The sequence below is a fragment of the Variovorax paradoxus genome (assembly GCF_902712855.1).
Classification (GTDB): domain Bacteria; phylum Pseudomonadota; class Gammaproteobacteria; order Burkholderiales; family Burkholderiaceae_C; genus Variovorax; species Variovorax paradoxus_Q.
Genome location: NZ_LR743507.1, coordinates 3664054 through 3719600, shown reverse-complemented (window position 1 = coordinate 3719600; position 55547 = coordinate 3664054). Strand labels below are relative to the sequence as shown.

Below are 55547 nucleotides of genomic sequence, written 5' to 3'. Positions count from 1 at the left end.
CTGCATCACGCTGATGGTGATCAGACCGGCCACGAGCGCGATCAAGGGCACCACCGAGCCGATGCGGGTCCACCAGCCGCCGCCCAGCGCGACCGAATGACCCGACTGCACCACCACGGGCGCGGTCCGCAACTGCGGCGGAAGCTTGCGAGCGGCAACAGCCTGCGCGCGCGCCACGCGCAGTCGTTCGCCGATGTCGTGCGGCAGCTCGCGGTTGCCGGCCGACAGGCGGGCGGCCAGGCGCAGGCCGAACTCGTCCTCGGCGGCGGATGATGTGGTTGGAACCATAGTGTTCATAGCGATATTCCCTTGGCCTTGAGCGCCTTGCTCAGAGCGTGAACGGCTCGCGAGCAATGGGTTTTGACGCTGCCTTCGGAGCAGCCCATCGCGGCGGCCGTCTCTGCGACGTCCATTTCCTCCCAGTAACGCATCAGGAAAGCCTCGCGTTGACGACCGGGCAAAGCTGCGATCTGCTCCTCGATCTCCTTGAAGATCTGGGCGCGGCGGGTCGTGTCTTCGGCGCTCTCCGCTTCCCTAGAGTCGGTCGGCGAGACGAAGTTCTCGAGCAGGTCGAAATCTCCGTCGTCGTCGACGGAGTCGAAGTCGCTGAGGTTGGAGAACAGCGCGCGGCGGGTCTTCTGGCGGCGGAACCAGTCGAGGGTGCAATTCGACAGGATGCGCTGGAACAGCATCGGCAACTCGGCGGCCGGCTTGTCGCCATAGTGCTGCGCCAGCTTCATCATGCTGTCCTGCACGATATCGAGCGCTGCTTCTTCATCCCGCACGTGATAGACCGAGCGCTTGAAAGCGCGCCGTTCGACGCTTTTCAGGAAGTCGGAGAGTTCTTGTTCAGTGGCCAAGCGAGAGGGGACGCGCAGGACGCGCCTCGTGGGAATGGGTCTGGCGATCGCGTATGGTTATCGCCGCGGATTATGCCTTTGTAGCTTTGCACGCCACATGAAGCGAATCTGAACGCCGGAAGTGCCATAATCCGGCCTGCAAGTCAAAAGGCAAACGGGTCACGGTCCGGCGGAACATCAGTCCGCTCATGGCTTTGGCCTTAAGTCCTGGCGCGACCTCACAAGGGTTGGCAAGGGGCACCCAAGGTATTTCGTTCCCGAAATAAACAAAGGTTGATCATGGAAATCTCCAAGGCGGAAATTCTTTCCGCGGCGGCCGCGTCCAGCGGCGCAGGCAATCCGTCGCAAGAACTCATGGGCGCAGAAGTGCTGGTCAAGGCACTGCAGGCCGAAGGCGTTCAATATGTCTGGGGCTACCCCGGCGGCGCAGTTCTCTACATCTACGACGCGTTTTACAAGCAGGACACCATCCAGCATGTGCTGGTGCGCCACGAGCAGGCCGCCGTTCACGCAGCCGACGGTTACGCACGTGCCACCGGCGAGGTCGGCGTCGCGCTGGTCACTTCCGGTCCTGGCCTGACCAACGCGGTCACCGGCATCGCAACGGCCTACATGGATTCGATCCCGATGGTGATCATCTCGGGTCAGGTGCCGACGGCGGCCATCGGCCTCGACGCCTTCCAGGAATGCGACACGGTCGGCATCACGCGCCCCATCGTCAAGCACAATTTCCTCGTCAAGGATCCCAAGGATCTGGCCATGACGATGAAGAAGGCCTTCCACATCGCACGCAGCGGCCGTCCCGGCCCCGTGGTGGTGGACGTGCCCAAGGACGTTTCCTTCAAGAAGATTCCGTACGCAGGCTACCCCGACAAGGTCGAGATGCGCTCGTACAACCCGGTGCGCAAGGGCCATGGTGGCCAGATCCGCAAGGCGCTGCAACTCTTGCTGGCGGCCAAGCGTCCCTATATCTACACCGGCGGCGGTGTGCTGCTGGGCAACGCCACCAACGAACTGCGCACGCTGGTCGACATGCTCGGCTATCCGGTCACCAACACGCTGATGGGCCTGGGCGCCTATCCGGCGAGCGACCGCAAGTTCCTTGGCATGCTGGGCATGCATGGCACCATCGAAGCCAACAACGCGATGCAGAACTGCGACGTGCTGTTGGCAGTCGGCGCGCGCTTCGACGACCGCGTGATCGGCAACCCGAAGCACTTTGCGCAGAACGAGCGCAAGATCATCCACGTCGACATCGACCCGTCGAGTATTTCCAAGCGCGTGAAGGTCGACATCCCCATCGTCGGCGATGTGAAGGATGTGCTCACCGAACTGATTTCGATGATCCGCGAGAGCAGCGCCAAGCCCGATGCTGGTGCGCTGGCGGAGTGGTGGAAGACGATCGAGGCGTGGCGCTCGCGCGACTGCCTCAAGTACGACCGCGGCAACCAGGACGTGATCAAGCCGCAGTACGTGGTCGAGACGCTCTGGAACATGACCAAGGACGCCGACACGTACATCACGTCGGACGTCGGCCAGCACCAGATGTGGGCCGCGCAGTACTACCGCTTCGACGAGCCGCGGCGCTGGATCAACTCCGGCGGCCTGGGCACCATGGGCGTGGGCATTCCCTACGCCATGGGCATCAAGCTCGCCAAGCCGGACTCGGAAGTGTTCACGATCACCGGCGAAGGCTCGGTGCAGATGTGCATACAGGAACTCTCCACCTGCCTGCAATACAACACGCCGATCAAGATCTGCTCGCTCAACAACCGCTACCTGGGCATGGTGCGCCAATGGCAGGAGATCGAATACTCCGGCCGCTACAGCCACAGCTACATGGATGCACTGCCGAACTTCGTGAAGCTCGCCGAGGCCTACGGGCATGTCGGCATGCTGATCGAGCGTCCACAAGACGTGGAGCCTGCGCTGCGCGAAGCACGCAAGCTCAAGGACCGCACGGTGTTCATGGACTTCCGTACCGATCCCACCGAGAACGTGTTCCCGATGGTGAAGGCCGGCATGGGCATCACCGAGATGCTGTTGGGCTCCGAAGATCTCTGATCGTCGGCGCATTTCTTTCTCGCAACTTTCACTGACGAATCTATTGCCCGCCGAGCCCGCGCATTACCGTGCGCGGGGGAGGGCGGCGAAAGCGAAAGCTTCCGCGCTGGCGAAAAGAGGAGTCACGCAAACATGAAACACATCATTGCAGTGCTGCTGGAAAACGAGCCCGGTGCTCTTTCCCGCGTGGTGGGCCTGTTCTCGGCCCGCGGCTACAACATCGAGTCGCTGACGGTGGCGCCCACGGAGGACTCGAGCCTCTCGCGCATGACCATCGTCACGAACGGTTCGGACGACGTGATCGAACAGATCACCAAGCACCTGAACCGCCTCATCGAAGTGGTGAAGGTCGTCGACCTCACCGAAGGTGCCTACACCGAGCGAGAGCTCATGATGGTGAAGGTGCGCGCGGTGGGCAAGGAACGCGAGGAAATGATGCGCATGGCGGAGATCTTCCGCGGCCGCATCATCGACGTGACCGACAAGAGCTACACCATCGAACTCACCGGCGACCACGGCAAGAACGACGCTTTCTTGGAGGCGATCGAGCGTAGCGCTATCCTCGAGACTGTCCGCACCGGTGCCAGCGGCATCGGGCGCGGCGAGCGCATCCTGCGCGTGTAGGGGGTGCAGATCCCCTCAGTTTCAATATCTATCAATACATGAGGAGAAGGTGAATGCAAGACTTGCTGGGTTTCGACAAGATGGTGACGCCGATCATCATCCGGATTCTGTATTTCCTCGGACTGCTGGGTGTGCTCGTGATGACCGTCGTGTCACTGTTCCAGGGGCGCATCCTGCCGGCCATCGGCATCCTGGTCTTCGGCGCGATCATGGTTCGCGTCTATAGCGAATTGCTGATCCTGCTGTTCCGCATTCACGACAACCTCGTGTCCATCAACCAGCAAATGAAGGACCGGAATTCTTCCGGCCAACTGTGAGTGAACGCACCCCTGCACCAGGGGTGCACAGAGACTAAATAGGAAAGACGCATCATGAAGGTTTACTACGACAAGGACGCCGACCTCAGCCTCATCAAGGGCAAGACGGTCGCAATCATCGGTTACGGGTCGCAAGGTCACGCGCACGCGCAGAACCTGAACGACAGCGGCGTCAAGGTCGTGGTCGGCCTTCGCAAGGGCGGTGCTTCTTGGGACAAGGTCGGCAAGGCCGGCCTGCAGGTTGCAGAGGTTGCAGAGGCTGTGAAGTCGGCCGACGTGGTCATGATCCTTCTGCCCGACGAGCAGATCGCCAACGTCTACAAGAACGACGTGGCGCCGCACATCAAGGAAGGCGCTTCGCTCGTCTTCGCGCACGGCTTCAACGTGCACTACGGCTTCGTGCAGCCGCGCGCCGACCTCGACGTGTGGATGGTCGCCCCCAAGGCCCCGGGCCACACCGTGCGCAGCACCTACACCCAGGGCGGCGGCGTGCCCCACCTCGTGGCCGTGCACCAGGACAAGACCGGCAAGGCGCGTGACCTCGCGCTGAGCTATGCCACCGCCAACGGCGGCGGCAAGGCCGGCATCATCGAGACCAACTTCCGCGAAGAAACCGAGACCGACCTGTTCGGCGAACAAGCGGTTCTGTGCGGCGGTACGGTCGAGCTGATCAAGGCTGGTTTCGAAACGCTGGTGGAAGCCGGCTACGCGCCCGAAATGGCGTACTTCGAATGCCTGCACGAGCTCAAGCTGATCGTCGACCTGATCTATGAAGGCGGCATCGCCAACATGAACTACTCGATCTCGAACAACGCCGAATACGGCGAGTACGTCACGGGCCCGCGCATCGTGACCGACGAGACCAAGAAGGTCATGAAGCAGGTGCTGCGCGACATCCAGACCGGCGAATACGCCAAGAGCTTCGTGCTCGAAGCCGCTGCCGGCCAGCCGGCGCTCATCAGCCGCCGTCGCCTGAATGCAGAGCACCAGATCGAAGTCGTTGGCGAGAAGCTGCGCGCGATGATGCCCTGGATCAAGAAGAACAAGCTGGTCGACCAGACCCGTAACTGATCTTCCCGGTGAGGGGTGCCTCGGCACCCAACACCCCAAGGGCCACCCGTCGCGGTGGCCCTTTTGTTTGCGGGGGGCACGAGGTCCCCTGAACTACACTGCAGGCCATGCGATTTACAGACCAAGATGCTATCGATTGGATAGCTGACCGCGCAGTGCCCATGAGGGACGGAGGCAAATTCAATGCATGACGATACGGTTCCCGACGACGTGCCGCCGCGCAAGCGTCGAAAGGGCATCTACATCCTGCCGAACCTGTTCACGCTGGCAGCGTTGTTCGGCGGCTTCTATTCGGTCGTGATGGCCATGAACGCGCGCTTCGACCTTGCCGCTCTCGGCGTGTTCGCAGCCATGATCCTCGACAGCCTCGACGGGCGCGTGGCCCGCATGACCAACACGCAGAGCGCGTTCGGCGAGCAGATGGATTCGCTGTCCGATATGGTGTCGTTCGGCGCTGCGCCCGCGCTGATTGCCTACGAGTGGTCGCTCAAGGGGTTGGGCCGCTGGGGCTGGATCGCCGCCTTCGTGTACTGCGCATGCGCTGCGCTGCGCCTGGCGCGCTTCAACGTCAACACGGGCGTGGTCGACAAGCGATGGTTTCAAGGGTTGCCTTCCCCGGCAGCCGCAGCGCTCGTGGCGGGCTTCATCTGGCTCGTGAACGAGTGGGGCAAGCGCGGTGGCGAAGTGCTCTACCTGTCGTGGACGCAGATCACGTGGGTCACCTTTGCGTTCACGTTGTATGCCGGCTTGACGATGGTCACCAACGCGCCGTTCTACAGCTTCAAGGACATCCAGGTGAAGAAGAGCGTTCCCTTCGCCGTGATCGTGCTGATCGCGTTGGGCATTGCCGTCATCAACATCCATCCGCCGACGGTGCTGTTCGGCCTGTTCGTCATCTATGGGCTGAGCGGCTACGTGGTCTATGGGTGGCGCAAGGCCAAGGGCCAGCCGGTGAGCGTGATCAGCACCTCGACCGAGGAGCCCGATGAGCGAGGGCTGCACAACTGAAGCCCGCGGGCCTTCACAGGCCAGCAAAGCCTGTGCTACATTCGCAACCCTCATGACCAAGTTTTCGCTGCTGGCCCTACTAGCCCTCCCTCACGGGCGGAGACGGTAGCGCACGCGCAAATCCCTCACCACGGCCCGTTCGCACCAGCAACGGGCCGTTTTGTTTTTGGGGTTGCTGGTTGAATTCCAACCACACAGAGAAATCGACATGCTCAAGCAACCTCAAAGCAAATACCGCGCATTCGCCCCGATCGGCCTCAAGGACCGCACCTGGCCCGATGCCGTGCTGACCAAGGCGCCCATCTGGCTGTCGACAGACCTGCGTGACGGCAACCAGGCATTGGTCGAGCCCATGGACATCGCACGCAAGATGCGCATGTTCGAAACCCTCGTGGACATCGGCTTCAAGGAAATCGAAGTGGGCTTTCCTTCCGCGTCGCAGGTTGAATTCGACTTCGTGCGCAAGCTCATCGAGGAAGACCGCATTCCGGACGACGTGACGATCCAGGTCCTGACCCAGGCGCGCGACCACCTCATTGCCCGTACGTTCGAATCTTTGCAAGGCGCGCCACGCGCCATCGTGCACCTCTACAACGCCGTGGCGCCGGTGATGCGACGCGTCGTGCTCGGCATGGACGAGGACCAGATCGTCGAACTCGCGACCACCCACGCGCGCATGTTCAACGAATTTGCCGCCAGGCAGCCGAACACGCGGTGGACCTTCCAGTACTCGCCCGAAATGTTCTCGGGAACCGACGTCGCGTTCTCCAAGCGCGTGGTCGACTCGGTCACCGAAGTGTGGGCGCCGACGCCACAGCACAAGTGCATCGTCAACCTTCCCACCACCGTCGAGCACTCCACGCCGAACATCTTCGCGGACATGATCGAGTGGATGCACCGCAATCTCGCGCGCCGCGATTCGATCGTGCTGTGCGTGCATCCTCACAACGACCGTGGCACGGGCACTGCCGCTGGTGAACTCGCCTTGATGGCCGGCGCCGAGCGCATCGAAGGCTGTCTTTTCGGCAACGGTGAACGCACGGGCAACCTCGACCTCGTGAACGTGGCGCTGAATCTCTACACGCAAGGCGTGTCGCCCGAACTCGACTTTTCGAACATCGACGAGATCCGTGCCACTGTCGAGCATTGCAACCAGATTCCCGTGCACCCGCGTCATCCCTATGTGGGCGACCTCGTCTATACCTCGTTCTCCGGCTCGCACCAGGACGCGATCAAGAAGGCCTTCGCTGCGCGCAAGGAAGGCGACATCTGGGACATGCCTTACCTCCCCATCGATCCGAAGGACGTGGGCCGCAGCTACGAAGCCGTGATCCGCGTGAACAGCCAGTCGGGCAAGGGCGGCATGGCCTACCTGCTCGAAAGCGAGTACGGCCTCGAGATGCCGCGCCGCCTGCAGATGGAGTTCATGCAGGCCGTGCAGCGCGTGATGGACGTTGCCGGCAAGGAGCTGACGGCGGCCGATCTCTGGGACCTGTTCGTGCGCGAGTACGGCATCGAGGCTGCGCAATCGCTGCAGCACCGGGTGATCGAGGAAGAAGGCGAGGGCGCCGACGCCTCCGTGGTTCTGCGCGGAGATCTTGCCTGGAACGGCGAGACGCACGCCATCGAAGGTCGCGGCAACGGTCCGATCGACGCCTTCACGCAAGCCTTGAGCAAGGCCACCGGCCATACGGTGCGCGTGATGGACTATCACCAGCACGCCATCGGCGCAGGCGCCGATGCGAAGTCGGTGGCCTACCTCGAGCTGCGCGTCGACGAGAGCCAGACGCTGTTCGGCGTGGGCATCGATGCCAACGTGATCACCGCATCGCTGAAGGCGATCGTCTCGGGCGTGCAGCGCGCTCAGGGGCGCGGCGCGCACAGCGCACAATCAGCGGTTGAAGCCGCCTGACGCCTCTGCGCTGACCTGCGCCGCTGCGCAAGGTGTGAACGAACAAAGGAGATCCACGATGACCGACCAACTCATTATTTTCGACACCACCTTGCGCGACGGCGAGCAGTCGCCCGGCGCCTCGATGACGCGCGACGAGAAGATGCGCATCGCGAAGCTGCTGGAGCGGCTGAAGGTCGACGTCATCGAGGCAGGCTTTCCGGCCAGCTCGAACGGCGACTTCGAAGCCGTGAAGGCCATTGCGAACGCCATCAAGGACTCCACCGTGTGCGGCCTCTCGCGCGCCAACGACCGCGACATCGCGCGGGCCGCGGAAGCGCTGAAGGGCGCCGCGCGCGGGCGCATCCATACCTTCATCGCGACGTCGCCACTTCACATGGAGAAGAAGCTGCGCATGTCGCCCGACGAGGTGCATGAACAGGCCAGGCTGGCGGTGCGCTTCGCACGCAATCAGCTCGGCGACGTCGAATTCAGCCCCGAGGACGGCTACCGCAGCGACCCCGATTTCCTTTGCCGCGTGCTCGAAACCGTCATCAACGAGGGCGCGACCACCATCAACGTGCCCGACACCGTGGGCTACGCGATTCCCGAGCTCTACGGCAATTTCATCAAGACGCTGCGCGAGCGCATTCCCAACAGCGACAAGGCGATCTGGTCGGTGCATTGCCACAACGACCTCGGCATGGCGGTGGCGAACTCGCTGGCTGGCGTGAAGATCGGCGGCGCGCGCCAGGTCGAATGCACGATCAACGGCCTCGGCGAGCGCGCGGGCAATTGCTCGCTCGAGGAAATCGTCATGGCGGTCAAGACCCGCAAGGACTACTTCGGGCTCGACCTGCGCATCGACACCCAGCACATCGTGGCTGCGAGCCGCATGGTCAGCCAGACCACCGGATTCGTGGTACAGCCCAACAAGGCGGTGGTGGGCGCCAACGCTTTCGCGCATGCCTCCGGCATTCACCAGGATGGCGTTCTCAAGGCGCGCGACACCTACGAGATCATGCGCGCCGAAGACGTCGGCTGGACGGCCAACAAGATCGTGCTGGGCAAGCTCAGCGGCCGAAATGCCTTCAAGCAGCGCCTGCTCGAGCTGGGCGTGGCAATGGAGAGCGAAGGCGAGATCAATGCCGCCTTCCTGCGCTTCAAGGAGCTGGCGGACAGGAAGTCCAAAATTTTCGATGAAGACATCCTCGCGCTCGTCAGCGCGGAAGAGGTGTCGAACGTTGGTGAGCAGTTTGCTTTTGTCTCTCTCTCCCAGCACAGCGAAACCGGCGAACGCCCCCAGGCAAAAGTCGTTTTCACGGTCCAAGGCAAGGAAGTCACCGGCGAATCCGACGGTAACGGTCCGGTCGATGCTTCGTTGAAGGCGATCGAGTCGCACGTCAAGAGCGGTGCCGAGATGGTTCTTTACTCAGTAAATGCCATCAGTGGCTCGACGGAAAGCCAGGGAGAAGTTACAGTCCGGTTACAAAACGCAGGGCGGGTGGTCAACGGTGTGGGTGCAGATCCAGACATCGTGGTTGCTTCGGCAAAGGCTTATTTGAGTGCGCTCAACAAGTTACAGAGCCAAGCTGAGAGAGTTGCGGCACAAGGTTAAGTTTTCGAGCGATCCTGGGTATTCGATTGAAGAACGGGATGCAAGTAACTGATATTGCGTGCCTTTTTTGATTTCGATACACTGCGGTCCTCGTTTGTCGCCGCTGGAGATTTATTAATGCCCGAAGCCCGTTTACGCCGAGTTTCCAGCCAGCGGTTTCTACCCGCCTTCCGATTCCTCGCCGTCGCGCTGTGCGCCACGGCGTTTTTGCTGCCTGGTGCCCAGGCGGCTAAAAAAGAAAAGCCTGCCGCCACCAAGACCGCCGCCGCCAAGAAGGCGAAGGGGCCTGTGCCGGTCGAGGTCACGCGCACCGCATCGTCCAAGACGGCACGTGCCGGCCGCGCCGAGAAGAGTGAAAAAGTAGAGAAGGTCGTTCGTGGCGGCCGCAATGTCGTTGCGACCCTGCACAAGAAGAATGGCAAGACCGTGGTGGCCGTGCAGCGCCGCTCGGTGGTGCGCGTCGAAGCTCCGCCGCGGCAGTCGTTCGGCCAGATGGCCGGCCTGCACGGTACCGAAGACGTGCTCGACCTGAAGTCCAGCGTCGCCCTGGTCGTCGATCAGGACACGCACGAGGTGCTCTTCAGCAAGAACGATCACGCCGTTCTGCCGATCGCCTCGCTCACCAAGCTCATGACCGGCCTGCTGATCAGCGAGGCCCATCTGCCCAACGAAGAGTTGATCACCATCACGCAGGACGACGTCGACACCGAAAAGCGCAGCAGCTCGCGCCTGACGGTCGGAACCACGCTGTCGCGCGGCGAACTGCTGCATTTGGCGCTGATGTCGAGCGAGAACCGCGCCGCTCACGCGCTGGGCCGCACTTATCCGGGCGGCCTCTCGACCTTCGTGAGCATCATGAACGCCAAGGCCAAGATGCTCGGCATGAAGGACACGCGCTACGTCGAGCCGACGGGACTGTCGAGCCGCAACCAGTCGAGCGCGCAAGACCTCGCGCTGCTGGTCAACGCCGCCTATGCCGACGCCACGGTGCGTTCGCTGTCCACTTCGCCTGAATACCAAGTCGAAGTCGGTAATCGCACATTGCAGTTCAACACCACCAACCGCCTCGTGAAGAGCCCGGACTGGGAGATCGGCGTACAGAAGACGGGCTACATCTCCGAAGCCGGTCAGTGCCTGGTGCTGCAGGCCCGCGTGGCCGGCCGCAAGCTGATCATGGTGTTCCTGGATTCAGCAGGCAAGTTCAGCCGCATCGCCGATGCCGAGCGCGTCCGCCGCTGGGTCGAGGCGACGCATGCTGCGGGTTCGCCGGCGGCATCGCGCAACGTCGCGGCCTATCAGGCCGGCTGATCAAAGTCTCAGAGTCGACCGACCCACGACGAAAAACAGGCCCTTCTCAGGGCCTGTTTGCTTTTCGGGGTGCGGGCGAAACCAGAGGCTCAGGTGCCCGTGGCGGATGCGCCATTCGACGGTGCAGGTGTCGCAGACACGTCATCCTTGAACCCCAGCGCCCCCGAGATCTCGTTCGCCGTGGCCTGCAGCTTGGGCAGCCAGCCTTCGTCCAGCCGGTCGGCCGGCGCGGAGATCGACAAGCCGGCGACCAGCTTGCCCTGGTCGTCATAAATACCGGCAGCCATGCATCGCACGCCCAGTTCCAGTTCTTCGTTGTCGCGCGCGATGCCGTACTGACGTGCCTTCGACAACTCGCGCTCGAGTGCGGGCAGTTGCGTGATGCTGTTGCGCGTGTGGCCGGCCAAGCCGGTGCGCGTGGCGTAGCTGCGAACCCGCTGCGGGTCGTCCGCGGCCAGGAACAGCTTGCCGGTGGAAGTGAGGTGCAGGGCAGCACGGCCACCGATGGCGCGCACCACCTGCATGCCCGAGCGCTCGCTGTACGAACGCTCGATGTACACGATCTCGTCGCCCTGGCGCATGCTCAGGTTGACCGGCTGCTGCGTCAGCTTGTGAAGTTCGCGCATCGGGCCCAGTGCGGCGTCGCGCACGTTGAGCCGGCCTTTCACGAGATTGCCCAGCTCCAGCAGCCGCATGCCCAGCCGGTAGCTGCCAGCTTCCGGCCGGTCGACAAAACGGCCGACCGCCAGGTCGTTGAGGATGCGGTGGGTGGTGGACGGGTGGAGTCCGGTCTTTTCGCTGATCTCCTTCAGCGAAATAGCCTCTTCGCGGGACGCCAGGACATCGATCAGCGCGAACATGCGCTCGATCACCTGGATCACGGGAACGGCGGGAATGTCGGATTGGTTTTTTCTCATGGCGCTTTGCGGTGAAGACCGGGCGCCATTTTACCTTGTGAAATCAGTTGGTGCCTGCCAATGTCCGTCCACCAGCACTTCGTGGGGGGAAAAGCGGGCCTTGTAATTCATCTTCGGGCTGTCTTCGATCCAGTAGCCCAAATAGACATGTGGCAGGCCCAGCTTGCGCGCCTGTTCGATCTGCCAGAGCACGCTGTAGGTGCCGTAGCCGGTGGAGGTGGCTCCCGCGCTCGGTCCGGCTTGTTCCTGCTTTTCTTCCCGAACCTGACGTGCGGCCGCGCCTCGGCCATCGGGTTCATAAAACGTGTAGACGGCCGAGATGCCGTCGTTCAGCACATCGAGGATCGACACCATCTTCAATGCGCCGGCACTGCCGTCGGGCAGCGTTTCGCGAAACTCGACCAATCGCGAATTCACACGGCTCTGCAGCAGGAACTGCGTGTACTGGTCGATGCTGTCGTGGTCCATGCCACCGCCGGCGTGGCGGCCATTCTGGTAGCGCAGGTAGAGCTGGTAGTGCTCCGGCATGAAGCACAGCTTGAGCACGCGCGCCTGCAGGTCGGCATGCTGCTTCATCGCGCGGCGCTGGCTGCGATTGGGCCGGAAGCTGTTGGCAAGCACCCGCAGCGGGATGCATGCGCGGCAACCGTCGCAATAAGGCCGGTAGGTGAACATGCCGCTGCGACGGAAGCCGCTGAGCACGAGGTCGGAATAGGCGTCGTTATGGATCAGGTGGCTGGGCGTGGCCACCTGCGAGCGGGCCTGGCGATCCGGCAGGTAACTGCAGGGATAGGGCGCCGTCGCGTAGAACTGCAGGGTGTGAAGCGGAAGATCCTTGAGGTGCGTCACGTCGTCACATCGGGAGAAGGAGGTCGCGCGGAAAGGAGTTCGGACCAGTATACGGGCTCGAATCGCCACTGTGGGGCCTGCTCCTGTCGTGCCGCCGCCACGTGCGCGACGAATCGTTTGCGTGCCATTTCACGCGCGCCGAGGCTCGCGAGGTGGGCTGTGTTCTGCTGGCAGTCGATCATCTGCACGCCGAAACGGCGGCAAAGCGACACCAGCGCGGCCAGCGCGATCTTCGAAGCGTCCGGCCGGCGCGTGAACATCGACTCGCCGAACACGGCGCGGCCCAGCGCCACGCAATAAAGACCACCCGCCAGTTCACCGTCGATCCAGGTCTCGACGCTGTGCGCAAAACCGGCGCGATGCAAATCCGTATAGGCACGCACCATGTCCGGCACGATCCAGGTGCCCGACTGGCCCACGCGCGGCGCACGCGAGCAGGCGTCGATGACGGCCGCGAACCCATGGTCGATGCGCACTTCGCATCCCGGTGTTTCGGCAAAGCGAATCAGGGTCTTGCGTAGCGACCGGTGCAGCCTGAAATCGTTCACCTTCAGCACCATGCGCGGGTCGGGGCTCCACCACAGGATGGGCTGGTCTTCGCTGAACCACGGAAAGACGCAATTGCTGTAGGCCTGCATCAAAGTATCGACGTCGAGCGCGCCTCCTGCAGCGAGAAGTCCGGGGACGGGATCGGCCACGCCCCATGCCGTTGCGGGGTCGGGAAGGGCGTCTCCGGGTTCGAGCCAAGGCAGTTGTCGCATGGTTGGAGGTATACACGGCTTCCCGATAACCGAATCCGGTTGCGGGAAAATTGCGTACCTCACGGGTCCGTCCAGCCGGCAGTCCCGAGGGCACTGAACCGATTGGCACCGACACCCCCCACAAGACCGGTCGAAGCCCATATAGTGCACAGCTTGCTTTTCGCAGTACCACCGCGGATCCGGCAGGCATGTGAGCTTTGCGCGGGACCACACAAGAGGACCACGTTGACCACTGAACCCAATCCCACCCGCTTCGGCAGCGGCCAGGCGGTGCGCCGGCTGGAGGACGAAAGCCTGCTGTCAGGCGCCGGACGCTACACCGACGATGTCACGCTGCCGAACCAGGCCCACCTCGTCTTCCTCCGCTCTTCCTATCCGCACGCGCGCATCCTTTCGATCGACGCCGCCGCCGCCGCATCGATGCCCGGCGTGCTGCGCGTGATCACCGGCGCCGACATGGTTGAGGCCGGCGTCAAGCCTTTGCCCGGTGCCGCCGGCTTCAAGCGTGCCGATGGAGGCGACAGCGCCAGCCCTCCGCGCCATGCCATCGCGCACGAACGCGCACGCTTCGTCGGCGAGGTGGTGGCGGCGGTGGTCGCCGACACCGTGCAGCAGGCCCGCGATGCGGCCGAGGCCATCATGGTCGACTACGAAGACCTGCCGATGGTGGTCGACCTGCCCAGCGCCACGGCCGACGGCGCGCCGCAGCTCTGCGATGAAGCCACCGGCAACATCGCCGCAGAGATGCGCCACGGCAGCAGCGACGCCGCCACCGCGGCCTTCGCCAAGGCCAGCCACGTGGTGGCGCTCGACGTGAACAACCAGCGCGTTGTCGCCCTGACGATCGAGCCGCGTTCCGTGCTCGCCGTACGCGATGCCGAAAGCGGCCGCCTCACGATCCGCATGAGCACGCAGATGCCCTCGGGCGTGCGCGATTCCGTCTGTGCCGCCATCGGCCTGGCGAAAGACAAGGTGCGCGTGGTGGTGGGCGACGTCGGCGGCGGCTTCGGCATGAAGACCGGCGCCTACCCCGAGGACATTGCGGTGGCCTTTGCGGCGCTGCAGGTCGACCGGCCCGTGAAGTGGGTGGCCGACCGCAGCGAGGAGTTCCTTTCGAGCGCGCACGGGCGCGACATCGAGGCCCGCGCCGAGATGGCGCTGGACGCCGAGGGCAAGATCCTTGCGCTGCGCATCAAGACGCTCGCCAACGTCGGCGCCTACGCCACCGGCACCGGTGTGGCCATCCAGCTGCTGATCGGTCCCTGGGTGCAGACCAGCGTCTACGACATCCAGACCATCGACTTCCATTTCAAGGCGGTGCTCACCAACACCGCGCCCACCGGCGCATACCGCGGCGCAGGGCGCCCCGAGGCCATCTTCACCATCGAGCGGCTGATGGACGAAGCCGCGCGGCAGACCGGCATCGACCGCGTGGTGCTGCGCCGGCGCAACTTCATCCGCCCCGAGCAGATGCCGTACCAGAACCCGATGGCGCAGACCTACGACACCGGCAACTTCGAGTCGGTGATGGACCAGGCGCTGGCGCTGGCCGACTGGCAGGGCTTCGACAGCCGCGCGGCCGAGTCGGCGCGCAACGGCCGCCAGCGCGGCCTGGGCATCGCCACATTCCTCGAGTGGACCGGCGGCAACGTGTTCGAAGAGCGCGTGACGGTCTCGGTGCAGGCTGACGGCGTGATCGAGGTGTTCTCCGCCGTCAATGCCATGGGGCAGGGCATTGCCACCTCGCTCGCGCAACTGGCTGTCGATGCCTTCGGCGTGCCCATCGACAAGGTGCGCGTGGTGCTCGGCGACACCGACCGCGGGGACGGCTTCGGCAGCGCCGGCTCGCGTTCGCTGTTCACCGGCGGCTCGGCTGTGCGCATCGGCGCGGAACGCACCATCGACAAGGCGCGCGAACTGGCCGCGCAGGAGTTCGAGGCCGCGCTCGACGACATCACCTACAGCCGCGGCGTCTTCACCGTGGCCGGCACCGACCTCGAGCTCGACCTGTTCACGCTCGCCGGCAAGCAGCCCGACCGCGAGATCTTCGTCGACTCCACCAGCACCGTGGCCGGCCCGACCTGGCCCAACGGCTGCCACATCTGCGAGATCGAGATCGACCCGCCCACGGGCGAGATCAGCGTGGTGGCCTACAGCTCGGTGAACGACGTCGGCCGCGTGATCAACCCGATGATCGTGCGCGGCCAGCTCGAAGGCGGCGCCGTGCAGGGCATCGGCCAGGCGCTGTACGAGCAGGTGGTCTACGACAACGAAACCGGCCAGCCGGTCACCGGCAGCCTGATGGACTACGCCGCGCCGCGCGCCGACATCGTCCACACCATGTTCAACATGGAGATGGACGAATCCACGCCTTGCAAGAACAACCCGCTGGGCGTGAAGGGCGTGGGCGAGCTCGGCACCATCGGCGCCACGCCGGCCATCGTCAATGCCGTGGCCGATGCGTTCGCGCGCAACGGCCTCGCCACGCGCGCGCCGCGCCTGCACATGCCGCTGAGCCCGGCGCGTGTCTGGCAGGCCATGCAGACCGTCGACTGACGCTGCGGCGCCCGGTGCCGCTCGAAGGGCGAAAGCCATGCTCGTCGTCACCGAACTCAGGACGGACCCCATCCGCGTCGCCAGCTACCGCTGCGACGCGGGCCCCGACGCGCAGCCCTTCACAGAGCTGCACGAGGGCTACTCGGTTTCGTACGTGCGCAAGGGCAGCTTCGGCTACCGCACGCGCGGACAGGCCTACGAGCTGGTCGCGGGCTCGGTGCTCGTCGGCCATCCGGGCGACGAGTACATGTGCACCCACGACCACCACGTGTGCGGCGACGAATGCCTGGCCTTCCATCTGTCGCCGGGCTTCGTCGACCTGATCGGCGGTGACCGGAAGACGTGGCGCACCGGCGGGCTGCCGCCGTTGGCGGAGCTCGTGGTCATCGGGGAGCTGGCGCAGGCCGCGGCCGACGGGCGGGGCGATGTCGGGCTCGACGAGCTGGGCATGTGGTTCGCGAGCCGCTTCGTCGAGGTGGTTGCCGGCGTCAAAAAAGGCGGAAGGCCACCCGAAGCCACGCCGCGCGACCGCCGCCGCGCTGTCGACGCCGCGATGTGGATCGATGCCAACGCACGGCACGACACCGGCCTCGATGGCGTCGCCGCCGAAGCCGGACTGAGCTCCTTCCACTTCCTGCGCCTGTTCTCGCAGGTGCTTGGCGTGACGCCGCATCAGTACCTCGTGCGTTCGCGCCTGCGGCATGCGGCACGGCTGCTGGCTGAAGACGAATCCCGTCCCGTCACCGAGGTGGCGCTGGACGTGGGCTTTGCCGACCTCAGCAATTTCGTGCGCACCTTCCACCGTGCCGCGGGCGTGTCGCCGGGCGGTTTCCGCAGGGCGGCCCGGGGCGATCGCAAGATTCTCCAAGCCCGGATCGCCGCGCTTTTCGATGATGACCGCCTGATCCACCCATCGAGCAGGAAGCCATCATGTACGACCACATCGGACTGAAAGTCAAAGACCTCGCCGCGAGCCGCCGTTTCTACGAAGCCGCGCTCGCGCCGCTCGGCCATGTGCCGGGCCCGCACGACCACAGCTATGCCGGCATCGGCCCGGCGAACGAACCTGCACTGTGGCTCTACGCGGCGAACGGTGCGACGGGCCCGGGCACCCACATTGCCTTTCGCGCTCCCAATCACGAAGCGGTGTCCGCCTTCCACAAGGCGGGCTTGGAGGCCGGTGGCACCGACAACGGCGGCGCTGGCGCCCGGCCGGATTACAGCCCCAGCTACTACGCCGCCTTCCTGATCGATCCCGACGGCAACAACGTCGAGGCGGTCTGCCCCTGAAGCGAGGTCGATCATGGCGACTGTCTACAAGGAATTCATCGTCGAGGCAGACGTCGCCCACGTGTGGGACGCGCTGCGCGACTTCAACGCGGTGCACACGCGGCTCGCACCCGGCTTTCTCACGGCCTGCACCATCGACGCCGAAGGCGGGCGCGTTCTCACCTTCGCCAATGGCCTCGTCGCGCGCGAGGTGGCGGTCGGCATCGACGACGCGCATCGCCGCCTGGCCTACACCGTCACCGGTGGAAAGGCCGCGCACCACCACGCCTCGGCGCAGGTGTTCGAGGAGGGGCCGGGCCGCGCACGCTTCGTCTGGATCACCGATGTGCTGCCGGACGCCATGGCGGCCTACATCGAGCCGATGATGGTGCAGGGCGGTGCGGCCATGAAGGCCGCGCTCGAGGCGGGCGCCGGGCGCGCGGCGCCCGTGGCCGCCTAGAAGTCTTCCAGCGGCAGCCCGACGTAGTTCTCCGCCAGCGAAGTCGAGGCGGCGTGCGAGTGCACCAGGTAGTCGAGCTCGGCTTCCTGGATCTTCTGGCCGAAAGCGCCCGTCTCGGGAAAGCGGTGCATCAGCGAGGTGAACCACCACGAGAAGCGCTCGGCCTTCCACACGCGGCGCAGGCACAGGTCGGAGTAGCGGTCCAGCGCGGAGGCCGACTTCTCTGCGTAGAAGATCTCGAAGGCGCGCGAGAGGTACCCCACGTCGGCCGTCGCCAGGTTCAGTCCCTTGGCGCCGGTCGGCGGCACGATGTGCGCCGCGTCGCCGGCCAGGAACAGCGAACCGAAGCGCATCGGCTCCGCGACGAAGCTGCGCAGCGGCGCAATGCTCTTCTCGAGCGACGGCCCGGTCACGAGCCGCTCGCGGGCCTCGGGGTCGAGCCGCGCGCGCAGCTCGTTCCAGAAGGCTTCGTCGCTCCAGTTCTCCACGCGCTCTTCGGTCGGCACCTGCACGTAGTAGCGGCTGCGCGTGGCGCTGCGCATGCTGCACAGCGCGAAGCCGCGCCCGGTGTTGGCGTAGATGAGTTCGTGCGACACCGGCGGCACGTCGGCCAGCACGCCGAGCCAGCCGAAGGGGTACACCTTCTCGTAGGTCTGGATCGCGTCGGCCGGCACGCTCGCGCGGCTCACGCCGTGGTAGCCGTCGCAGCCGGCGATGAAGTCGCATTCGAGCTCGTGCACCTGGCCGTTCTTCTCGTAACGCACGCGCGGCTTGCCCGAATCGAAATCGTGAAGGCTGACGTTGGCCGCGCTGTAGATGGTGGCGAGCCCTTCGGCGGTGCGCGCTTCCATCAGGTCGCGCGTCACCTCGGTCTGGCCGTATACCGTGACCTGCTTGCCGCCGGTGAGGCCGTGCATGTCGATGCGGTGGCGCGCGCCCTTGAACAGCAGCTCGATGCCTTCGTGCGGGAGGCCTTCGGCCCTGGCGCGGGCGTCGACGCCCGCGCGTGCCAGCAGGTCCATGGTGACCTGCTCGAGCACGCCGGCGCGGATGCGCCCGAGCACGTAGTCGGCGCTCTGGCGCTCGACGACGACGTTGTCGATGCCGGCCTTGTGCAGGAGCTGGCCGAGCAGAAGGCCGGCGGGGCCGGCGCCGATGATCGCGACCTGGGTGCGCATGTTCGTGTGTCTCCGGAAGGGTTTCCCGAAGCGTAGGGCGCGACCGCGATTCTGTGGAGGGCGGCGGTGGAGGCTCTGTGCGATCATGCGAACGCGTGCGCGATCATCGCGCAACACTTCGACCGGACGACAAGACCCCGCCGCATGACCATCGCCAGAGCCGATTTCATCGAAGGCATCGCCAAGGGAATGGCGGTGCTCGAAAGCTTCGACACCGAGCGCCAGCGCCTGAACGCCACCCTGGCGGCCGAGCGTGCCGGCCTTACGCGCGCCGCAGCCCGCCGCCACCTGCTCACGCTGACCCACCTCGGCTACCTGGAAACCGACGGCAGCTATTTCTGGATGGCGCCGAAGGTGCTGCGCTTCTCGGGCAGCTACCTTGCGTCGTCGCGGTTGCCGCGTGCGCTGCAGCCCACGCTGAACCGGCTGGCGGCGCAGACGGGCGAGTCGTTCTCGGCCGTGGTGCTCGACGGCGAAGAGGTGGTCATCGTCGCGCGCAGCGGCAGCTACGGCACACCCACGCGCGTGCTGGCCTACGGCCTGCACCTGGGCGCGCGGCTGCCGGCGCATGCCACGTCCACCGGCCGCGTGCTGCTCGCCGCGATGCCCCCTACGCAGTTCACCCAGTGGCTCAAGGGCCGACATCTGGCGCGCCTCACGCCGCAGACAGTGACGCAGGCCCGCGGCCTGCGGCAGCTGGTTGCCCGTGCGCGCAAGGACGACCATTGTTTTGCCAGCGAGGAGCACGAACTCGGCGTGCAGGCGCTGGCGGTGCCGTTGCGCGACATGCAGGGCCACACGGTGGCCGCGCTCAACGTGGTGCTGTCGGGCACGCGCTACCAGGAAGACGCGCTGCAGCGCGACATGTTGCCGCTGCTTTTCGAGGCGGCACGCGAAGTGCGGTCGCTCCTCTGACCGCGCGGCCCTGAACTTTCGCCGGCGCCCGCGCCTCGAATCCCGGAAACGGACACGAACAACCATGCGACTCCTGCTTCTCGAAGACGACGTGATGATCGGCGAGGCCGTGCTAGACCTGCTGCGTGCAGAGCAGTACGCGGTCGACTGGGTCAAGGACGGCGAGGCCGCCGAGTCGGCGTTGCGCACCCAGCAATACGATCTCGTCATGCTCGACCTGGGAGTGCCTCGCCGCGACGGGCTGGAGGTGCTGCGCAACCTGCGGGCGCGCAAGCAGCGCATGCCGGTGCTCATCGCCACCGCGCGCGACTCGGTGCAGCAGCGCATCGAAGGCCTCGACGCAGGTGCCGACGACTACGTGCTCAAGCCCTACGACCTCGACGAGCTGCTGGCGCGCATCCGTGCATTGCTGCGCCGGGCGGCGGGGCGAGCGGAACCCGTGTACGAGCACATGGGTGTAAGCATCAATCCCGCCACGCGCGAGGTCACGGTGGCCGGCCAGCCGGTGGTGCTGTCGGCACGGGAATGGGCCGTGCTCGAACCTCTGCTGGCGCGCCCGGGCATGGTGCTGTCGCGCGCCCAGCTCGAGGAAAAGCTCTACAGCTGGAAGGACGAGATCAGCAGCAACGCGGTCGAGGTGTATGTGCACGGGCTGCGCAAGAAGCTGGGCGCCGAACTCATCCGCAACGTGCGCGGCGTCGGCTACATGGTGCCGAAGCTGTGACTCGCCCCCAGGCTTCGCGCACTTCGCGTCGCTTCTCCTTCCCCCTGCCGAGGGCGACGCCTGCGGCCCGGCGAAGCCGGTTCCGCGGCATCTCACGAACGGGACTTTCATGAATCGATTGACGGGGTCCTTGCGCGCCCGCCTGCTGTGGTTCCTGCTCGCAGCCATCGTGCTGGCCGCGGGCGCGCAGGCGCTGGTGGCGTACCGCACGGTGCTGGCGGAGGCCGACGACATCTTCGACTACCACATGCAGCAGATGGCGTTGTCGCTGCGCGCGGGCCTGCCGCCGAGCGCAGCGGTGGGCGGGATCGGTGCCGGCGAGCAGAACTTCGATTTCGTGGTGCAGGTGTGGACGGCCGACGGCACGCGCATCTTCGAGTCGGCGGAAGAGGCCGCGCTGCCGCAGCTCGCGGTGCTGGGCTTCGCCGACGTGCATGCGCGCGGCACCACGTACCGCGTGTTCTCGATGCAGACGCGCGGGCTGGTCATCCAGGTCGCGCAGGACATGGCGGCGCGCCGCCACATGGCGGGCACGCTGGCGCTGCGTACCATCGCGCCGGTGGCGCTGATGGCGCCGCTGCTGATGCTGGTGGTGTGGTGGGTGGTGAGCCGGTCGCTCGCGCCCGTGGCGCGGGTGCGCAGGCAGGTGGCCTCGCGGCAGGCCGACGATCTCTCGCCGGTGAGCGAGGAAGACCTGCCAGAGGAAGTGCGCCCGCTGGTGCAGGAGCTCAACCTGCTGTTCGACCGCGTGCGCCATGCGTTCGACGCGCAGAAGCACTTCGTGGCCGATGCCGCGCACGAACTGCGTTCGCCCCTGGCCGCGTTGAAGCTGCAGGTGCAGGGGCTGCAGCGCGCGCCCGACGACGCCTCGCGCGACCTCGCCGTGAGCCGCCTGGTGGCGGGCATCGACCGTGCGACGCGGCTGGTCGAGCAGATGCTCGCGCTGGCACGCCACGAGGCCAGCATGGCCGCCGGGGCGAAGCCGGAGGCGGTCGACCTGTCCGAGGTGGCGCGGCTCGCGGTGTCCGATGCCGTGGCGGCGGCGCAGGCACGCGGGATCGACATCGGCATTGCGCATGCCGACACCGCGGTGGTCGGTGGACAGCCCGAGGCGCTGCGCATGCTGCTGCGCAACCTGCTCGAGAACGCGGTCAAGTACACGCCGGTCGAAGGCCGGGTCGATATCGGCATCGTCCGGCAGGGCGACGCCGTCGAGCTCAGCGTGGAAGACAGCGGGCCCGGCCTTCCGCCCATGGAGCGCGAGCGCGTGCTCGACCGCTTCTACCGCTCCGGCGAAGCGCAGGCGCCCGGCAGCGGCCTTGGGCTGGCCATCGTGAAGTCGATTGCCGACCTGCATGGCGCCACGGTGGCGCTCGATGCGTCGCCGGGTCTGGGCGGGCTGCGGGTGCGGGTGCGCTTTCCGGCGAGCGCCTGAGCGCCTGGGCACTGTGCCGGGCGGTGCCGCCGGTTTAAGCGGCGCTTAAGGCAGCGGAGAGACATTCCTTTCATCGTGTTTGCGTCCCTACGCATTGAAAGGAACCGAAAAATGAACTCCCGTCTGACTTCGCCCCGCGCCCTGGTGATTGCCCTGGCGACCGCGGGCGTCATCGGTGCCGTCGGTGCCGGTGCCTACACCAGCGCCCGTGCCGTGGGCGCACCCACCACCAACGCCGTCGCGACCGCGCCGGCGGCGATGGTCACGCTGCCCGACTTCTCCACCATCACCGCGCGCGACGGCGCGGCGGTGGTGAACATCAGCGTCACCGGCACCGCGAAGGCGTCCGACGACGAGGCCGCGGCCGAGATCCAGGGCATCGACCCCGATGACCCGATGTTCCAGTTCTTCCGCCGCTTCCAGGGCCAGATGGGTCCGCGCGGGCAGCAGCAACAACGCGACGTGCCGGTGCGCGCGCAGGGCTCGGGCTTCATCGTCGACCCGAGCGGCATCATCATCACCAACGCCCACGTCGTGAAGGATGCGAAGGAAGTCACCGTCAAGCTGACCGATCGCCGCGAATACCGCGCCAAGGTGCTCGGCGCCGATGCCAAGACCGACATCGCCGTGCTGAAGATCGATGCGAAGAACCTGCCCGTGCTGGCCCTTGGCAACACCAAGGACCTGAAGGTCGGCGAATGGGTGCTGGCCATCGGCTCGCCCTTCGGCTTCGAGAACACGGTGACGGCCGGCGTCGTGAGCGCCAAGGGCCGTTCGCTGCCCGACGACAGCTACGTGCCCTTCATCCAGACCGACGTGGCGGTGAACCCCGGCAATTCGGGTGGCCCGCTGCTCAACACGCGCGGCGAGGTGGTCGGCATCAACTCGCAGATCTACAGCCGCAGCGGCGGCTACCAGGGCGTGTCGTTCGCGATCCCGATCGACGTCGCCGTGCAGGTGAAGGACCAGATCGTCGCGACCGGCAAGGCCTCGCATGCACGCCTGGGCGTCGCGGTGCAGGAAGTGAACCAGGCCTTCGCCGATTCCTTCAAGCTCGACAAGCCCGAAGGCGCGCTGGTCTCGAACATCGAGAAGGGCGGCCCCGGCGACAAGGCCGGCCTGAAGGCCGGCGACGTGATCCGCAAGGTCGACGGCCAGACCATCGTGTCCTCGGGCGACCTGCCCGCGGTGATCGGCCAGCAGGCGCCGGGAAGAAACGTCACCCTCGAGGTGTGGCGCCAGGGCGAGCGCAAGGAACTGCAGGCCAGGCTGGGCGACGCGAGCGACAAGCCGGCCAAGGTCGCGAAGGCCGATGCCGACGTGGGCCAGGGCAAGCTGGGCCTCGCACTGCGTCCGCTGCAGCCGCAGGAAAAGCGCGAGGCATCGGTCGACAACGGCCTGCTGATCGAGGACGCGGCCGGTCCGTCCGCTCAGGCGGGCGTGCAGGCGGGCGACGTGCTGCTGGCCATCAACGGCACGCCGGCACAGAGCGTCGAGCAGGTGCGCGAGGTGGTCGCCAAGGCGGCCAACAAGTCGGTGGCGCTGCTGATCCAGCGCGGCGAAGACAAGATCTTCGTGCCGGTGCGGATTGGGTAGGCTCGCCCCCAGGCTTCGCGCACTTCGTGTCGCTACTCCTTCCCCCTACCGGGGGCAACACCGGAGGCCCGGCAACGCCGGTTCCTCGGTGTTTCTGGCTCACCCCCAGGCTGCGCGGCACTTCGTGTCCGCTTTTCCTTCCCCCTACCGGGGGCAGCCTCTGAGGCCTGGCAAAGCCGGTTCCTCGGCATTGCACGAAAGATCCTGCAAATGACCATCGATCCGACGCTCGCATGACGTCGCCCGCCCAGAGCCTGTCGGCGCACATCCTGCCCACGTCGGCCACGATGATCGGCGTGTGCATGACGGTGATGTCGATCGGGCACCTCGGCCCGCGCGACGACCTTCGATTGCTGATCGACCGCCTGCTGGCGGTCGACGCGCTGGTCTTCCTGGCGAGCGCGTTGCTGTCATTCATCTCGATGCGGGCGCGGCGTTCGGGTGCGCGGCTCGAGAGCTGGGGCGAAATGGTGTTCATCGCGGGCCTCGGCCTGCTGGCGCTCGGTGCGGTAACGCTGGCGTTCGCGCTGCGCTGAGACGGTCTTTCGCTGCGGCGGCGCTCAGGGCAGGGCGCAGGGCCAGTCCAGCCGCAGGCGCGTGCCTCCGCCCGCATCGCTTGCGGTCTCGATGTGCAACTGCGCGCCGATCGATTGCGCGCGCGAGCGCATGTTGGCGATGCCGTGGCCCGCGTGGCGTGCCTCGCCCGGTGCCGAGGGAAGTCCACGCCCGTTGTCCGTGAGCACGATGCGCACCAGCGGCGGGGTGGCATCGCCGTGCCAGCTGGCGTGCATCACGATGCGCGTGGCCCGCGCATGCTTCAGCACATTGGTGAAGGCCTCGAGCAGGATGCGCTGCAGCTGCAGCGCCGCCTGTGCGGCGAACGGGGCAAGCGCGGGCATCACCGCGACGTCCCAGACCAGCTCGATGCCGGCGGCGTCCAGCCGCGGCTGCAGGCGGTAGCGCAGCGTGGCCAGCACCGTGGGCAGGTCGTCGTGCGTGGGTTGCAGCGAATCGACGGCCATGCGCATCTCGTCGAGCGCGAGCTTCACATGCTCCTCGACCACGACACGGTCGGGCGTGGTCTGGGTGACCACGTTGAGCAGGCCCACCAGCTGCGAGCCCACGCCGTCGTGGATCTCCCGCATGATGCGCTGGCGCTCCAGCAGCACGGCCTGCGTCTGCTGCTGCTGGCGCATCGTCTCGAAGGCGGCGCGCAGCTGGTCTTCGCGCTCCGCCACGCGCGCCGCGAGGTTGGCGTTGAGCGCGCTGTAGTCGTCCACCGTGCGGCTGTAGCGCTCGACCACGAGGCCGGCCAGGATCATCACGAAGAAGAACATCGCATGCGGCGTGAGCGTGTAGTCGGCGCCGCCGAACAGGCCCATGCGCACCAGCAGCAGGTCGTGTGCGCCGGCCAGTATCGCCATGGTGCCGGCGGCCATCAGCACCGCCGCGATGCGCCGCCGCGCGATCAGCGCACCGTGCACCACGTAGGGAAGGCAGACGATGCTCGTCAGCTGCAGGATGACCAGTCCGGCGGTCCACAGCAGCGGCCGGGCGAACGCGAACGACGCGCACGCCAGCGCGACGGACAGCGCCAGCGCCGCGTGGATGGAGCGCACCAGCCAGGGCGGATTGCGCTCCAGCACCAGCAGCACGAAGCGCGCGATGAGACCGATGTGGCAGGCATAGCAGACCGCCACCACCGCGCCCCACAGCGGCCAGGAAACGGGCACGTCGGGCCAAACGCGGTCGAGGTTGCGCGCCACGCCCGAGAGCGCGGCCAGCGCGAAGCAGCCGTAGAGCGCGTCGCGCTGCCGCAGCCAGAGCCCGCCGGCCAGGCCGCCCATGAGCAGCAGGCTCACCGCATAGACGATGGCCGAGGTGTTGCGCCAGTTCTGTTGCGAGCGGTAGAGCGCCGACAGCGCCCCTTCGGTGCCGTATTGCACGTTGCCCAGCCCCGCGCCGCGCTGCCGCTGGATGGTGGTGCGCACGACCAGCGACTGCGCCTGTCCCTCGCGACGCAGCGCCGCGGCCACGGGCACCAGCAGGTTGCTCTTCGATGCATCGTGGCCGGGGTCGCCCAGCGTGCCGTAACTGGCCACCAGCGCGTCGTTGAACGACACAGTCACCTGGCTGCCCACGCCCGACATCAGCAGCGCCGCAGGCTCGTCGCGCGGCACGGCGGAGGGCGGCAGGTCGATGCGGTAGGTGGCCCGTCCGCCGCGGCCGGGGAATTCGTGGTCCCAGCGGAACGGCAACGTCACGCGGCGCTGCTCGACGGGCAGGCCGTCGGGTTCGAGCGTGGCGTCGGCGTATGCCACGCCGACGATGCCGGCGGTGTCCGAGGGCTTGGCAGCGTGGGCCGTGGTGCCGGCGAGCACCAGCGCCAGCCACAGGCACGCGAGAAGCGCGGCGATCGCGCTAGGGAAGCCAGCCGAGATTGCGTGCTTCGAACACGGCTTCCGATTTGTTGTGCACATCCAGCTTGCCGTAGATATTGCGGATATGGGTTTGGACGGTGGAGGCAGAGACTCCCATCTGCACCCCGACTTCGACATAGGTGAAACCACGGGAGACCAGATCGAGCACTTCGAATTCGCGCGGCGAGAGACGCTCGGGCGTCACCGCTCCAGCGGGCTTCGCGGCGGCGGCGGATGCGGTGGCCGTTGCCGGCTGCGCGGGAGCGGCGCCGGAGTGCGCCTGCCAGCGGCGCAGCAGCTTGCGCGCGATCACCGGCGACATCGGCGAGCCGCCCGCGCGCAGGTGGCGGATGTGGGTGGCCAGGTCGGCCTCGGTGCCGTCCTTCAGCAGGTAGCCGCTGGCACCGGCCTCGAAGGCCTGGACCATGTTGGCTTCGTCTCCGAAGATCGACAGCACCATCACCGCGCAGGCCGGCTGCATGTTGCGGCACTGGCTGATCACCTGCAGGCCGGGCCGGTCGGGCAGGCCGAGGTCGACCAGCAGCACGTCGACCGCGTTGTCGGCCAGCCAGCCGAGGATGTCGGCGGCGTTGGAGGCGCAATAGGCCAGGCTCAGCGAAGGGTCGGCATCGACCACGCGGGCAATGCGTTCGCGCATGCCGGTGTCGTCTTCGACGAGGGCGACCTGTGTCTCCACGGTCATGCGCGCCCGAAGGCGAGGAGGCTGCATGCGGACATGCGGAACGTGAAGGCTGGTCGCATGGCGAAGGGCGTCGTCGGACAGGTTTCGGGAGGAGGCGGCAAAGGGTAGGGTGCGCTCTGCATGCTGCCCATCCTATATACGAGGGAGGCAGACTACCGCTTTCGGTGGCTCGGCGGCCGTTGCGCCGCCTTGCCGAGACGCGCCGCGACCAGCGCGAGGTGGTCGGCCAGCTCCTTCGGCGACTCGACCTCGACGTCGTGCGGCAGGCAGCCGAGCCACACGGCCAGCGCATCCAGCGAATTGGCGCCGGTCGTGATGCGCGTGGCATGGTCGCCGATGGGTTCCGGCACGCCGCCCACCCAGCCGAGATACGCCTCCAGCGCGCCGGGCGGTGCGTGCACCACCACCGTCGCGTGGTGCAGGTAGGGCGAGACCTGCAATGCGTGCTCCATGTACGAGGCCACGTCGCCGTGCGGCAGCCGGCGCGGTGTGAAGCGCGCGCCCGTGGCTTCGGCACCGACGATGCGGTCGAGCCGGAAGGTGCGCCAGTCCTCGCGCACCGTGTCCCATGCGAGCAGGTACCAGCGATGGCCGGTCTGCACCACGCGATGCGGCTCCACGCTGCGTTCGGTGGTGGCGTCGTGGTGGTTCCGGTAGCCGAAGCGCAGCGCGAGCCGGTCCGTGCAGGCTTGTGCGAGAAAGGACACGGCCTTCAGTCGCACCGGCGACTTCGACCGCATCACCGGCACGACCGAGGCACGCACGCTGTCGAGCCGGCGACGCAGCGGCGGCGGCATCAGCTGCTCGAGCTTGGCCAGCGCGCGCATGGAGGCGGTCTCGATGTCCCCCTCGGCATTGGCCGGGTTGCCCAGGCCGAGCGCTACGGCAATCGCCTCTTCGTCCTCGAGCAGCAGCGGCGGCAGCGCCGTGCCTGCGCCCAGGCGGTAGCCGCCGGCCACGCCCGACGTGGAGTCGACCGTGTAGCCCAGGCTGCGCAGCCGGTCGACGTCTCGGCGCAGCGTGCGCCCGGTGATCTCGAGCCGGGCGGCAAGGTCGGCGCCGTTCCAGGAGCGTTGCGCCTGGAACAGCGAGAGCAGCCGGATCAGCCGGGCGGTGGCGGAGAGCATGGGCGCATCATGCCTGCGATCGAGGACAGGATCTGTCCGCAATGGGTCGTAGCCTTGGCGCTTCTCTCAACCATCGGACGAAGACCATGAAGAAGACGTACAACGGCAGCTGCCATTGCGGCAAGGTTCGCTTCCAGGCGCTGATCGACCTTGCGGAAGGCACCGGCAGATGCAACTGCTCCATCTGCACCAAGTCGCGTGGATGGGGCGCCATCGTGAAGCCAGAGGCCTTCACCCTGCTGTCGGGGGAGGAGGAGCTGTCGCTGTACCAGTTTGGCACGCACAGCACCGAGCACCTGTTCTGCAGGCATTGCGGCATCCGGCCGTTCGGTCGCGGCAACGTGCCGGAGATCGGCGGGGCGTACGTCAGCGTGAACGTGACCTGCCTGGACGACGTGACGACCGAGGAGCTGTCGACTGCGCCCGTCATGTACATGGACGGGCGCAACAACAACTGGTTTGCGCCGCCCGCCGAGACGCGCTATCTCTGAGCGCGAATCGCCAGCCGGCGTGCGCGAGGCCGCTTACTTGCGCCGACGTGCCGGCGGTGCCTTCTCTGCAGGCACATAGGTCTGCGATGGCGCCGCGCCGCCGTCCACGCCCAGGCGGCCACCGCCGCCGAGGCCCTGGCCGCGCACCGTCTGCGCCTTGTAGTTGCGCAGCGAACGGACCATCTGGTTGAAGGCGTCCATGAAGGCCGCCGCGATCACCTTGCCTTGCGGCGTGCGCGTGTAGCCGCCGATGCCGCCAGCCGCGGAGAGACCGCCGAGGCCGGCAAAGCCCGCGAAGTCGGTCTTCGATGCGCTGCCTTCCGCGGCCGCGACCTGCACGCCCGAGCGGTTGTCGATGAGGGTCAGCAGTGCGCTGGCTTCCTTGGTCTGCATGCTCGCGCCGAGCTGGGCGATGGCACGGCCACGGCCGCCACCCACCAGGCCGCCGAGCGCGCCGCCCAGGCCGCCCGCGTCGCTGTTGCTGAACACGATCTCGGGCGACAGGCCGTAGTCGGAAGCGACCATCTGGCCGCGGCCGAAGTTGCTGCCGCCGCGCATCTCGCCCGACTGCATGAGCGCGCGTTCGCGCGTCATGGCGTTCATGCCGGCGGCGCCGCGCTCGACCACCACGAAGCAGTTCGATTGCTGCACCAGCAGGCGCAGCAGGTTGGCCGTGGGCGGCAACTTGTACTCGCCCGTGAGCACGGTGTACCAGCCGGCGCTCTGGTTCTCGATCAGCGACACGGTGCCCAGCGGCGATTCGCAGCGCTCGAGCTGGCTGCTTTCGCCGGAGGTGGCGCCGCCTGCGGCGCTGCCGGTGGCCACGGTCTTGGCCGACTGGCTGCCCATCTGCATGTCCATGGTCTGGCAGCCCGAGAGGGCCAGCAGGCCGGCGAGTGCGCTTGCGAGAGAAAGTTTAGAAAAAGCCATGTCCTGATCTGTCAAGTGAGAAGAATGCGGCGCCCGTGGCGGACGTCACTTGTCAAAACCGAAGATGGAATTGCCATGGCCTGTACGACCTCCCGATTCGACGCGCCGCCGGCGACCGCGCGACGATACGACCCGGGAAATCGGCACACCAGTGCCGAAAGTCATGAGCCCTTGCGCGGTCCGGCCGCTTGTCCTGCACCGCGCGGGGAGGGGGGCGACCGGAATCCGAAGTCGGGGACGTGTGGGTAGGGGCAACCCAGGTCCTCGATCGCCCCGGCCGCAACGTCGAGCAGGCGTGCTGATCGAGGGGCGGCGCATGGAGCGGAGGCATTATTACTCAGGAAACGTTTTCTAACATTGACGTAACGGCGGCAGGTGCCCGGCCTCGTTCTTCGAGTGGGCGGCAAGGCGGACGCGGCATCGCCACGGTTACATATCGATGTCGCACGGTGCGCTGTCCTGCGCCGCAGGCCCTCAGGTCGCGAAGTCGCCGCTGGCCTCCGGCTGGTAGAGCACGGCCACCACGCGTGTCGCGCCTTCGGCGCCGTTAGGCATGTCCCAGCGCGCGAGCGTGCCGGTCTTCACGCCCAGCAGGCCGATGCCCACCGGCGACAGCACCGAGACGAAGCCCGCGCCCGGCTGCGAGTCGCCGGGGTAGCACAGGGTGATCTTCTGGCGTTGCTGCGTGGAGGGGTCCTCCACTTCCACCTGCGAGTTCATGGTGACGATGTCCGCAGGGACCTCCCGCGAGGGCATCACGTCAGCCATGTCGAGCAGTTCGGCAAGTGCAGGCGGTTGCTGGCCTGTCAGTTTGCCGAGGCGGACGAAGTCGAGTTCGGTGAGCGTGCGCTCTCCGTGAATGGTTGCAGGCATCGAGCACTCCAGTTGAATGCGTCGCCGTCCGGGATGAAGGAGGGAACGGCGTCGCGGCCGCGCGGCGGGTGCCCGGCGGTCAATGGTTCGCGCATGAGAAAGATAGGTAGCGGACCGCCGGGCTCAGGAAAGTGCGGAGGTGCGTCGCAAGACCCGCACGGTCGCCGCAACAACTGCACCCGTGCGACGGCTGGCCGCTGCCTTGGGCAGGGCTGCGCATGCGGCAGTGTGTTTGCGGGAGGTGGACCACGGGGACATTCGCGCGAGTTTAGGTGTGTGAACTGGGGGGCATCAAGCAAAGGCCTCATGTGCCTTGCCGGTAAGCAAGACGCAGCCACGCACAATGCGTCGGATGCGAACCTTCCTTCTCTATGTCGCAACAGCGCTTGCAGAAATCATCGGCTGCTACCTGCCTTATCTCTGGCTCAAGCAGGAGCGCTCCGCATGGTTGCTGGTACCGGCTGCGATCAGCCTTGCGGTGTTCGCGTGGTTGCTGACGCTGCACGAGACGGCGGCCGGGCGCGTGTACGCGGCGTATGGCGGTGTCTACATCGGTGTCGCGATCGCGTGGCTCTGGGCCGTCGATGGCATCAAGCCGACCGCGTGGGACGTGGCCGGCGTGGCCGTGTGCTTCGTCGGCATGGGGCTGATTGCATTCCAGCCGCGATAGGTAGCGCCGAGTTTGTGCAAGTTGCGCCGGAAAAGGAAATGCCTCGCTACCTTGTGAGTAGCGAGGCATTCAGGAACCACCGTGGTGGTTTGTTTTGGCTCCTCGACCTGGGCTCGAACCAGGGACCTACGGATTAACAGTCCGGCGCTCTACCGACTGAGCTATCGAGGAACAAGCCTTAAATTATATGCAATGGATTTGCCGATTCCGCGCTCGCGGTATCGATTCGCATCGTTTTTTTGATTCCGCGCAACACTCTTCGCAACGTTGCAAATGAAAATGCCCCGCTACCTTGTGAGTAGCGGGGCATCCAGTGGCCTTGCGGCTTTTCAGTGGCTCCTCGACCTGGGCTCGAACCAGGGACCTACGGATTAACAGTCCGGCGCTCTACCGACTGAGCTATCGAGGAACAAGCCTTAGATTATAGCGTGCTTTTTTGCTAGTTCTCAAGCGAGCGCAGATTTCAGCGCGACGACTTCGATCAAAGCGCCACGGTCAAACCAAGGCGCAACGTGCGCGGCGCGCCCGGGAACAGGTACACGTGGCTGAACTGGTAGGGCGATTCCTTCCAGTAGCGGCGATCGAAGAGGTTGTCGACTGCGAGCGTCCACGTCGTGTTCACGCCGCGCAGCCTGGTGTCGTAGCGCAGCACTGCATCCACGCGCGTCCACGATGGCAAGGTGACCGAGCCGTCGGGCAGCACGTTGCGCCGGCCCTCGTACGACAGTTGCCCTGCCACTTCGAGACCAGGCACCGAAGGCACGCGGTATGCGGCCTGCGCGCGAAGCACCTGCTTGGGCACGTTGGTTGGCGACTGGCCGTCGAGCGCAGGGTTCGCGGTGCTGTCGCGGCGTTTCGCGTCGATCAGCGTGACGCTGCCGCCGAGGCGCCACGGCCCCTGGTTCCATTGCGCGCCGGCTTCCAGCCCGCGATGCACCGCACGGCCGTCGTTGCGCACTTCGCAGAACTCGCCGCACTGGTCGAGGTTGGTCACGGGCCGCGAGATGTCGAAGTACGCCAGCTGCCAGTTGAAACCTTCGTTGCCACCCTTCAGGCCGAGTTCCCATTGCCTGGATCGCAGGGCAGGCAGCGCCTGGCCGGCGTTGCTGTACTGCAGGCTTCGGTTCGGCACGACCTGCGACTCCACACCCTGGCCCCAGCTCGCATACGCCAACAGCCCCGGCTGGATGGCATAGCTGGCCGCCAGCCACGGCGTGGTCACGCCCTGCCTGTAGCCTGTCGGGTCGGAGCCGTCGTTGCCGATGCTTCGGCGATCGAGCCTCGTGTGGCGCACGCCGACCCAGGTGCTGAAGCGCTCGTTCCAGCGGATCGCGTCCTGCACCGAGAGCTCGGTCGAACGCTCGTCGCGGTTGGTCTGCGGCGTGGTGGCATCCGGGTTGGCCGGCACGATGGCAGTGCCCCAGACGTTGCCCGTGCCCGCGTAGTTGTAGGCCTGGTTGTCGAAGCGGTTGCGCACGCGGCTTTGCAGCAGCCCGAAGCCCAGTTCGTGCTTCACGCTGCCCGTCATCACGTTGCCCTTGAGGTTGAGGCTGCCGGCCGTCTGCGTGCGGCGTTCGTTCTCGCTGCGGAAGTCGTACACGTCGAAGGTGCCGTCGGAGCAGTAGCGGTCGTAGTTGCCCTCCGCGCCGCAACCGAATGCATAGGCCAGGCGGTCGTCGGTCTTCAACCGTTGCTGGCCGATCTGCGCGGACCAGCGCCAGTCTGCGTTCAGCGCCTGGCTGAAGCGCACCGTGCCCGTGAGCGCCTTGAACACCGAAGGCTGCGACCACGGCTGGTTGTTGAGGTTGATGCGCGGGTCTACCGGCCGGGGCAGCAGGTTGCCCAGCAGGCTGTAGCCGTTCTGGCTCGGCTGCGTCTTGCGGCTTTGTTCCACTTCGAACTCGAGCACCGAGTCGCGCGTGATGCGCCAGTCGGCGGCCAGCGAGAACAGGTTGCGGTTGCCGTCGAGGTTGTGCGTGATCGGCTTGAGGTTCTCGCTCGCCACGTTGAGCCGGTAGCCGAACTCGCGGTTTGCGCCGAAGCGCCCGCCGAGGTCCAGCGCGCCGAGCACGCTGCCGCGGCTCGTGGTCTCGATGCGCACCGTGCGCAGGTCCTGCTCGGTCGGCCGCTTCACCACGTAGTTGACGAGCCCGCCGGGCGCGCTCGTGCCGGCCTGGATGCCGCTGGTGCCGCGCAGGATCTCCACGCGCTCCTTGTTGTCCAGCGGGATCGACGTCTCGGCGCTGATCGGCAGGCCTTCGCGGCGGTAGTTGAAGCGGTTGTCCAGCACGAAGCCGCGCACCGTCAGGTAGTCCCAGTAGCCGGCCGAGTTGTAGGCATCGGTCACCGAGGCGTCGAACTGCGTGAGGTCGGCGAGCCGGCGCGCGCCGCTGGCGCGCAGCTGCTGGCTGTCGATCACCGTGGCGGACAGCGGCAGTTCGCGCAACGGCACATCGCCGAAGCCGCTGATGTCGGCTTGCGGCGCGGCGGCCGCGTCGTTGACGGTCACTTCGCGCAATGCGCCTTGCTGCGCCTGCTGCGTCTGTTGCGCATTCGCGCTCCATGCCATGGCAAGAAGGGCGCCTGCGACGGCGAACGAGAGAGTGGATGGAGAGAGTTGCTTCATTCTGTTCAATTGCCGGCCGCTGCGGCCTGCATCGCGGCCATCCATTGCGCGGCCGTGAGTTCGGGGTCTTCGGCCGCGACCAGCGCACGCACGACGGCCACGGAGCCGACGCCGGTGGCCAGCACCTCGGGCAGCCGCACCGCGTCGATGCCACCGATGCCCACCTGCGGGTAGCCGCGCAGCAGGCGCGCATAGGCGCCGAGCCGGGCGACGCCCTGCGGTGCGGTCGCCATCTTCTTGAGCGTGGTCGGATACACCGCTCCCATCGCGATGTAGCTCGGACTCACCTTGTCCGCGCGCACCATCTCCGCATAGCCGTGCGTGCTGACGCCCAGGCGCACGCCCGACGCGCGCAGCTGCGCCAGCGATTCATCGGAGAGCGCATCGAGGTCTTCCTGGCCGAGGTGCACGCCGTAGGCGCCGGCCGCGATGGCGACCTGCCAGTGGTCGTTGATGAAGAGCAGCGCGCCGGTGCCTTGCACCGCATCCACGGCCGACTGCACCTCGCGTTCGATGGCCGCGGCATCGTCCGACTTGAAGCGCAGCTGCACCGTCGGCACGCCGGCGCGCGCCATGCGGCCGACCCATGCGGCATCGGGCAGCACGGCGTAAAGGCCGAGGCGCTCGGGGCAGGGCGGAAACGCGTAGTCGCGCGCGGTCGGCGGAAACGCACGCATGCCGAAGTCCTCCGGCGTGTCGGGCCAGAGCGTGGCGTCGAAGTGGCTCAGGCGCAGGGTCTGCGCGCGCCAGGCCAGGGCGAGGCATTCGGCATCGATCTCGATGAAGCCGAGCGCGGCGCAGGCGCGCTTGGCGCCCCGGTACACCGGATCGTCCGAGGAGAAGACCGGTGCGCTGACCGGCGCGGAGGTGAAGGCGCCGAAGCGCAGGCCGTGCGTCGCGACGATCGCCTGCACGACCTCGCGGGCCTCGAGTGCGCCGCTCATGGCGCGTGGTGCCAGAAAGGCGTGCCGAGCACGGGCGTGCTCGGCTGCGCCGCATCCTGGGCGGCCATGGCGCCTGCGCGGTGCGCGGTGCGCCCGGCCTGCACCGCATCGGCGAAGGCGCCAGCCATGGCGACCGGGTCCTGAGCCAGCGCCACGGCGGTGTTGAGCAGCACACCGTCGTAGCCCCACTCCATCACCTGGCAGGCATGCGATGGCAGCCCCAGGCCCGCATCGACCAGCATCGGCACCTCGAGCCGGTCGCGCAGCACCTGCAGCGCATACGGATTGACCGGGCCGCGGCCGGTGCCGATGGGCGCGGCCCAGGGCATCACCGCCTCGCAGCCGACGTCGACGAGCCGCTGGCACAGCACGAGGTCTTCGGTGCAATAGGGCAGCACCTTGAAGCCGTCGCGGATCAGCTGCGATGCGGCATCGACCAGGTTCAGCGTGTCGGGCTGCAGCGTGTAGTCGTCGCCGATCAGCTCGAGCTTGATCCACGGCGTGTCGAACAGCTCGCGCGCCATCTGCGCGGTGGCGATCGCTTCCTGCACGCTGTGGCAGCCGGCGGTGTTGGGCAGCACCGGCACGGCCAGCTTGCGCAGCAGCTCCCAGAAGCCGTTGCCGAGTTCGCTGTTGCCCGAGCCCTGGCTCGCGGTCTGGCGGCGCAGCGAAGCCGTGAGCATCGCGGGCCGTGCGCGCTTCACCGCGGCTTCGAGCACGTCGGGCGAGGGGTAGCGCGCGGTGCCCAGCAGCAGGCGGCTCTGGAAGGTCTCGCCGTAGAGCACCAGCGGGTCGTCGGTTGTCATGTTGCTTGTCTCCATCATTCAGCCGCCCGTCACGGGGCGGATCACTTCGATGCGGTCGCCGGATTGCAGCGCGCGTGCCGCGTAGGCCGAGCGCGGCACGAACTCGCGGTTCACCGCCACCGCGAACGGCGGCGTGGCATTCAGCGCTGCCAGTGCGTCGGTCAGCGCGGCGCCGTCTGGCAGCGCGAAGGGCTTGTCGTTGATCAGGATGTTCATCGTCATGTGTCGGGTGTCTCCATGCCGAAGGCCTGCGCGAGGTCGGAGCGCCCGCGCGTGAGCAGCGCCATCGCCACGTCGAGCATGGCGGGCGCGATCATGAAGCCGTGGCGGTACAGGCCGTTGACCTGCAGCACGCGCGGCTGCGGCCGTCGGATGGCAGGCAGGTTGTCGGGCAGCGTGGGGCGGCACTGCGTGGCGATTTCCACGATGCGCGCTTCCGCGAAGCCGCTGTGCACGGCGTAGGCCGCGCTCAGCAGCTCGAGGGTGGAGCGCACGCTGGCGGGCGACATGTCGTCCGACTCGATCTCGGTCGCGCCGATCACGAACAGGTTGCCAGGCTTGGGTGCGATATAGAGCGGGTAGCGCGGGTGCACCAGGCGGGTGGGGCGCGTCAGGTTCACGTCGGGCGCATGCACGCGGATCACCTCGCCGCGCACGCCGCGCAACGCATTCCACTGGGGCTTGGCGCCCAGGCCGCGGCAGTCGACGACCCAGTCGGGCTGGCCTGCGGTGCCGGGCGCGAAGTCCGAAGGGACGCGTGGCGAATGCCAGTGCAGTGTGACGCGGGCGTCGTTCTCGAGCGTGGCGCGCAGCGATGCCAGCAGTGCGCGGTTGTCGAGCTGGCCTTCGCCCGGCAGGAACAGTCCCTGCGCGAAGCGCTGGCCCAGCGAAGGCTCGAGGGCTGCGATCGCGCGTGCGTCGAGCGCCTGCATCGGTGCCAGTTCGGGGACCTGCGTGCCGGTGTTCGCAAGCACGCGCGCAAGCCGCGCGGCTTCGGCGGCGTCCTGCCGGTGCCACAGCACCAGCGTGCCTTCGCGCTGGAAGAACACCGGCTGCGACAGTGGTGCGAGCAGCTCGGGCCAGCGCGACAGCGCATGCTGGCCCATGCGCACGACCGGCGCGGGCGCAACCGCCGATTCGGCCAGTGGTGCAAGCATCGCAGCGGCCACGCGCGCGGCTGCACCTTCGGCTTCGGGGCTGCCGGCTTCGAAGAGATCGACCCTGCAACCCTGCTGCGCGAGCGTGACGGCAAGCAGCCGGCCCATGAGGCCCGCGCCCAGAATGGCGGCCGATTGAAAAGGCAGCGTCATGGCTTTGCTCCTCCTCCCTTGAGCGGGAGGTCGGATGCGCCGCGTGCCCTCACCCTTGCCCTCATGCGGAAGAGGAAGGAGCAAGACAGGGGAAACAGTCGCCGATAATTTTCGGCATGACCCCAGCTTCCACCCAGCGCTACGCACGCGTGCTTTCCATCGCCGGTTCCGACAGCGGCGGCGGTGCCGGCATCCAGGCCGACCTCAAGACCTTCGCGGCGCTCGGCTGCTATGGCATGACGGCCATCACTGCACTCACCGCACAGAACACGCTCGGCGTGTCGGGCATCCACGGCGTGCCGCCCGATTTCCTCAAGGCCCAGATCCAGGCCGTGGTGGAAGACATCGGGGTCGATGCCGTCAAACTCGGCATGCTGCATGCGCCCGAGGTCGTCGAGGTGGTGGCCTGGGCCATCGATCGCTACCAGCTGAAGAACGTGGTGCTCGACCCCGTGATGGTCGCCACCAGCGGCGACCGCCTCATCGCCGCCGAAACGGTGCAGGTGCTGGTGCGGGAGCTGTTCCCGCGCGCGCTGGTCGTGACGCCCAACCTCGACGAGGCGGCCTTGCTGATCGGCCGTCCCATCGGCGGCATCGAGGCGCTCGACGCCGCGGCCGACGGGTTGCTCGCGCTCGGTGCGAAAGGCGTTCTGCTCAAGGGCGGGCACCTGCCCGGCGACGAAGTGGTCGACGTGCTGCTGCAGGCCAACGGCGAAAGAACACGGCTGGCGTCGCGGCGCATTGCCAGCCGCAACCTGCACGGCACCGGCTGCACGCTGTCGTCGGCCATTGCCGCGCACCTGGCGCTGGGCGCGGCGCTGCCCGAGGCGGTCGAGCAGGCGCGTGCCTACGTCCTCGGCGCGATGGCGGCCGGCGCGGACGTGAAGGTCGGCGCGGGGCATGGTCCCCTCAACCACGGCTTCGCGCCAGTGCCGACGCACCGCCTGCCGTCGTAGCGGCGGGCCTGGGGCGGCTGAGCCACGCGAGCACGAAGGTCGCGGCCAGCGTCGGCAGCGCCGAGCCGAATTGCGGCGCCCATTTCGCGAGCGCGTGGTATGCCGCGATGCCGGCGATCCAGATGAGGGCCGCGCTCATGTCGACCTTGCGAGCGCCGGTGGCCTGCACTCCCCGGCCGCTGCCCAGCCGTCCGATGATCACGCCGTACAGCGGCACGAAGACCGAACTCAGCAGCAGCAGGAAGGGCTCCAGCGTGTGCATCGGCAGCACCAATGCGAGCACGATGCACAGCGCCGCCAGCAGCAGGCCCCAGCGTTTCACGCTCCAGCGCGGCAGCAGGCTGTGCGTGGACACCGAGCCCGAGTACACGTCGCCGTAGGCGTTGTCGAGCTCGTCGATCAGGATCAGCCCGAGCGCCACCAGCCCGCCCTGCGCCAGCAGCAGCGCCGTGACCAGGCCGGTGCCGGGTTCCGCCACGCTCACGACCATCACGCCCAGCGCATAACACCAGACGTTGGCCAGCGCGTAGCCGATCCAGGTGCCGCCGAAGGCGCTGCCGAGCCCACCCGCGCCGCGCTTGCCGTGGCGCGCGTAGTCCGCCACCAGCGGCAGCCAGGACACCGGCATGGCGATCACGAGGTCGAGCGCGCCGAACATGCCCATGCTGCCGTCGCCCGGACGCGCCCAGAAGGCGTCCAGCCCCTTGGCATGAAGTTGCGTGGCGAACTGCCAGCTCAGCCACAGCAGCGACAACACCACCAGCGGCAGTCCGAAGCGGCTCACGAAGCGCCTCACCAGCCTGACCATCGAGCCTGCGAGCAGCGCCATCAGCACCGCGCCCCACAGCAGCGTGGTCAGCACGCCGCCCCACGGGCTGCCCAGCGAAGGGCCGAACGCGGACTGTCCGATGGCCTGCGTGCCTTCGCGCATCACCACCAGCTCGAACGTGGTCCAGCCGACCAGCTGCACGATGTTGAGCAGCACCGGCAGCCGCGCGAAGGCGCTGCCGTAGGTGGCGTGCATCAGGCCGGCGCTGGCCAGCCCGCTTTCGCAGCCCAGGCGGGCCGTCCAGGCCAGCAGCCCGGCGCCGAGGCACGAGCCAAGCAGGATCGCCAGCGCCGCGTCGCGCGTACCGACGGCAGGCACCAGGTAGGCGCCGATCTGCATCACCAGCAGGCCCACGCCCAGGCTGAACCACAGCGAGGCATGGTCGTGCCAGCCGAACACGCGCTGCGATGCGTGCAGCGGTGTCAGCGCCTCGTTGGCGCCGGGGGCGGTGTCGTCGTTGTCGTGTGCCATCCGTTTGCTCCAGTGCAAAGGGTTTGGCAGGTGGGCGGGGCCCGGGCGGCGTGCCGTCACGCGATGAAACACGAGAGGGCGTGAGAGGCCACCGGACCAGCTTCCCTGCGCGAGGATTAACTCGGGCCTGCCAGGTGAGTGGCAAGCGCAATCAGGTTCAAAGGGACTTTCTCAGCCGGGCGGCAAGCCGCCCAGCACCCCTAGCGAATGCGCCGTGGCGGTCCACGGCGCAGGGCGGAGTTTATCCGGTGTCGGGAAGCCGCAACGCCGGGCGTGCCATTCGGGGGCGTGGGAGCAGAATCGTCCGGGGGGCGGACACGGAACACGAGGGCGCGCATCCATTCGCGCGGACACAGAGGAGCGGCACCGGCATGGCACACGATTTCGCAAGCATTCGCATGCGGCGTTTCCGCGTGGACGTCGGCACCATCATCTGCGCCGTCGCGCTGGTGCAGTCGCTGTTGCTGGTCGGGCTGGGCTACTGGGCGGTCGAGCGGCTGGTGTCCGAGGTGGGCACGGCCGCACACAAGATCAACCACGACCGCGTCGAGGACCACATGCATGCCTTCCTCGCCAAGGCCGGCGGGGTGGTCCGCGCGATCGGCGATTCGCCCAGCCTGCATGCGGCGGGCGAGGACGGGGAGCAGACGGCCGAGATGCTCTGGACGCTGCTCGAGCAGAACCCGGAGTTCGACAGCCTCAACGTGGCCACCGACGACGGCCACCTGGCCGCCGCGCTGCGCCTGCCTTCGCCGGCCATCCGCCACGTGCAGCGCGGCGCCGGGTTCAGCACCGAGACCTGGCAGTACAAGCGCTCGCCCGACGCGGAGGGCGGCGATGCGCGCCAGCGCTTCGCGACGAACAGCATCAGCGCCTTTCGCAGCGACTACGACCCGACGCACCGCAGCTGGTTCACCGACGCGGTGAAGGCGCAACGTCCGGTGTGGACCGCACCGTTCCTTTCGGCCGCCACGCAGGAGCTTGCGATCAGCCTGGCGGAACCTGCCGGCCGGCTCGACGACGAAGGCCGGACCCAGCACATGGTGGTGTCCGCCAACGTGTCGCTGGGGCACCTGTCGAAGCTGGTGCGCATCTTCGGCGAGCTGGGCCACGGCGAGAGCGCGGTGCTGAGCGCCGACCACCATGTGCTGGCGCGCAGCGACCATCCCGACCCGGTGCGCGAGCTGGGGTCGCCCGACAGCGGCGTGCTGGGCGCGGTGCACGCGCACATGCTGGCCGCCGGCACCGCGGGCGCGGCCGAGGACATGGCCTTCGCCGTGACCCACGAAGGCCGGCGCTACCTGGTGCAGACCTCGCACCTGCCCACCACGCGCTGGCAACTGGTCAGCTGGGAGCCCGAGGACCTGCTGCTCGGCGACCTCCAGCGCGCCGTGGCATGGGCGCTGCTGCTCACGTTCGCCTTTCTGGGCCTGGCCCTGTTGATCTCGCTGCGGCTGTCCAGGCTGGTGACGCAGCCCATCGAGAACCTGTCGCGCGTGGCGCGCCGCATCGGTCGGCTCGAACTCGACAACCTGCCGCTGGCGTCGAGCCGCGTGCTGGAAATCCAGCACCTCAACCAGGCACTGGACGAGTCTGCGCGAAGCCTGAAGGCGTTCAGCAAGTTCGTGCCGGTGGACGTCATCAAGCAGCTCGTGGCCGAAGGCCATGCCCTCGGGCCGAGCGGCTCGCCGCGCCGCATCACCGCGATGTTCACCGACGTGGAGGGCTTCACCTCGATCTCGGAATCGCTGCCGGCCGACGTGCTGGTGACGCAGCTCACCGAGTACTTCAACCTGGCTGCCCGCATCTTCGCGCGGCACGGCGGCGTGGTCGACAAGTTCATGGGCGACGGCATCATGGTGTTGTGGGGTGCGCCCTCGAACCTGGACGACGCCGAATACCGCGCCTGCATCGCCGCGCTGGAACTGCATGCCGAGATGAACGAGCTCAACGCCAGGTGGCGCGCCGAAGGCATGCGCGAATTCCGCACGCGCATCGGCATCCACACGGGCCTGGCGATCGCGGGCGTGCTGGGGTCGAGCGACCGGTTGTCGTACACCGCCGTGGGCGACGTGATCAACGTGGCAAGCCGCATCGAGGGCGCCAATAAGGACCTGGGCACGCGCACGCTGATCTCGCAGGCCACCTTCGAAGGGCTCGGCGGACGGCTTTCGACCCGGCGCATCGAGGAGCTTGCGGAACTGCGCGGCCGGCAGACGCGCATGGCGCTCCACGAGCTGCTAGAGGTCGAGCACCAGCCGGGCTGAACGCGCGCGCGAGCAGCAGGGCAGGAACTGGTCGTTGGCCGCCTGCTCGGCGGGCGTCAGGTAAAGGTCGTTGTGCTCGATGTCGCCTTCGAGCACGCGCGTGAGGCAGGTGCCGCACACGCCCTGTGCGCACGACACCGGAATGTCGATGCCTTCGGCCGCCAGCGCGTCCACGACGCTGAGCGACGCGGGCACGCGAACCACCCGTCCCGAACTGCGCAGCTGGACATCGAATCCGGCTTGCCCGCCGGCCGGCAGCGGGGCGCCGGAGAAGTATTCGAAATGCACGCTTGTGTCGGACCACTGCAGTGCACGCGCGGCGGCGCGCACCGCTTCCAGAAACCCCTGGGGGCCGCACACGTACAGGTGCTTGCCCGGCGCGGGCCCACCCAGTGCCGACACGAGATCGAGGCGCTGCGCCGGCGGGCCGTCGTCGTGGTGGAACACCACCTTGTCCGCGAAGGTGCCGTCTTCCAGCCGGCGCCGGTAGGGCGCGCGCGCGGCGGTGCGGCTGCAGCAGTGCAGCACGAAGTCCGCCCCGAGTGCGGCCAGCCGCTGCGCCATCGACAGCAGCGGCGTCACGCCGATGCCGCCGGCCAGCAGCACGCTGCGCGTGGCGCCTTCGTCGAGCGGGAAATGGTTGCGCGGCGGGCTGATGTCGAGCACCGCGCCTTCGTGCACCGCGTCGTGCATCGCCAGCGAGCCGCCGCGAGAGCCGGCGTCGCGAAGCACGCCGATCTCGTAGTGCGCGTCCTGCGCCGGCAGGTTGCACAGCGAATACTGACGCACCAGCCCGCCGGGCAGGGCCACGTCGATGTGCGCGCCGGGCGCGAAGGGCGGCAGCGGCGCGCCGTCGGCCGCGACCAGCCGGAAGCCGGCCACGCCTTCGGCCTCGACGGTCTTCTGCGCCACCCGCACGCGAAGCAGCGCGCTCATTCGCGCACGAGAAAGTTGCCTGCCTCGAACTGCACGGGCGGCGCCGCCGGATCGAAGCTCACGCCGGCCGGATCGCGGCCTTCGCGCACCGCATCGAGCTGGCGCTGCAGCAGCCGGCGCAGCATCACGATGCCGCGGTCCGACGAGGCCAGGTGCTCTTCCGAGTGCGCCGTGATCGCGCCCTGGCTCACCTGAGCCTCGTAGTCGCCCGGGAAGGCGCGGTGCTCGGCTTCGCTCAGTTCCTCCCACAGCTTGCCGTTCAGCCGCGAGCGCACGCGCGCCAGATCGCCTGGCGTCTTCACGCGGCCCACGGTGTAGATGCGAAAGCTGTGGTCGTCGATCGGCAGCACCCAGCCGATCGACTCCACCCGCCCGTAGGCGGCCACGCGCGGGTTCGGCACCACGCGCAGCGTCGGCAGCACCGGGCCGGCCACGCGGCGGAAGGTGCCGCCGTCTTCGAGCTTGCGGATCGAGGTGATCATCACGCCGGTTTCGGTGCTCTCGAAGGTCACGTCGGGCATCTGGCCCATGAGCGCCACGAACTGGGTCCCGCTGAAGCTGCCGTGCAATACCGGCACGTGGAACGGGTCGGCCACGTTCTCGTAGTGCTGGAGCCAGTTGCAGGGGATGACCTGCGGACCGCCGCCGCCGATGCTGTTGCCGTCGGCCTCCAGCGTCTCGCCCTCGTCCAGCGTCTCGAGGCAGTCGTATCTAGGCAGCACCGGTTTCTTCTCGGCCGGGCCGAGGTAGGCCCAGATCAGCCCGTACTGCTCCTGCACCGGATACCAGGGCTGGCGCACGCGGCCGCGGCTGCGCGCGCCGCCGTCGGGCTCGCAGGGCTGGTCGACGCAGTGGCCCTGCACGTCGAACATCCAGCCGTGGTAGCAGCAGCGGATGCCTTCTTCCTCGACGCGCCCGTAGTAGAGAGAGGCGCCGCGGTGCGCGCAGCGCCAGTGGACCAGGCCGGGGCGGCCGGTCTTGTCTCGGAACAGGATCAGGTCTTCGCCCAGCACGCGCACCTGGCGCGGCGTGTCGGTGGCATCGCCTGCCAGCCCGATCGGGTGCCAGTAGCGGCGCAGCAGTTCGCCCATGGGCGTGCCGGCGCCGACTTCGGTCAGCTCGGGCTTGTGGCTCGGCGGCTTGCGGCCATAGGCGGTGCCGGTGTCGAAGGCGATGGGTTGCCACTCGCCGGCGGTCGGTGCGGCGGTACCGGAAGGTGCGACGGCGCTCATTCGGGGGTGACTCCTGCGGCCTTGATGAGGTCCGCGACGCGTGGAAAGTCGGCCTTGTAGTTGGCCCGGAACTCGGCAGGCGTGCTGCCGAGGGGTTCGAATCCGAAGCCGGCCAGGCGCTCCTGGATGTCGGGCATCTTCGTGATCTCGCGCAGCGCGGTCGACCACTCGTCGAGCACGGGCTGAGGCGTCTTCGCGGGTGCGTACACGCCGATCCAGCTGTCGAGGTCGAAGCCGGGGAAGCCCTGCTCGGTGAAGGTCGGCACGTTGGGCATCGAGCGAACGCGCTGCCGCCCCGTGATGCCGAGCACCTTGATGCGGCCGGCTTGCGCGAGGCCGCGCGCGGTCGCGGGATTGGCCCAGGCCACGCCCAGCGCCTCACCGAACATGTCGTTGTGGGCGGCGGCCTCGGCCTTGTAGGGCACGTGGACCAGGTCGATGCCGTTCTGGCGCGCCAGCAGCTCGCCGAACAGGTGCGCGTTGGAGCCGTTGCCCCAGGTGCCGTACGACACGCCCGGATGGGCCTTGGCGTAGGCCACGAACTCGCGCACGTTCGAGAACGGCGCCGAGGCGCGTGCGATCAGCATCGGTCCGCCGGTGGCCAGCTGCGACAGCGGTTCGAAGTCCTTCACCGGGTCGTACGGCAGCTTCGGCTGCAGCACCACGTTGTTGATGTGCGTGAGCGGCAGCGTGAGCAGCACGGTGTAGCCGTCCGGTGCCGCCTTGGCGACGGCATCGGCAGCGATGGTGCCGCTGGCGCCGGGCCGGGCCTCGACGATCACCGGCTGGTTCCAGCGGGCCTTGAGCCTCTCGGCGTAGACGCGGGCGATGGTGTCCATCGGGCCTCCGCCCGAGCCGAACGGGACGATGCGCACCACGCGGTTGGGAAAGTGCGGCGCCTGCGCGAAGGCGGGGCCGGCCGCGAGCGCCGCGAAGCCTGCGCCAAGAATGCCGAGCGTGCGGCGGCGCGTGGCCGTCCCGCCCGGCGAGGGTCTGAACCGATTCATCGTGTCTCCAGTCGTGATGTACTTGTGCGCTCAACGATACGGACAGCCCGCCCCACGGGCAATTCGAAGCTTTGAATATGAGATATGGCCCAACGTGATATCCGCAGCCTCGACGTCGGCATGCTGCGGACCTTCGATGCGCTGATGCGCGAACGCAGCGTGTCGCGCGCGGCGACCCGGTTGTTCCTGAGCCAGCCCGCGGTGAGCGCGTCGCTCAACCGCCTGCGCGACACCTTCGACGACCCGCTGTTCACGCGCACCGCGCACGGCGTGGAACCCACGGCACGCGCGCAGGCGCTGGCCGGCCAGGTCGAGCGCGTGCTGGCCGACCTGTCGGCCATGCTGGAGCCGGGCGAAGGCTTCGACCCGGCGGCGTCGCAGCGCATCTTCCGCATCTCGGGCGGCGACTACGCAAGCCATCTGCTGCTGCCCACGCTGGCCAACGAACTGGTGGCTTGCGGCTCGCGCGTGCGCATCTACTGGGAGACCAGCTCGTTCCTCACGCTGACGGAGCGGCTGCGCAAGGGCGACTTCGACATCGCCGTGCTGCCGCGCCTGCAGCCGCCGAGCGACTGCGAATCGGCGCTGCTCTACGAAGACCGTTACGTGGTGGCGGTGCGGCGCGGGCATCCGGCGATGAGCGAAAGCGCCACGCTGGATGCGTTCTGTGCCTCACCGCACGTGTTCCTGGGCTACGGCAGCTCGGCGCTCGACGACCTCATCGACCAGGTGCTGGCGCGGCTGGGCCGCACGCGCAACATGAGCGTGGCCATGACGAGCTTCGGCCAGATCGTCGACCTGCTGGCGCAGACCGACCATGTCGCCGTGATGCCGCTGCGCGTGGCGGACCGCTTTCGCCATCTGCTCGCGGTGCATCCGCTGCCGTTCGAACTGCAGGGCTACCGATCGGTCGTGTGCTGGAACCGGCGCTCCAATTCGGACGCGGGCGTGCTGTGGCTGAAGGACGCGCTGCTGCGCATCGGGCGCGACGCAGGGGCTACTGCGACTTGAGCCTTCGTGCGAAGGCCTCGAGCCCGTCGATCGTGAGCTGCACATGCCGCTCGAAGCTGCTGTCGAGCGGCACCGCCGTGCCGTTGTCCCAGCGCAGGATGAACGCCTTGTTGGCCAGCAGCGGCAGGTTGCGCGTGAGCACCGGGTGGTCGAGCGGGCGGATGGTGTGCACGCGCTCGCGCAGCTCCTCGGCCCAGGCCTGCGTGTTGTCGGCGGGCAGGGGAGAAAACTCCATCGTCAGGAAGCCCAGCATCGCCGCGATGGTGCAGTTGTAAGCCTCCAGGAGCGGCTCGCCTTCGAAGCCGGCTTCTGTCAGCGCGGTCAGCACGCCCTCGACCAGCTCGATCGGCAGGCTGCCGTTGGACACCAGCTGGGCGCCCAGCAACTGGGCCACGTTGGGATGCTGGCGCACGGCAGCACGGCAGCGGCGGAACAGTTCGGCGATCCACGCCTGCCAGGCCAGCTTGCCCGGCGGCGGCGTGACCTGCGCCATGACCGTCGACGCCACCTCGGCCAGCAGGGCCTCGCGCGTGCTCACGTGCCAGTGCACCGCGGCCGGATAGACGCCCAGGCGCGCCGCGACCTCGCGCATGCTGAAGGCGCCCAGGCCGAACTCGTCGATCTGGGCGAGCGCCACCTCGGCAATGCGTTGCCTGGTCAGGGCCGCGCCACCGGCGGGGCGGCCGGCGGTTCGGGGCGGGGCTTCTTTCTTGGTAGGTGCGGGCATCGGCTGCGATTGTGCGGCAGTTGAATTGGCGCTATAAACAATATTAATTGAGCGTCGATCAATTAATTCGATGTTCACTGAACTACGCACAACCCAGCCGAGGACGTTTCCCATGACCGACCGCATCGACCAGGCCCTTGCCGACGCGCACCTGCGCTTCACCAACGCCAACCCGGCGAGCCGCCGCCAGTTCGACGAGCAGGCGCGCTACATGCCGGGTGCCAACAGCCGCTCGGTGCTGTTCTATGCGCCGTTCCCGCTCACCATCGCCCGGGGCGAGGGCGCCACGCTGTGGGACGCTGATGGCCACCGCTACGCCGACTTCATCGCCGAGTACACGGCGGGCGTCTACGGCCACTCGGCGCCGGAGATCCGCGAGGCCGTCATCGAAGCGATGCAGGGCGGCATCAACCTCACGGGGCACAACCTGCTCGAAGGGCGCCTGGCCCGGCTCATCTGCGAACGCTTTCCGCAGATCGAGCAACTGCGCTTCACCAATTCGGGCACCGAAGCCAACCTGATGGCGCTCACCGCGGCGCTGCACTTCACGGGTCGCCGCAAGATCGTGGTGTTCTCGGGCGGCTACCACGGCGGCGTGCTGGGCTTCGGCGCCAAGCCCTTGCCGACGACCGTGCCGTTCGACTTCCTGGTGCTGCCCTACAACGACGCGCAGGTGGCGCGTGAGCAGATCGAAAGGCACGGGCCCGACATCGCAGCCGTGCTGGCCGAGCCGATGCAGGGCGCGAGCGGCTGCATCCCCGGGCGGCTGGAGTTCCTGCAGGTGCTGCGCGAATCGGCCACGCGCGTGGGCGCGCTGCTGGTGTTCGACGAGGTGATGACTTCGCGCCTGGCGCCGCACGGTCTGGCCAACCAACTGGGCATCCGCCCGGACCTCACCACGCTGGGCAAGTACATCGGCGGCGGCATGTCCTTCGGTGCTTTCGGCGGGCGCGCCGACGTGATGGCGCAGTTCGATCCGCGCACCGGCTCGCTGTCGCATTCGGGCACCTTCAACAACAACGTGATGACGATGGCGGCCGGCCATGCGGGGCTCACGAAGCTGTTCCCGCCCGAGGCTGCCGGCGCACTGGCCGCGCGCGGAGAGGCCATGCGGGCGCGGCTCGGTGCGCTGTGCGCGAAAGAGGGGGTTGCGCTGCAGTTCACCGGAATCGGTTCGCTGATGAATGCGCATTTCCTGGCCGGCGAGGTGCTGCGGTCGGACGACCTGGCGGGTGTGGATGGGCGGCTGCGCCAGCTGCTGTTCTTCCACCTGCTGGCACAGGGCATCTACGCATCGCCGCGGGGGTTCGTCGTGCTGTCGCTGCCGGTGACGGATGCGGATATCGACCGCTTCGTCGCGGCCATCGGCAGCTTCATTGGCGAGTACGGGACGCTGCTGCCCCGTATCGACTGACAGGCTTCAGCGGGCGTCGGCAACGCCCAGCAGCTCGTGCAGCCGCGTGCTGGTGGTCGTGTATTGCAGGTGCACGGCCTTGCCCGGGAACACGATGGCCGTGGCGCCCCAGGCGGCCAGCGTGGCCTCGTGGAAGCCGCAGACGATGAGCTTCTTCTTGCCCGGGTAGGTGTTGATGTCGCCCACGGCGAACACGCCGCGTTCGCGGGTTTCGAATTTCTCGGTGTCCACCGGCACCTGCTTGCGTTCGAGCTCCAGGCCCCAGTCGGCGATGGGGCCGAGCCGCGGCGAGATGCCCAGGCAGGCGACCAGCGCGTCGAGCGGCAACTGCACCGTGGTGGCGTCGGGCGTGGTGATCTGCAGTTGCCGGCCGTCGAAGGCGCTGGGCTGGCCGACGCGGAAGGCCAGCTTGCCTTCGGCCACCAGCGCGCGCATGGCGGCCACCGTGGCTTCGGCGGCCTGGAAACCGTCGCGACGGTGCACCAGCGTGACCTGCCTGGCGATGACCGTGAGCGCGATAGCTGTTTCGAGCGCGATGTCGTCGCCGCCGTTGACCATCACCGCCTGACCGGCGAAGCGGTCCAGCGATTCGGGGTGATAGAACAGCGACGTGCCTTCGAAACGGCCGATGTCGTCCAGCGCGATGCGCTTGGGCACGAAGGCCCCGACACCGGCGGCGATGAACACCGTCTTCGCCAGGAAGGACTTGCCGCCCGAAGTGGTCAGCAGCAGCCGCTCGTCGGCCTGGCGCTCGAGCGTGGCGACCTGTTCGCCGAAGTGGAACTGCGGCTTGAACGGCGCCACCTGCTGCAGCAGCGACTGCGCCAGGTCGCGCCCGCTGGTCTTGGGCGTACCGGGGATGTCGTAGATCGGCTTGTCGCCATACAGCGCCACGCATTGACCGCCCGCGGCGGGCAGCGCGTCGACGATGTGGCAGGAAATCTCGAGCAGGCCCAGCTGGAAGGCCTGGAACAGCCCCACAGGGCCGGCACCGACGATCAGCGCATCGGTCTCAAAAGTGGGGGAAGGCATCTACGCGTCCAGTCCAGGGATACCGCGAAACCGGCTTTGCCGGGCCGCCGGTATCGCCCCCGGCGAGGGGGCGTGCGAGGCGACACGAAGTGCGCGAAGCATGGGGGAGAACCCCTTCAGCGCACCAGTTCCCCGATCTTGTCCGTCTTGTCCTTCCACTCTTCATGGTCGGGCAGGGCGGGCTTGCGCTTGGTGATGCTCTTCCAGCCGTCGGCCTGGGCCAGTTCGGCATTGATCTTGATGAAGGCGATCTGGTTGGCCGGCAGGTCTTCCTCGGCATAGATCGCATTGACCGGGCATTCGGGGATGCACACCGCGCAATCGATGCATTCGTCCGGATCGATCACCAGCATGTTGGGACCTTCGCGGAAGCAGTCGACGGGGCAAACGTCCACGCAGTCGGTGTATTTGCAACGGATGCAGGCTTCGGAGACGACGTGGGTCATTTGTCTTTTTACGTCAGAAGTGGTCGGGAAAAACCCTAGATTTTAGGCCTTTGCGGCCGAAGGTTGCACAAGTACCGCGGCGGAGGTCTTGTGGGAGGCCGTGTCGACCAGCACCAGCGAGCCCAGCGCCCGCGATTGCGCGAACGGCAGCACGGCCAGCGGTTGCTGCAGCGCGAGCACCACGTCGCCGATCGAATTGGCCTCGAGCTGCGTCGCCGGCTCGGAGCCGAGCGTGGTGATGTTCACCCGGTCGACGATGCGCGCGACCTTGGCCTTGACCCAGCGGTGGCCCTGCAGCGCCCAGTACACGCGGCCCGCGACCAGCGGCTCGTCGTCCAGCCAGGCCACTGTGGCGCTGATCTCGCGCACCGGCTCGAAGGCGCCGGGCGCCAGCAGCCAGTCGCCTCGCGACACGTCGACTTCGCGGTCGAGCACGATGCCGGCGCTATGGCCTGCATGCACCGCCTGCGGCTGGCGCGTGTGGTTCAGCACCTGGGCCACGGTGGCGGTCTGGTTGCCCGGCAGCACGGTCACGCGCTGGCCCGGCTCCACATGGCCCGACGCCACGCGGCCCCAGAACACGCGGCGGCCCTGCGAGGTGTCGGCCGAGGCGGAGAACTTCTCGACCCACTGCACCGGGAAGGCGAAGGGCACGGCCTCGTCCTGCGCGGTGACTGGCAGCTCCTCGAGCAGCTCCAGCAGGCTCGGGCCTTCGTAGCCGACCCAGTCGGCATGGCGCGTGGCCACGTTCCAGCCCTTGAGTGCGGAGATCGGCACGATGGCCGCGACCTTCACGCCCGCGGCTTCGGCAAAGGCGTTCAGTGCGGTCGAGATGCGTTCGAAGGCCAGGCCGGCGTCGCCGATGGCGTCGAGCTTGTTGACCGCGAACACGATCGACTGCACGCGCAGCAGGTGGCACAGCAGCGTATGGCGGCGCGTCTGCGGCAGCAGTTCGCGCCTGACCACGGTGCCGTCTTCCACCTCGGCGGCCCAGGCCAGCTTGGTCGCGTCGACCAGCACCACGGCCGCGTCGGCGGCCGAGGCGGCCGTGACCATGTTGCGGGTGTACTGCTCATGGCCCGGCGCGTCGCCGATGATGAACTTGCGCTTGGCGGTCGAGAAGTAGCGGTAGGCCACGTCGATCGTGATGCCCTGTTCGCGCTCGGCCGACAGCCCGTCCGTGAGCAGGGCCAGGTCGGTCTCGCCGCCGCGCTGCACGCCAGCGAGCTGGTCCTGCAGCACGGTCTTGCTGTCCACCAGAAGGCGGCCGATGAGCGTGCTCTTGCCGTCGTCGACCGAGCCGCAGGTGATGAAGCGCAGGGCGGTGCCGGTGTCGCCATGGACATCGGTGGGCGGGGCGTTGGATATGACAGCAGCGTTCATTGAGTGGTTCTCCGATTCATGGAACACGGCGAAACCGGCTTTGCCGGGCCGCAGGTGTTGGCCCCCCGAGGGGGCGGGCGCAGCGCCACGATGTGCGCAAAGCCCTGAGGTGGGTCAGAAGTACCCGTCTTTCTTGCGCTTCTCCATCGAAGCTTCCGACGTCATGTCGTCCATGCGTGTGGCGCCGCGCTCGCTGACGTCGACCGACAGCGTCTCGAGCACCACGTCGGCCGCATCGGCCGCCAGGCTTTCCACCGGGCAGGTCGTGGTGATGTCGCCCACGGTGCGAAAGCGCACGTCGCGCACCTGCACCGTCTCGCCGTCGCGCGGCGGGGTCAGCCCGGTCACTGGCACCAGCAGGCCGCGGCGCTCGACCACCTCGCGCTTGTGCGTGTAGTAGATCGAGGGCAGGCCGACTTCCTCGCGGGCGATGTACTGCCACACGTCGAGTTCGGTCCAGTTCGAGATCGGGAACACGCGGAAGTGCTCGCCCGGAGCCAGGCGCGTGTTGAACAGCGTCCACAGTTCGGGGCGCTGGTCCTTGGGCTGCCATTGGCCGAAGCTGTCGCGGTGCGAGAAGATGCGCTCCTTGGCGCGCGCCTTTTCCTCGTCGCGGCGCGCGCCGCCGATGAGCGCGTCGAAGCGGAATTCCTCGATGGCCTCGAGCAGCGTCACCGACTGGTGCGCGTTGCGCGACTCGCCCGGATGCGCCAGCCGCACCGTGCCGCGCTTCATCGAGTCTTCCACGCTGCGCACGATCAGCTCGGCGCCCAGTTCCCTGGCGCGCTGGTCGCGGTAGGCCGTGACTTCGGGGAAGTTGTGGCCCGTGTCGATCATCAGCAGCGGGTAGGGGATGCGGCCCACGCCGAAGGCCTTCTCCGCGCACTTCAGCAGCACCAGCGAGTCCTTGCCGCCCGAGAACAGCAGGGTGGGGCGCTCGAAGGCGGCCGCCACTTCGCGCAGGATGAAGATGGTTTCTTCTTCCAGTGCGTCGAGGTGCGTGTTGGAGAGGTGCGCCGGCGGCAGCAGCAGTTCGGTTTCGGTACGGGCGTTCATCGGGTGAGGTGCTGAAAGCGGGAATCTGTGGGCGTGGTGCGGGCCGTCGGCGCGCGGTTCAGTGCGAGAGGTGCAGGCCGCACTCGCGGTTGTCTTCGCCCTTGGTCGGGTCCACGTAGTCGAAGTTGTTCGGCAGGCCGTGCTTCTCGCAGTACTCGTAGAGGTCCTTGGACGACCAGTGAAGCAGCGGCGCGACCTTGATCAGCCCGTCGGGGTTGACGCTGACCGGGTCCATCTGCGCGCGCACGGCCGTGTCGGTGGCGCGCAGTGCGGTGAACCACACCTTGGGCGCGGTCTCGCGCAACGCGCGGGCGAAGGGCTCCAGCTTCACTTCTTCCGTGAAGGCGGCGTGGCGCGGGTCGTCGAGCGCGGGCGTCGGGCCTTCGACCGCTTCCCGGTGGGCACGCGAGCGGCGCGGAAGGTAGATGTGCAGGTCGAGGCCCAGCTGCTTCGTCACTTCGTCCGCGAAGCGGTAGGTGGCTTCGGTGTTGTAGCCGTTGTCCATCCAGACCACCGGCACGTCGCGACGCGCGCGCGTCACCATGTGCAGGATCACCGCCTCGAACGGCCTGAAGTTGGTCGTGACGATCGGCTTGTGGCCCAGGCCGATCGCCCAGTCCACCAAGCCCTCGGCGTTGCGGCCGAGCTCGGTGTTGATGCGTGCGAAATCGATGTCCTTGGCGGTGCTCATGTCGGTGGTTTCCATTCGCTCTCAGTTGCCGGCCACGAAGTGCGGCGCGGTCTGCACCGCGTCGCCCTGGTAGAAGGACGCGAAGCGGTCGAACTGGCGCTGTGCGTCGGAGGCGTCCACGCCTTCCTTCAGCACGGCGCTGGAGAAGCCGGTGCGCTCCATCTGCACCAGCTGGTCGATCAGCACGTCGCCCGTGGCACGGATGTCGCCCTTGAAGCCCAGACGGCGACGAAGCAGGAAGGCCTGGCTGTAGGCGCGGCCGTCGGTGAACTTCGGAAAGTTCAGGTCGATGCGCTCGATGTCCTCGAGGCAAACCTCGATGGCGAGCGGGTCGGCGTCGTTGGCCAGTTGCAGCACCTTCGGATCGCCGTCGTCGATGTGGTCTTCGGCCGCCAGGATGTTGAGCGTCCTGTTCATGCTGCCTCCTCCACCTTGAAACGCGCACCGTTGGCGGCGGCCTTGAACGGGTCCGGGCCCACGCGGCGCAGCGTGTCGATGAAGTTCTCGCCGTTCTCGCGGGTGTCGCGGTACGTGGTGAGCACGGCCTCGATCACACCCGGCACTTCGGCCGCGGAGAACGAGGGGCCGACCACCTTGCCGGCCTGCGGCGCGCCGCTGAGCGCGGAGCCGTCGGAGCCGCCGAGGGTGATCTGGTACCACTCCTTGCCGTCCTTGTCGACGCCCAGGATGCCGATGTGGCCGCTGTGGTGATGGCCGCACGAGTTGATGCAGCCGCTGATGTGCAGGTCGATCTCGCCGATGTCGTCGAGTTCGTCGAGATCCTGGTAGCGCTCGGTGATGGCCTCGGCGATCGGAATGGAACGCGCATTGGCCAGCGCGCAGAAGTCGCCGCCGGGGCAGGCGATCATGTCGGTCAGCAGGTGCACGTTGGCGCTTGCGAAGCCGGCAGCGCGCGCGGCGAGCCACAGCGCGTGCAGGTCTTCGGCGTGCACCCAGGGCAGCACCACGTTCTGGTCGTGCGTCACGCGGGCTTCGCCGGCGGAGAAGCGGTCGGCCAGCTGGGCGAGCGTGTCGAGCTGGTCGGCCGATGCGTCGCCGGGCGCCTGCTTGAGGCGCTTGAACGACAGCGTGACGGCACGCAGCGCAGGGTTCTTGTGCGGTGCCACGTTGCGCGCGAGCCAGCGGGCGAACTGCACGTCGTCGGCCGCGTGGGCACGCAGCTCTGCGTCGGTCTTCTCGGCGCTCTGCAGCACGCGCGTGGCCAGCGTCGGCGGCACGAAGGAGGCGGCCACGCGGTCGAATTCTTCCTGCGTGATGGTGTGCGGCGCGCCGTCGTGCTCGATGATCTGCTTGTACTCGGCGTCCACATCGTCGATGTAGCGCTGGCCTTCGGCCTTCACCAGGATCTTGATGCGCGCCTTGTAGATGTTGTCGCGGCGTCCATAGCGGTTGTAGACACGGATCACCGCCTCGAGGTAATTCATGATCTGCTGCCAGGGCAGGAACTCGCGCAGCACGGTGCCGACGATGGGCGTGCGGCCCATGCCGCCGCCCACCTGCACGCGGAAACCGATCTCGCCGGCTTCGTTCTTCACGAGATGGAGGCCCACGTCGTGCCAGCCGGTGGCGGCGCGGTCTTCGGTCGCGCCGGTGATGGCGATCTTGAACTTGCGCGGCAGGAACGCGAACTCGGGGTGCAGCGTGCTCCACTGGCGCATGATTTCCGCGTACGGGCGCGGGTCGGCGATCTCGTCGATCGCGATGCCGGCACGCTCGTCGCTCGTGATGTTGCGGATGCAGTTGCCGCTGGTCTGGATGCCGTGCATGTCGACCGAAGCCAGCAGGTCCATCACGTCGGCCGACTTCGACAGCGGAATCCAGTTGTACTGGACGTTCTGGCGCGTCGAGAAGTGGGCGTAGTGCGTGGGCAGCTTGTGGCTGCCGAGCTGGCCCTGGGTCTCGATGGCCTTCTTGTAGACCGCGGCTTCCGGCTCGTCGTATTCGCGCGCGATGCGGGCCAGCACGCGCAGCTGGCGGCTGGAGAGCTCGCCGTACGGCACGGCGACACGCAGCATCGGGGCGTAGCGCTGGACGTACCAGCCGTTCTGCAGCCGCAGCGGACGGAACTCGTCCTCGTGGAGGCGGCCCTTCTGCCAGCGCTCGAGCTGGTCGCGGAATTGGGCTGCCCGTTGGTGAACGAACTGTCGGTCGAATTCTGTGTATTGGTACATCGTGCGTGTGTCTTGAAGTGCAGTGCGTCCATCGCCCCAGCAAGAAGCCAGGATTCTGGAAGCGCGCCTTATGGAAACAAACTATTTTTTGGTTCGCGCCTTATGCGGATAAGCTAATTCACCAGCATCCATGCGGGTTGCGGGACGGTTGATTGCTTATTCCGGATAAGGCGGGCGGGCCGGAAACGGGTCACCGGACCCGGAATTCTAGGAAGTGAAGAAAAGCCGGGCTGGCGTGCGGCAGTTGCCTAAAGTTTTCATCGGACCTGCCGATAACCAGCCTAGGAGAGCGGCCCCGACGGCCGCTTTTTTTCAGATTCGACGGTGCCGGCCGTGCGCGGGCGGCGCCGCTTTCACATTTCCTGGAGTCCCGACCATGTTCTTGAGCAATGTCTCAATCGGCAAGCGCCTTGCCATCGTGCTGGGCGCCATCCTGGCGCTTTTCCTGGCCACCAGCGTCGCTGCGGTGCTGAAGCTGCAGCAGCTGAGCGCAGAGATCGACGCAATGATCCAGGACAACGTGAAGACCGAGCGCGCCGGCTCCGACTGGCTGCGCCACACCACCTCGGGCGTGCAGCGCGCCGCTGCCATTGCCAAGAGCAGCGACGCCAGCCTGATCGACTACTTCGCGCCGGCCACGGCCAAGTCCATCAAGGACACCAACGAGCTGCAGAAATTCATCGAGGGCAAGCTCGTCAAGCCCGAGGAGAAGGCGCTGCTCGAGAAGGTCGCCGGCCTGCGCAAGAGCTACCTGGCCTCGCGCGAGGAGGTCAGCAAGCTCAAGCTGGCGGGTGACCTGGCCGGTGCCAACCGCGCCTTCGACGCCCAGTTCCAGCCGACCTCGGTGGCCTACCTCGCCGGCGTGCAGCAGGTGGTGGACACGCAGCGCGAGCAGCTCGACGCCGCTGCCGGCCGCGCCAACGACCTGCAGTCGCAGACCCGCATGCTGCTGATCGTGTGCTCGGCCGTGAGCCTTGTGGCCGGTGCGCTGCTGGCCTGGCTGCTGGCACGCAGCATCACCGCGCCGCTACGCAGCGCCGAGGGCATCGCCCGGTCGATCGCCGACATGGACCTGACCGGCGTGCCCCAGCGCAGCTACGCCAAGGACGAGACCGGCCTGCTGCTGCACGCGCTCGACCAGATGCGCGCCGCCCTGCAGGGCTCGCTGACGCAGGTGCATGGCGTGGTGATGAACGTGTCGACCGCCAGCACGCAGATCGCGTCCGGCAACCAGGACCTGTCGTCGCGCACCGAGCAGCAGGCCAGCTCGCTGGAAGAAACCGCGGCGTCCATCGAGGAGCTGACTTCCACCGTGAAGCAGAACGCCGACAACGCACGCCAGGCCAACCAGCTGGCCACCTCCGCCTCGGAAGTGGCGGTGCGCGGCGGCAGCGTGGTGTTCCAGGTGGTCGAGACCATGGGCTCGATCAATGCGTCGTCCAAGAAGATCGTCGACATCATCAGCGTGATCGACGGCATCGCTTTCCAGACCAACATCCTCGCGCTCAACGCGGCGGTGGAAGCGGCTCGCGCCGGCGACCAGGGCCGCGGCTTCGCGGTGGTGGCGTCGGAAGTG

The 55547-nt window shown here is 67.4% G+C and carries 52 protein-coding genes and 2 tRNA genes (2 of these 54 only partly in view); 24 read left to right on the top strand and 30 right to left on the bottom strand.

Going from position 1 to position 55547, the window contains the following annotated elements:
* Both AACL56_RS17030 and AACL56_RS17025 read right to left on the bottom strand, forming a co-directional pair.
* Positions 1–297: the 5' portion of a DUF3619 family protein gene (locus AACL56_RS17030; RefSeq protein ID WP_339090989.1), read on the bottom strand. It extends 126 nt beyond the left edge of the window; only the first 297 of its 423 coding nucleotides appear in the window; its start codon is at positions 295–297; its stop codon lies beyond the left edge, outside the window.
* Entirely contained in the window at positions 294–860 is a 567-nt protein-coding gene (locus AACL56_RS17025) for an RNA polymerase sigma factor (protein WP_339090988.1), read from the bottom strand. Before AACL56_RS17025 ends, AACL56_RS17030 begins: the two co-directional genes overlap by 4 nt.
* Before the next feature lie 279 nt (positions 861–1139).
* Between AACL56_RS17025 and AACL56_RS17020 the strand changes: the two genes are divergently transcribed.
* The 8 genes from AACL56_RS17020 to AACL56_RS16985 all read left to right on the top strand — a co-directional run bounded on the left by AACL56_RS17020 (position 1140) and on the right by AACL56_RS16985 (position 10761).
* Positions 1140–2924 (top strand): acetolactate synthase 3 catalytic subunit, encoded by a 1785-nt coding sequence (locus AACL56_RS17020; protein WP_339090987.1) that lies wholly within the window; start codon positions 1140–1142, stop codon positions 2922–2924.
* A gap of 132 nt (positions 2925–3056) precedes the next feature.
* Complete coding sequence (gene ilvN / locus AACL56_RS17015; RefSeq protein ID WP_339090986.1) at positions 3057–3548, top strand: acetolactate synthase small subunit; 492 nt, start codon at positions 3057–3059, stop codon at positions 3546–3548.
* 53 nt (positions 3549–3601) lie between these two features.
* Positions 3602–3865, top strand: coding sequence for a DUF4282 domain-containing protein (locus tag AACL56_RS17010; RefSeq protein ID WP_339090985.1), 264 nt, complete (start codon positions 3602–3604; stop codon positions 3863–3865).
* Between the two features lie 54 nt (positions 3866–3919).
* Positions 3920–4936 (top strand): ketol-acid reductoisomerase, encoded by a 1017-nt coding sequence (gene ilvC, locus AACL56_RS17005; protein ID WP_339090984.1) that lies wholly within the window; start codon positions 3920–3922, stop codon positions 4934–4936.
* A 183-nt stretch (positions 4937–5119) separates the two neighbouring features.
* A complete protein-coding gene (gene pssA / locus AACL56_RS17000) occupies positions 5120–5944 on the top strand; it encodes a CDP-diacylglycerol--serine O-phosphatidyltransferase (RefSeq protein WP_339090983.1) in 825 nt (274 codons plus the stop codon).
* Between the two features lie 208 nt (positions 5945–6152).
* Positions 6153–7856, top strand: coding sequence for a 2-isopropylmalate synthase (gene leuA / locus AACL56_RS16995; protein ID WP_339090982.1), 1704 nt, complete (start codon positions 6153–6155; stop codon positions 7854–7856).
* A gap of 58 nt (positions 7857–7914) precedes the next feature.
* On the top strand, positions 7915–9453 hold the full coding sequence (locus AACL56_RS16990) for a 2-isopropylmalate synthase (RefSeq protein WP_339090981.1): 1539 nt from the start codon (positions 7915–7917) through the stop codon (positions 9451–9453).
* Positions 9454–9570: 117 nt separating this feature from the next.
* On the top strand, positions 9571–10761 hold the full coding sequence (locus AACL56_RS16985; RefSeq protein ID WP_339090980.1) for a serine hydrolase: 1191 nt from the start codon (positions 9571–9573) through the stop codon (positions 10759–10761).
* Between the two features lie 89 nt (positions 10762–10850).
* Here the strand turns inward: AACL56_RS16985 and AACL56_RS16980 are convergent, their stop codons facing one another.
* From AACL56_RS16980 to aat, 3 genes are read right to left on the bottom strand one after another with little or no spacing between them, the layout of a single operon-like run.
* Positions 10851–11678 carry an IclR family transcriptional regulator gene (locus tag AACL56_RS16980; RefSeq protein WP_339090979.1) on the bottom strand — a complete coding sequence of 276 codons (828 nt, stop codon included), beginning with the start codon at positions 11676–11678 and terminating at the stop codon, positions 10851–10853.
* Positions 11679–11708: 30 nt separating this feature from the next.
* Positions 11709–12527, bottom strand: coding sequence for an arginyltransferase (locus tag AACL56_RS16975; RefSeq protein ID WP_339090978.1), 819 nt, complete (start codon positions 12525–12527; stop codon positions 11709–11711).
* On the bottom strand, positions 12524–13288 hold the full coding sequence (aat, locus tag AACL56_RS16970) for a leucyl/phenylalanyl-tRNA--protein transferase (protein ID WP_339092891.1): 765 nt from the start codon (positions 13286–13288) through the stop codon (positions 12524–12526). The genes AACL56_RS16975 and aat overlap by 4 nt, the downstream gene beginning before the upstream one ends.
* A 225-nt stretch (positions 13289–13513) precedes the next feature.
* Between aat and AACL56_RS16965 the strand changes: the two genes are divergently transcribed.
* Genes AACL56_RS16965 through AACL56_RS16950 form a run of 4 tightly spaced genes read left to right on the top strand, consistent with a single transcriptional unit; the run spans position 13514 to position 17573 of the window.
* Positions 13514–15844 (top strand): xanthine dehydrogenase family protein molybdopterin-binding subunit, encoded by a 2331-nt coding sequence (locus AACL56_RS16965; RefSeq protein WP_339090977.1) that lies wholly within the window; start codon positions 13514–13516, stop codon positions 15842–15844.
* A 37-nt stretch (positions 15845–15881) separates the two neighbouring features.
* Positions 15882–16796 (top strand): helix-turn-helix domain-containing protein, encoded by a 915-nt coding sequence (locus AACL56_RS16960; protein ID WP_339090976.1) that lies wholly within the window; start codon positions 15882–15884, stop codon positions 16794–16796.
* Positions 16775–17134, top strand: coding sequence for a VOC family protein (locus tag AACL56_RS16955; RefSeq protein ID WP_339090975.1), 360 nt, complete (start codon positions 16775–16777; stop codon positions 17132–17134). The genes AACL56_RS16960 and AACL56_RS16955 overlap by 22 nt, the downstream gene beginning before the upstream one ends.
* Before the next feature lie 13 nt (positions 17135–17147).
* Entirely contained in the window at positions 17148–17573 is a 426-nt protein-coding gene (locus tag AACL56_RS16950; protein ID WP_339090974.1) for an SRPBCC family protein, read from the top strand.
* Here AACL56_RS16950 and pobA read toward each other — a convergent pair.
* Positions 17570–18751 (bottom strand): 4-hydroxybenzoate 3-monooxygenase, encoded by a 1182-nt coding sequence (gene pobA, locus AACL56_RS16945; protein ID WP_339090973.1) that lies wholly within the window; start codon positions 18749–18751, stop codon positions 17570–17572. The two genes, AACL56_RS16950 and pobA, sit on opposite strands and share 4 nt — an antisense overlap.
* 144 nt (positions 18752–18895) lie before the next feature.
* Here pobA and AACL56_RS16940 point away from each other — a divergent pair, with 144 nt between their 5' ends.
* The 5 genes from AACL56_RS16940 to AACL56_RS16920 all read left to right on the top strand — a co-directional run bounded on the left by AACL56_RS16940 (position 18896) and on the right by AACL56_RS16920 (position 23957).
* Entirely contained in the window at positions 18896–19666 is a 771-nt protein-coding gene (locus AACL56_RS16940; protein WP_339090972.1) for an IclR family transcriptional regulator domain-containing protein, read from the top strand.
* Positions 19667–19730: 64 nt separating this feature from the next.
* A complete protein-coding gene (locus AACL56_RS16935; RefSeq protein WP_056518096.1) occupies positions 19731–20390 on the top strand; it encodes a response regulator in 660 nt (219 codons plus the stop codon).
* A gap of 109 nt (positions 20391–20499) precedes the next feature.
* Positions 20500–21825 carry an ATP-binding protein gene (locus tag AACL56_RS16930; RefSeq protein ID WP_339090971.1) on the top strand — a complete coding sequence of 442 codons (1326 nt, stop codon included), beginning with the start codon at positions 20500–20502 and terminating at the stop codon, positions 21823–21825.
* Between the two features lie 111 nt (positions 21826–21936).
* Positions 21937–23421, top strand: a complete 1485-nt coding sequence (locus tag AACL56_RS16925) for a Do family serine endopeptidase (protein WP_339090969.1) — start codon at positions 21937–21939, stop codon at positions 23419–23421.
* A 233-nt stretch (positions 23422–23654) separates the two neighbouring features.
* A complete protein-coding gene (locus AACL56_RS16920; RefSeq protein WP_339090968.1) occupies positions 23655–23957 on the top strand; it encodes a hypothetical protein in 303 nt (100 codons plus the stop codon).
* 24 nt (positions 23958–23981) lie between these two features.
* Here the strand turns inward: AACL56_RS16920 and AACL56_RS16915 are convergent, their stop codons facing one another.
* The 3 genes from AACL56_RS16915 to AACL56_RS16905 all read right to left on the bottom strand — a co-directional run bounded on the left by AACL56_RS16915 (position 23982) and on the right by AACL56_RS16905 (position 27671).
* Positions 23982–25802 (bottom strand): sensor histidine kinase, encoded by a 1821-nt coding sequence (locus AACL56_RS16915; RefSeq protein WP_339090967.1) that lies wholly within the window; start codon positions 25800–25802, stop codon positions 23982–23984.
* Between the two features lie 40 nt (positions 25803–25842).
* A complete protein-coding gene (locus AACL56_RS16910; RefSeq protein ID WP_425337063.1) occupies positions 25843–26544 on the bottom strand; it encodes a response regulator transcription factor in 702 nt (233 codons plus the stop codon).
* 152 nt (positions 26545–26696) lie between these two features.
* On the bottom strand, positions 26697–27671 hold the full coding sequence (locus tag AACL56_RS16905; RefSeq protein WP_339090965.1) for a helix-turn-helix transcriptional regulator: 975 nt from the start codon (positions 27669–27671) through the stop codon (positions 26697–26699).
* A gap of 86 nt (positions 27672–27757) precedes the next feature.
* Between AACL56_RS16905 and AACL56_RS16900 the strand changes: the two genes are divergently transcribed.
* Entirely contained in the window at positions 27758–28162 is a 405-nt protein-coding gene (locus tag AACL56_RS16900; protein WP_339090964.1) for a GFA family protein, read from the top strand.
* A 33-nt stretch (positions 28163–28195) separates the two neighbouring features.
* On the opposite strand, the gene AACL56_RS16895 is transcribed toward AACL56_RS16900, so the two are convergent.
* Together AACL56_RS16895 and AACL56_RS16890 are read right to left on the bottom strand one after the other, a co-directional pair.
* Positions 28196–29092, bottom strand: a complete 897-nt coding sequence (locus AACL56_RS16895) for a CsgG/HfaB family protein (RefSeq protein ID WP_339090963.1) — start codon at positions 29090–29092, stop codon at positions 28196–28198.
* Positions 29093–29566: 474 nt separating this feature from the next.
* Positions 29567–29965: a GreA/GreB family elongation factor gene (locus tag AACL56_RS16890; protein ID WP_339090962.1), complete on the bottom strand. Its 399-nt coding sequence runs from the start codon at positions 29963–29965 to the stop codon at positions 29567–29569.
* Positions 29966–30317: 352 nt separating this feature from the next.
* Here AACL56_RS16890 and AACL56_RS16885 point away from each other — a divergent pair, with 352 nt between their 5' ends.
* Positions 30318–30635 carry a YnfA family protein gene (locus AACL56_RS16885; RefSeq protein ID WP_339090961.1) on the top strand — a complete coding sequence of 106 codons (318 nt, stop codon included), beginning with the start codon at positions 30318–30320 and terminating at the stop codon, positions 30633–30635.
* A 95-nt stretch (positions 30636–30730) separates the two neighbouring features.
* Here AACL56_RS16885 and AACL56_RS16880 read toward each other — a convergent pair.
* The 7 genes from AACL56_RS16880 to AACL56_RS16850 all read right to left on the bottom strand — a co-directional run bounded on the left by AACL56_RS16880 (position 30731) and on the right by AACL56_RS16850 (position 36321).
* Positions 30731–30806, bottom strand: a tRNA-Asn gene (locus AACL56_RS16880).
* Positions 30807–30968: 162 nt separating this feature from the next.
* Positions 30969–31044, bottom strand: a tRNA-Asn gene (locus AACL56_RS16875).
* A 72-nt stretch (positions 31045–31116) separates the two neighbouring features.
* Positions 31117–33261, bottom strand: a complete 2145-nt coding sequence (locus tag AACL56_RS16870) for a TonB-dependent siderophore receptor (RefSeq protein WP_425337023.1) — start codon at positions 33259–33261, stop codon at positions 31117–31119.
* Positions 33262–33266: 5 nt separating this feature from the next.
* Positions 33267–34205 (bottom strand): thiamine phosphate synthase, encoded by a 939-nt coding sequence (locus AACL56_RS16865; protein ID WP_339090960.1) that lies wholly within the window; start codon positions 34203–34205, stop codon positions 33267–33269.
* On the bottom strand, positions 34202–35011 hold the full coding sequence (locus AACL56_RS16860; RefSeq protein ID WP_339090959.1) for a thiazole synthase: 810 nt from the start codon (positions 35009–35011) through the stop codon (positions 34202–34204). The genes AACL56_RS16865 and AACL56_RS16860 overlap by 4 nt, the downstream gene beginning before the upstream one ends.
* Before the next feature lie 18 nt (positions 35012–35029).
* A complete protein-coding gene (thiS, locus tag AACL56_RS16855; protein WP_339090958.1) occupies positions 35030–35233 on the bottom strand; it encodes a sulfur carrier protein ThiS in 204 nt (67 codons plus the stop codon).
* Positions 35230–36321, bottom strand: a complete 1092-nt coding sequence (locus AACL56_RS16850; RefSeq protein ID WP_339090957.1) for an FAD-dependent oxidoreductase — start codon at positions 36319–36321, stop codon at positions 35230–35232. The genes thiS and AACL56_RS16850 overlap by 4 nt, the downstream gene beginning before the upstream one ends.
* A gap of 116 nt (positions 36322–36437) precedes the next feature.
* On the opposite strand from AACL56_RS16850, the gene thiD reads away from it, so the two are divergent.
* The gene (thiD, locus tag AACL56_RS16845) at positions 36438–37277 is read left to right on the top strand and encodes a bifunctional hydroxymethylpyrimidine kinase/phosphomethylpyrimidine kinase (protein ID WP_339090956.1); all 840 of its coding nucleotides are present in this window, start codon (positions 36438–36440) and stop codon (positions 37275–37277) included.
* Here thiD and AACL56_RS16840 read toward each other — a convergent pair.
* Positions 37231–38577, bottom strand: a complete 1347-nt coding sequence (locus AACL56_RS16840) for a purine-cytosine permease family protein (protein ID WP_339090955.1) — start codon at positions 38575–38577, stop codon at positions 37231–37233. The genes thiD and AACL56_RS16840 overlap by 47 nt on opposite strands.
* A gap of 371 nt (positions 38578–38948) precedes the next feature.
* Between AACL56_RS16840 and AACL56_RS16835 the strand changes: the two genes are divergently transcribed.
* On the top strand, positions 38949–40844 hold the full coding sequence (locus AACL56_RS16835) for an adenylate/guanylate cyclase domain-containing protein (protein ID WP_339090953.1): 1896 nt from the start codon (positions 38949–38951) through the stop codon (positions 40842–40844).
* Here AACL56_RS16835 and AACL56_RS16830 read toward each other — a convergent pair.
* The 3 genes from AACL56_RS16830 to AACL56_RS16820 are packed head-to-tail and all read right to left on the bottom strand — an operon-like array spanning position 40818 to position 44019.
* Complete coding sequence (locus tag AACL56_RS16830) at positions 40818–41780, bottom strand: PDR/VanB family oxidoreductase (protein WP_339090952.1); 963 nt, start codon at positions 41778–41780, stop codon at positions 40818–40820. The genes AACL56_RS16835 and AACL56_RS16830 overlap by 27 nt on opposite strands.
* Complete coding sequence (locus tag AACL56_RS16825) at positions 41777–43012, bottom strand: aromatic ring-hydroxylating dioxygenase subunit alpha (RefSeq protein ID WP_339090951.1); 1236 nt, start codon at positions 43010–43012, stop codon at positions 41777–41779. The genes AACL56_RS16830 and AACL56_RS16825 overlap by 4 nt, the downstream gene beginning before the upstream one ends.
* Entirely contained in the window at positions 43009–44019 is a 1011-nt protein-coding gene (locus tag AACL56_RS16820; protein WP_339090950.1) for a Bug family tripartite tricarboxylate transporter substrate binding protein, read from the bottom strand. The genes AACL56_RS16825 and AACL56_RS16820 overlap by 4 nt, the downstream gene beginning before the upstream one ends.
* 84 nt (positions 44020–44103) lie before the next feature.
* Between AACL56_RS16820 and AACL56_RS16815 the strand changes: the two genes are divergently transcribed.
* A complete protein-coding gene (locus AACL56_RS16815) occupies positions 44104–45030 on the top strand; it encodes a LysR family transcriptional regulator (protein WP_339090949.1) in 927 nt (308 codons plus the stop codon).
* Here the strand turns inward: AACL56_RS16815 and AACL56_RS16810 are convergent.
* The gene (locus AACL56_RS16810) at positions 45017–45757 is read right to left on the bottom strand and encodes a TetR/AcrR family transcriptional regulator (protein ID WP_339090948.1); all 741 of its coding nucleotides are present in this window, start codon (positions 45755–45757) and stop codon (positions 45017–45019) included. The two genes, AACL56_RS16815 and AACL56_RS16810, sit on opposite strands and share 14 nt — an antisense overlap.
* A 112-nt stretch (positions 45758–45869) precedes the next feature.
* On the opposite strand from AACL56_RS16810, the gene AACL56_RS16805 reads away from it, so the two are divergent.
* Positions 45870–47171, top strand: a complete 1302-nt coding sequence (locus AACL56_RS16805; protein WP_339090947.1) for an aspartate aminotransferase family protein — start codon at positions 45870–45872, stop codon at positions 47169–47171.
* A gap of 6 nt (positions 47172–47177) precedes the next feature.
* Here the strand turns inward: AACL56_RS16805 and AACL56_RS16800 are convergent, their stop codons facing one another.
* The 7 genes from AACL56_RS16800 to AACL56_RS16770 form a co-directional block, all read right to left on the bottom strand.
* Positions 47178–48203, bottom strand: coding sequence for an NAD(P)/FAD-dependent oxidoreductase (locus AACL56_RS16800; protein WP_339090946.1), 1026 nt, complete (start codon positions 48201–48203; stop codon positions 47178–47180).
* Between the two features lie 116 nt (positions 48204–48319).
* Positions 48320–48649 (bottom strand): ferredoxin FdxA, encoded by a 330-nt coding sequence (gene fdxA / locus AACL56_RS16795; RefSeq protein ID WP_339090945.1) that lies wholly within the window; start codon positions 48647–48649, stop codon positions 48320–48322.
* 42 nt (positions 48650–48691) lie between these two features.
* On the bottom strand, positions 48692–50032 hold the full coding sequence (locus tag AACL56_RS16790; protein WP_339090944.1) for a sulfate adenylyltransferase subunit 1: 1341 nt from the start codon (positions 50030–50032) through the stop codon (positions 48692–48694).
* Positions 50033–50146: 114 nt separating this feature from the next.
* Positions 50147–51088, bottom strand: a complete 942-nt coding sequence (cysD, locus tag AACL56_RS16785) for a sulfate adenylyltransferase subunit CysD (protein WP_339090943.1) — start codon at positions 51086–51088, stop codon at positions 50147–50149.
* 58 nt (positions 51089–51146) lie between these two features.
* On the bottom strand, positions 51147–51779 hold the full coding sequence (locus AACL56_RS16780; protein WP_339092889.1) for a phosphoadenosine phosphosulfate reductase family protein: 633 nt from the start codon (positions 51777–51779) through the stop codon (positions 51147–51149).
* Between the two features lie 21 nt (positions 51780–51800).
* Positions 51801–52196, bottom strand: coding sequence for a DUF934 domain-containing protein (locus AACL56_RS16775; protein WP_339090942.1), 396 nt, complete (start codon positions 52194–52196; stop codon positions 51801–51803).
* Entirely contained in the window at positions 52193–53971 is a 1779-nt protein-coding gene (locus AACL56_RS16770; protein ID WP_339090941.1) for a nitrite/sulfite reductase, read from the bottom strand. The genes AACL56_RS16775 and AACL56_RS16770 overlap by 4 nt, the downstream gene beginning before the upstream one ends.
* A 376-nt stretch (positions 53972–54347) precedes the next feature.
* Here AACL56_RS16770 and AACL56_RS16765 point away from each other — a divergent pair, with 376 nt between their 5' ends.
* Positions 54348–55547, top strand: partial view of a methyl-accepting chemotaxis protein gene (locus AACL56_RS16765; protein ID WP_339090940.1) — the 5' portion only. 441 nt of this gene lie beyond the right edge of the window; only the first 1200 of its 1641 coding nucleotides appear in the window; its start codon is at positions 54348–54350; its stop codon lies beyond the right edge, outside the window.

Excerpts from the sequence above, each read along its gene's own strand:
- AACL56_RS16860 (WP_339090959.1), bottom strand. The coding sequence starts at position 35,011 with ATGACAACCGACGACCCGCTGGTGCTCTACGGCGAGACCTTCCAGAGC.
- AACL56_RS16770 (WP_339090941.1), bottom strand. The coding sequence starts at position 53,971 with ATGTACCAATACACAGAATTCGACCGACAGTTCGTTCACCAACGGGCA.
- AACL56_RS16885 (WP_339090961.1), top strand. The coding sequence starts at position 30,318 with ATGCGAACCTTCCTTCTCTATGTCGCAACAGCGCTTGCAGAAATCATC.
- leuA (WP_339090982.1), top strand. The coding sequence starts at position 6,153 with ATGCTCAAGCAACCTCAAAGCAAATACCGCGCATTCGCCCCGATCGGC.
- AACL56_RS16780 (WP_339092889.1), bottom strand. The coding sequence starts at position 51,779 with ATGAGCACCGCCAAGGACATCGATTTCGCACGCATCAACACCGAGCTC.
- AACL56_RS16820 (WP_339090950.1), bottom strand. The coding sequence starts at position 44,019 with ATGAATCGGTTCAGACCCTCGCCGGGCGGGACGGCCACGCGCCGCCGC.
- AACL56_RS16920 (WP_339090968.1), top strand. The coding sequence starts at position 23,655 with ATGACGTCGCCCGCCCAGAGCCTGTCGGCGCACATCCTGCCCACGTCG.
- AACL56_RS16895 (WP_339090963.1), bottom strand. The coding sequence starts at position 29,092 with ATGGCTTTTTCTAAACTTTCTCTCGCAAGCGCACTCGCCGGCCTGCTG.
- AACL56_RS17020 (WP_339090987.1), top strand. The coding sequence starts at position 1,140 with ATGGAAATCTCCAAGGCGGAAATTCTTTCCGCGGCGGCCGCGTCCAGC.
- pssA (WP_339090983.1), top strand. The coding sequence starts at position 5,120 with ATGCATGACGATACGGTTCCCGACGACGTGCCGCCGCGCAAGCGTCGA.
- AACL56_RS16865 (WP_339090960.1), bottom strand. The coding sequence starts at position 34,205 with ATGAGCGGCGCACTCGAGGCCCGCGAGGTCGTGCAGGCGATCGTCGCG.
- AACL56_RS16835 (WP_339090953.1), top strand. The coding sequence starts at position 38,949 with ATGGCACACGATTTCGCAAGCATTCGCATGCGGCGTTTCCGCGTGGAC.
- AACL56_RS16815 (WP_339090949.1), top strand. The coding sequence starts at position 44,104 with ATGGCCCAACGTGATATCCGCAGCCTCGACGTCGGCATGCTGCGGACC.
- AACL56_RS16775 (WP_339090942.1), bottom strand. The coding sequence starts at position 52,196 with ATGAACAGGACGCTCAACATCCTGGCGGCCGAAGACCACATCGACGAC.
- thiS (WP_339090958.1), bottom strand. The coding sequence starts at position 35,233 with ATGACGATGAACATCCTGATCAACGACAAGCCCTTCGCGCTGCCAGAC.
- AACL56_RS16960 (WP_339090976.1), top strand. The coding sequence starts at position 15,882 with ATGCTCGTCGTCACCGAACTCAGGACGGACCCCATCCGCGTCGCCAGC.
- AACL56_RS16985 (WP_339090980.1), top strand. The coding sequence starts at position 9,571 with ATGCCCGAAGCCCGTTTACGCCGAGTTTCCAGCCAGCGGTTTCTACCC.
- AACL56_RS16850 (WP_339090957.1), bottom strand. The coding sequence starts at position 36,321 with ATGACGCTGCCTTTTCAATCGGCCGCCATTCTGGGCGCGGGCCTCATG.
- AACL56_RS16925 (WP_339090969.1), top strand. The coding sequence starts at position 21,937 with ATGAACTCCCGTCTGACTTCGCCCCGCGCCCTGGTGATTGCCCTGGCG.
- ilvN (WP_339090986.1), top strand. The coding sequence starts at position 3,057 with ATGAAACACATCATTGCAGTGCTGCTGGAAAACGAGCCCGGTGCTCTT.
- fdxA (WP_339090945.1), bottom strand. The coding sequence starts at position 48,649 with ATGACCCACGTCGTCTCCGAAGCCTGCATCCGTTGCAAATACACCGAC.
- AACL56_RS16905 (WP_339090965.1), bottom strand. The coding sequence starts at position 27,671 with ATGCTCTCCGCCACCGCCCGGCTGATCCGGCTGCTCTCGCTGTTCCAG.
- ilvC (WP_339090984.1), top strand. The coding sequence starts at position 3,920 with ATGAAGGTTTACTACGACAAGGACGCCGACCTCAGCCTCATCAAGGGC.
- AACL56_RS16890 (WP_339090962.1), bottom strand. The coding sequence starts at position 29,965 with ATGCCTGCAACCATTCACGGAGAGCGCACGCTCACCGAACTCGACTTC.
- AACL56_RS16870 (WP_425337023.1), bottom strand. The coding sequence starts at position 33,261 with ATGAAGCAACTCTCTCCATCCACTCTCTCGTTCGCCGTCGCAGGCGCC.
- AACL56_RS16800 (WP_339090946.1), bottom strand. The coding sequence starts at position 48,203 with ATGCCTTCCCCCACTTTTGAGACCGATGCGCTGATCGTCGGTGCCGGC.
- AACL56_RS16930 (WP_339090971.1), top strand. The coding sequence starts at position 20,500 with ATGAATCGATTGACGGGGTCCTTGCGCGCCCGCCTGCTGTGGTTCCTG.
- cysD (WP_339090943.1), bottom strand. The coding sequence starts at position 51,088 with ATGAACGCCCGTACCGAAACCGAACTGCTGCTGCCGCCGGCGCACCTC.
- AACL56_RS16980 (WP_339090979.1), bottom strand. The coding sequence starts at position 11,678 with ATGAGAAAAAACCAATCCGACATTCCCGCCGTTCCCGTGATCCAGGTG.
- AACL56_RS17010 (WP_339090985.1), top strand. The coding sequence starts at position 3,602 with ATGCAAGACTTGCTGGGTTTCGACAAGATGGTGACGCCGATCATCATC.
- AACL56_RS16910 (WP_425337063.1), bottom strand. The coding sequence starts at position 26,544 with ATGACCGTGGAGACACAGGTCGCCCTCGTCGAAGACGACACCGGCATG.
- AACL56_RS16810 (WP_339090948.1), bottom strand. The coding sequence starts at position 45,757 with ATGCCCGCACCTACCAAGAAAGAAGCCCCGCCCCGAACCGCCGGCCGC.
- thiD (WP_339090956.1), top strand. The coding sequence starts at position 36,438 with ATGACCCCAGCTTCCACCCAGCGCTACGCACGCGTGCTTTCCATCGCC.
- AACL56_RS16940 (WP_339090972.1), top strand. The coding sequence starts at position 18,896 with ATGACCATCGCCAGAGCCGATTTCATCGAAGGCATCGCCAAGGGAATG.
- AACL56_RS16950 (WP_339090974.1), top strand. The coding sequence starts at position 17,148 with ATGGCGACTGTCTACAAGGAATTCATCGTCGAGGCAGACGTCGCCCAC.
- AACL56_RS16790 (WP_339090944.1), bottom strand. The coding sequence starts at position 50,032 with ATGAACGCTGCTGTCATATCCAACGCCCCGCCCACCGATGTCCATGGC.
- pobA (WP_339090973.1), bottom strand. The coding sequence starts at position 18,751 with ATGCGCACCCAGGTCGCGATCATCGGCGCCGGCCCCGCCGGCCTTCTG.
- aat (WP_339092891.1), bottom strand. The coding sequence starts at position 13,288 with ATGCGACAACTGCCTTGGCTCGAACCCGGAGACGCCCTTCCCGACCCC.
- AACL56_RS16955 (WP_339090975.1), top strand. The coding sequence starts at position 16,775 with ATGTACGACCACATCGGACTGAAAGTCAAAGACCTCGCCGCGAGCCGC.
- AACL56_RS16830 (WP_339090952.1), bottom strand. The coding sequence starts at position 41,780 with ATGAGCGCGCTGCTTCGCGTGCGGGTGGCGCAGAAGACCGTCGAGGCC.
- AACL56_RS16990 (WP_339090981.1), top strand. The coding sequence starts at position 7,915 with ATGACCGACCAACTCATTATTTTCGACACCACCTTGCGCGACGGCGAG.
- AACL56_RS16935 (WP_056518096.1), top strand. The coding sequence starts at position 19,731 with ATGCGACTCCTGCTTCTCGAAGACGACGTGATGATCGGCGAGGCCGTG.
- AACL56_RS16825 (WP_339090951.1), bottom strand. The coding sequence starts at position 43,012 with ATGAGCGCCGTCGCACCTTCCGGTACCGCCGCACCGACCGCCGGCGAG.
- AACL56_RS16840 (WP_339090955.1), bottom strand. The coding sequence starts at position 38,577 with ATGGCACACGACAACGACGACACCGCCCCCGGCGCCAACGAGGCGCTG.
- AACL56_RS16805 (WP_339090947.1), top strand. The coding sequence starts at position 45,870 with ATGACCGACCGCATCGACCAGGCCCTTGCCGACGCGCACCTGCGCTTC.
- AACL56_RS16900 (WP_339090964.1), top strand. The coding sequence starts at position 27,758 with ATGAAGAAGACGTACAACGGCAGCTGCCATTGCGGCAAGGTTCGCTTC.